The sequence below is a fragment of the Enterobacter sichuanensis genome (assembly GCF_002939185.1).
Classification (GTDB): Bacteria; Pseudomonadota; Gammaproteobacteria; order Enterobacterales; family Enterobacteriaceae; genus Enterobacter; species Enterobacter sichuanensis.
Genome location: NZ_POVL01000034.1, coordinates 1 through 54917 on the forward strand (window position 1 = coordinate 1; position 54917 = coordinate 54917).

General features: G+C 58.9%; 57 protein-coding genes, 1 pseudogene and 2 riboswitches. Of the genes and pseudogenes, 15 read left to right on the plus strand and 43 right to left on the minus strand.

The features are described from left to right. Positions 1–170, plus strand: a riboswitch (M-box (ykoK) riboswitch). A 61-nt stretch (positions 171–231) separates the two neighbouring features. After that, positions 232–1233 (plus strand): magnesium transporter, encoded by a 1002-nt coding sequence (locus tag C5687_RS15365; protein ID WP_045284640.1) that lies wholly within the window; start codon positions 232–234, stop codon positions 1231–1233. A 42-nt stretch (positions 1234–1275) separates the two neighbouring features. Here the strand turns inward: C5687_RS15365 and C5687_RS15370 are convergent, their stop codons facing one another. Continuing rightward, the gene (locus tag C5687_RS15370) at positions 1276–2352 is read right to left on the minus strand and encodes a LacI family DNA-binding transcriptional regulator (RefSeq protein ID WP_104557267.1); all 1077 of its coding nucleotides are present in this window, start codon (positions 2350–2352) and stop codon (positions 1276–1278) included. A 269-nt stretch (positions 2353–2621) separates the two neighbouring features. On the opposite strand from C5687_RS15370, the gene C5687_RS15375 reads away from it, so the two are divergent. Continuing rightward, positions 2622–3887 carry a maltoporin gene (locus tag C5687_RS15375; RefSeq protein WP_104557268.1) on the plus strand — a complete coding sequence of 422 codons (1266 nt, stop codon included), beginning with the start codon at positions 2622–2624 and terminating at the stop codon, positions 3885–3887. 104 nt (positions 3888–3991) lie between these two features. On the opposite strand, the gene C5687_RS15380 is transcribed toward C5687_RS15375, so the two are convergent. The 6 genes from C5687_RS15380 to C5687_RS15405 all read right to left on the minus strand — a co-directional run bounded on the left by C5687_RS15380 (position 3992) and on the right by C5687_RS15405 (position 11108). Further along, positions 3992–4234 (minus strand): PTS sugar transporter subunit IIB, encoded by a 243-nt coding sequence (locus tag C5687_RS15380; protein ID WP_013097212.1) that lies wholly within the window; start codon positions 4232–4234, stop codon positions 3992–3994. A gap of 143 nt (positions 4235–4377) precedes the next feature. Next, positions 4378–6435 carry a beta-galactosidase gene (locus C5687_RS15385; RefSeq protein WP_104557269.1) on the minus strand — a complete coding sequence of 686 codons (2058 nt, stop codon included), beginning with the start codon at positions 6433–6435 and terminating at the stop codon, positions 4378–4380. A 28-nt stretch (positions 6436–6463) separates the two neighbouring features. After that, positions 6464–7666, minus strand: a complete 1203-nt coding sequence (locus C5687_RS15390; protein WP_104557270.1) for a glycoside hydrolase family 53 protein — start codon at positions 7664–7666, stop codon at positions 6464–6466. 2 nt (positions 7667–7668) lie between these two features. Beyond that, complete coding sequence (locus tag C5687_RS15395) at positions 7669–8520, minus strand: sugar ABC transporter permease (RefSeq protein WP_025755901.1); 852 nt, start codon at positions 8518–8520, stop codon at positions 7669–7671. Between the two features lie 11 nt (positions 8521–8531). Further along, positions 8532–9836, minus strand: coding sequence for a carbohydrate ABC transporter permease (locus tag C5687_RS15400; protein ID WP_104557271.1), 1305 nt, complete (start codon positions 9834–9836; stop codon positions 8532–8534). Between the two features lie 57 nt (positions 9837–9893). After that, entirely contained in the window at positions 9894–11108 is a 1215-nt protein-coding gene (locus C5687_RS15405; protein WP_104557272.1) for an extracellular solute-binding protein, read from the minus strand. A 321-nt stretch (positions 11109–11429) separates the two neighbouring features. Here C5687_RS15405 and C5687_RS15410 point away from each other — a divergent pair, with 321 nt between their 5' ends. Next, positions 11430–12545 carry an ABC transporter ATP-binding protein gene (locus C5687_RS15410; protein ID WP_104557273.1) on the plus strand — a complete coding sequence of 372 codons (1116 nt, stop codon included), beginning with the start codon at positions 11430–11432 and terminating at the stop codon, positions 12543–12545. Here C5687_RS15410 and hpxK read toward each other — a convergent pair. The 7 genes from hpxK to hpxU form a co-directional block, all read right to left on the minus strand. Beyond that, on the minus strand, positions 12542–13807 hold the full coding sequence (hpxK, locus tag C5687_RS15415) for an allantoate amidohydrolase (RefSeq protein WP_274378553.1): 1266 nt from the start codon (positions 13805–13807) through the stop codon (positions 12542–12544). The genes C5687_RS15410 and hpxK overlap by 4 nt on opposite strands. Further along, on the minus strand, positions 13774–15015 hold the full coding sequence (locus tag C5687_RS15420; protein ID WP_104557275.1) for a pyridoxal-phosphate-dependent aminotransferase family protein: 1242 nt from the start codon (positions 15013–15015) through the stop codon (positions 13774–13776). The genes hpxK and C5687_RS15420 overlap by 34 nt, the downstream gene beginning before the upstream one ends. 13 nt (positions 15016–15028) lie before the next feature. Then, the gene (locus C5687_RS15425; protein WP_023327069.1) at positions 15029–15766 is read right to left on the minus strand and encodes an amino acid ABC transporter ATP-binding protein; all 738 of its coding nucleotides are present in this window, start codon (positions 15764–15766) and stop codon (positions 15029–15031) included. After that, complete coding sequence (locus C5687_RS15430; protein WP_162299948.1) at positions 15747–16403, minus strand: amino acid ABC transporter permease; 657 nt, start codon at positions 16401–16403, stop codon at positions 15747–15749. The genes C5687_RS15425 and C5687_RS15430 overlap by 20 nt, the downstream gene beginning before the upstream one ends. Next, positions 16403–17068 carry an amino acid ABC transporter permease gene (locus C5687_RS15435; protein WP_025755908.1) on the minus strand — a complete coding sequence of 222 codons (666 nt, stop codon included), beginning with the start codon at positions 17066–17068 and terminating at the stop codon, positions 16403–16405. The genes C5687_RS15430 and C5687_RS15435 overlap by 1 nt, the downstream gene beginning before the upstream one ends. A gap of 4 nt (positions 17069–17072) precedes the next feature. After that, on the minus strand, positions 17073–17855 hold the full coding sequence (locus C5687_RS15440) for a transporter substrate-binding domain-containing protein (protein ID WP_095451679.1): 783 nt from the start codon (positions 17853–17855) through the stop codon (positions 17073–17075). A 191-nt stretch (positions 17856–18046) separates the two neighbouring features. Continuing rightward, a complete protein-coding gene (gene hpxU, locus C5687_RS15445; RefSeq protein WP_047958226.1) occupies positions 18047–18886 on the minus strand; it encodes a MurR/RpiR family transcriptional regulator HpxU in 840 nt (279 codons plus the stop codon). 142 nt (positions 18887–19028) lie between these two features. Here hpxU and hpxW point away from each other — a divergent pair, with 142 nt between their 5' ends. The 4 genes from hpxW to hpxZ are packed head-to-tail and all read left to right on the plus strand — an operon-like array spanning position 19029 to position 22588. Next, positions 19029–20612 (plus strand): oxamate amidohydrolase, encoded by a 1584-nt coding sequence (gene hpxW, locus C5687_RS15450; protein ID WP_095451678.1) that lies wholly within the window; start codon positions 19029–19031, stop codon positions 20610–20612. Between the two features lie 10 nt (positions 20613–20622). After that, positions 20623–20811 carry an oxalurate catabolism protein HpxX gene (gene hpxX / locus C5687_RS15455; RefSeq protein WP_104557277.1) on the plus strand — a complete coding sequence of 63 codons (189 nt, stop codon included), beginning with the start codon at positions 20623–20625 and terminating at the stop codon, positions 20809–20811. Next, positions 20808–22205 (plus strand): AtzE family amidohydrolase, encoded by a 1398-nt coding sequence (locus C5687_RS15460; protein ID WP_104557278.1) that lies wholly within the window; start codon positions 20808–20810, stop codon positions 22203–22205. The genes hpxX and C5687_RS15460 overlap by 4 nt, the downstream gene beginning before the upstream one ends. Beyond that, positions 22202–22588, plus strand: coding sequence for an oxalurate catabolism protein HpxZ (hpxZ, locus tag C5687_RS15465; RefSeq protein ID WP_104557279.1), 387 nt, complete (start codon positions 22202–22204; stop codon positions 22586–22588). The genes C5687_RS15460 and hpxZ overlap by 4 nt, the downstream gene beginning before the upstream one ends. Before the next feature lie 69 nt (positions 22589–22657). On the opposite strand, the gene puuE is transcribed toward hpxZ, so the two are convergent. From puuE to C5687_RS15480, 3 genes and pseudogenes are all read right to left on the minus strand, one after another. Then, positions 22658–23557: an allantoinase PuuE gene (gene puuE, locus C5687_RS15470; protein ID WP_238380488.1), complete on the minus strand. Its 900-nt coding sequence runs from the start codon at positions 23555–23557 to the stop codon at positions 22658–22660. Further along, positions 23475–24348 (minus strand): annotated as a pseudogene (hpxA, locus tag C5687_RS15475) (allantoin racemase). The gene puuE and the pseudogene hpxA overlap by 83 nt, the downstream one beginning before the upstream one ends. Next, positions 24348–25064, minus strand: coding sequence for a GntR family transcriptional regulator (locus C5687_RS15480; RefSeq protein ID WP_104557281.1), 717 nt, complete (start codon positions 25062–25064; stop codon positions 24348–24350). Before C5687_RS15480 ends, hpxA begins: the two are co-directional and overlap by 1 nt. A 144-nt stretch (positions 25065–25208) precedes the next feature. On the opposite strand from C5687_RS15480, the gene C5687_RS15485 reads away from it, so the two are divergent. Both C5687_RS15485 and guaD read left to right on the plus strand, forming a co-directional pair. After that, positions 25209–26705: an NCS1 family nucleobase:cation symporter-1 gene (locus tag C5687_RS15485; protein ID WP_104557282.1), complete on the plus strand. Its 1497-nt coding sequence runs from the start codon at positions 25209–25211 to the stop codon at positions 26703–26705. A gap of 99 nt (positions 26706–26804) precedes the next feature. After that, the gene (gene guaD / locus C5687_RS15490; protein WP_104557283.1) at positions 26805–28124 is read left to right on the plus strand and encodes a guanine deaminase; all 1320 of its coding nucleotides are present in this window, start codon (positions 26805–26807) and stop codon (positions 28122–28124) included. Here guaD and uraH read toward each other — a convergent pair. Together uraH and uraD are read right to left on the minus strand one after the other, a co-directional pair. Continuing rightward, positions 28104–28427 carry a hydroxyisourate hydrolase gene (gene uraH, locus C5687_RS15495; protein WP_045284659.1) on the minus strand — a complete coding sequence of 108 codons (324 nt, stop codon included), beginning with the start codon at positions 28425–28427 and terminating at the stop codon, positions 28104–28106. The genes guaD and uraH overlap by 21 nt on opposite strands. Continuing rightward, on the minus strand, positions 28424–28924 hold the full coding sequence (gene uraD / locus C5687_RS15500; protein ID WP_104557284.1) for a 2-oxo-4-hydroxy-4-carboxy-5-ureidoimidazoline decarboxylase: 501 nt from the start codon (positions 28922–28924) through the stop codon (positions 28424–28426). Before uraD ends, uraH begins: the two co-directional genes overlap by 4 nt. A 237-nt stretch (positions 28925–29161) precedes the next feature. Here uraD and hpxO point away from each other — a divergent pair, with 237 nt between their 5' ends. Genes hpxO through C5687_RS15515 form a run of 3 tightly spaced genes read left to right on the plus strand, consistent with a single transcriptional unit; the run spans position 29162 to position 32315 of the window. Next, positions 29162–30316 carry an FAD-dependent urate hydroxylase HpxO gene (gene hpxO, locus C5687_RS15505; RefSeq protein ID WP_104557285.1) on the plus strand — a complete coding sequence of 385 codons (1155 nt, stop codon included), beginning with the start codon at positions 29162–29164 and terminating at the stop codon, positions 30314–30316. 17 nt (positions 30317–30333) lie between these two features. Beyond that, a complete protein-coding gene (hpxD, locus tag C5687_RS15510; RefSeq protein WP_047958215.1) occupies positions 30334–31368 on the plus strand; it encodes a molybdenum cofactor-independent xanthine hydroxylase subunit HpxD in 1035 nt (344 codons plus the stop codon). A gap of 11 nt (positions 31369–31379) precedes the next feature. Continuing rightward, positions 31380–32315, plus strand: coding sequence for a PDR/VanB family oxidoreductase (locus C5687_RS15515; protein WP_104557286.1), 936 nt, complete (start codon positions 31380–31382; stop codon positions 32313–32315). Between the two features lie 83 nt (positions 32316–32398). Here C5687_RS15515 and cobT read toward each other — a convergent pair whose 3' ends face one another. From cobT to C5687_RS15620, 21 genes are read right to left on the minus strand one after another with little or no spacing between them, the layout of a single operon-like run. Further along, complete coding sequence (cobT, locus tag C5687_RS15520) at positions 32399–33454, minus strand: nicotinate-nucleotide--dimethylbenzimidazole phosphoribosyltransferase (protein WP_104557287.1); 1056 nt, start codon at positions 33452–33454, stop codon at positions 32399–32401. A gap of 11 nt (positions 33455–33465) precedes the next feature. Beyond that, positions 33466–34074 (minus strand): adenosylcobalamin/alpha-ribazole phosphatase, encoded by a 609-nt coding sequence (locus C5687_RS15525; RefSeq protein WP_047958212.1) that lies wholly within the window; start codon positions 34072–34074, stop codon positions 33466–33468. 3 nt (positions 34075–34077) lie between these two features. Next, positions 34078–34836 carry an adenosylcobinamide-GDP ribazoletransferase gene (gene cobS / locus C5687_RS15530; protein ID WP_104557288.1) on the minus strand — a complete coding sequence of 253 codons (759 nt, stop codon included), beginning with the start codon at positions 34834–34836 and terminating at the stop codon, positions 34078–34080. Further along, entirely contained in the window at positions 34827–35378 is a 552-nt protein-coding gene (cobU, locus tag C5687_RS15535; protein WP_104557289.1) for a bifunctional adenosylcobinamide kinase/adenosylcobinamide-phosphate guanylyltransferase, read from the minus strand. Before cobU ends, cobS begins: the two co-directional genes overlap by 10 nt. Next, complete coding sequence (locus C5687_RS15540; RefSeq protein ID WP_104557290.1) at positions 35375–36898, minus strand: cobyric acid synthase; 1524 nt, start codon at positions 36896–36898, stop codon at positions 35375–35377. Before C5687_RS15540 ends, cobU begins: the two co-directional genes overlap by 4 nt. After that, the gene (locus C5687_RS15545) at positions 36895–37713 is read right to left on the minus strand and encodes an energy-coupling factor ABC transporter ATP-binding protein (protein WP_104557291.1); all 819 of its coding nucleotides are present in this window, start codon (positions 37711–37713) and stop codon (positions 36895–36897) included. Before C5687_RS15545 ends, C5687_RS15540 begins: the two co-directional genes overlap by 4 nt. 11 nt (positions 37714–37724) lie before the next feature. After that, positions 37725–38402 carry an energy-coupling factor ABC transporter transmembrane protein gene (locus tag C5687_RS15550; RefSeq protein ID WP_104557292.1) on the minus strand — a complete coding sequence of 226 codons (678 nt, stop codon included), beginning with the start codon at positions 38400–38402 and terminating at the stop codon, positions 37725–37727. After that, positions 38389–38670: an energy-coupling factor ABC transporter substrate-binding protein gene (locus C5687_RS15555; protein WP_104557293.1), complete on the minus strand. Its 282-nt coding sequence runs from the start codon at positions 38668–38670 to the stop codon at positions 38389–38391. The genes C5687_RS15550 and C5687_RS15555 overlap by 14 nt, the downstream gene beginning before the upstream one ends. Position 38671: 1 nt before the next feature. Next, the gene (gene cbiM / locus C5687_RS15560) at positions 38672–39409 is read right to left on the minus strand and encodes a cobalt ECF transporter S component CbiM (RefSeq protein WP_045284671.1); all 738 of its coding nucleotides are present in this window, start codon (positions 39407–39409) and stop codon (positions 38672–38674) included. Next, the gene (locus C5687_RS15565) at positions 39410–40120 is read right to left on the minus strand and encodes a cobalt-factor II C(20)-methyltransferase (RefSeq protein WP_104557294.1); all 711 of its coding nucleotides are present in this window, start codon (positions 40118–40120) and stop codon (positions 39410–39412) included. It abuts the gene before it with no gap. Further along, positions 40117–40911 (minus strand): sirohydrochlorin cobaltochelatase, encoded by a 795-nt coding sequence (gene cbiK, locus C5687_RS15570; RefSeq protein WP_025755933.1) that lies wholly within the window; start codon positions 40909–40911, stop codon positions 40117–40119. The genes C5687_RS15565 and cbiK overlap by 4 nt, the downstream gene beginning before the upstream one ends. A gap of 10 nt (positions 40912–40921) precedes the next feature. Further along, positions 40922–41707 carry a cobalt-precorrin-6A reductase gene (locus C5687_RS15575; protein ID WP_104557295.1) on the minus strand — a complete coding sequence of 262 codons (786 nt, stop codon included), beginning with the start codon at positions 41705–41707 and terminating at the stop codon, positions 40922–40924. Then, the gene (locus C5687_RS15580; RefSeq protein WP_104557296.1) at positions 41704–42429 is read right to left on the minus strand and encodes a precorrin-3B C(17)-methyltransferase; all 726 of its coding nucleotides are present in this window, start codon (positions 42427–42429) and stop codon (positions 41704–41706) included. Before C5687_RS15580 ends, C5687_RS15575 begins: the two co-directional genes overlap by 4 nt. After that, positions 42429–43484, minus strand: a complete 1056-nt coding sequence (gene cbiG / locus C5687_RS15585) for a cobalt-precorrin 5A hydrolase (RefSeq protein WP_104557297.1) — start codon at positions 43482–43484, stop codon at positions 42429–42431. Before cbiG ends, C5687_RS15580 begins: the two co-directional genes overlap by 1 nt. Then, positions 43465–44238, minus strand: coding sequence for a cobalt-precorrin-4 methyltransferase (locus C5687_RS15590; RefSeq protein ID WP_047958201.1), 774 nt, complete (start codon positions 44236–44238; stop codon positions 43465–43467). Before C5687_RS15590 ends, cbiG begins: the two co-directional genes overlap by 20 nt. Continuing rightward, positions 44231–44800: a decarboxylating cobalt-precorrin-6B (C(15))-methyltransferase gene (locus C5687_RS15595; protein ID WP_104557298.1), complete on the minus strand. Its 570-nt coding sequence runs from the start codon at positions 44798–44800 to the stop codon at positions 44231–44233. Before C5687_RS15595 ends, C5687_RS15590 begins: the two co-directional genes overlap by 8 nt. Continuing rightward, the gene (locus C5687_RS15600) at positions 44790–45395 is read right to left on the minus strand and encodes a cobalt-precorrin-7 (C(5))-methyltransferase (RefSeq protein ID WP_104557299.1); all 606 of its coding nucleotides are present in this window, start codon (positions 45393–45395) and stop codon (positions 44790–44792) included. Before C5687_RS15600 ends, C5687_RS15595 begins: the two co-directional genes overlap by 11 nt. Next, positions 45389–46528 carry a cobalt-precorrin-5B (C(1))-methyltransferase CbiD gene (gene cbiD / locus C5687_RS15605; RefSeq protein ID WP_095440963.1) on the minus strand — a complete coding sequence of 380 codons (1140 nt, stop codon included), beginning with the start codon at positions 46526–46528 and terminating at the stop codon, positions 45389–45391. Before cbiD ends, C5687_RS15600 begins: the two co-directional genes overlap by 7 nt. Next, positions 46525–47157, minus strand: a complete 633-nt coding sequence (locus C5687_RS15610; RefSeq protein ID WP_025755940.1) for a cobalt-precorrin-8 methylmutase — start codon at positions 47155–47157, stop codon at positions 46525–46527. The genes cbiD and C5687_RS15610 overlap by 4 nt, the downstream gene beginning before the upstream one ends. 12 nt (positions 47158–47169) lie before the next feature. Continuing rightward, positions 47170–48129, minus strand: coding sequence for an adenosylcobinamide-phosphate synthase CbiB (gene cbiB, locus C5687_RS15615; protein ID WP_095451662.1), 960 nt, complete (start codon positions 48127–48129; stop codon positions 47170–47172). Then, positions 48126–49505, minus strand: a complete 1380-nt coding sequence (locus C5687_RS15620) for a cobyrinic acid a,c-diamide synthase CobB (protein WP_104557300.1) — start codon at positions 49503–49505, stop codon at positions 48126–48128. Before C5687_RS15620 ends, cbiB begins: the two co-directional genes overlap by 4 nt. A gap of 97 nt (positions 49506–49602) precedes the next feature. Continuing rightward, positions 49603–49781, minus strand: a riboswitch (cobalamin riboswitch). Between the two features lie 443 nt (positions 49782–50224). Here C5687_RS15620 and C5687_RS15625 point away from each other — a divergent pair. Beyond that, positions 50225–51091, plus strand: a complete 867-nt coding sequence (locus C5687_RS15625) for an L-threonine kinase (protein ID WP_146086284.1) — start codon at positions 50225–50227, stop codon at positions 51089–51091. Here the strand turns inward: C5687_RS15625 and C5687_RS15630 are convergent. From C5687_RS15630 to cobA, 3 genes are read right to left on the minus strand one after another with little or no spacing between them, the layout of a single operon-like run. Then, positions 51083–51730, minus strand: coding sequence for a precorrin-2 dehydrogenase/sirohydrochlorin ferrochelatase family protein (locus tag C5687_RS15630; protein WP_104557302.1), 648 nt, complete (start codon positions 51728–51730; stop codon positions 51083–51085). The genes C5687_RS15625 and C5687_RS15630 overlap by 9 nt on opposite strands. Before the next feature lie 4 nt (positions 51731–51734). Continuing rightward, positions 51735–52805 (minus strand): threonine-phosphate decarboxylase CobD, encoded by a 1071-nt coding sequence (gene cobD, locus C5687_RS15635; RefSeq protein WP_104557303.1) that lies wholly within the window; start codon positions 52803–52805, stop codon positions 51735–51737. A gap of 39 nt (positions 52806–52844) precedes the next feature. Further along, complete coding sequence (cobA, locus tag C5687_RS15640) at positions 52845–53615, minus strand: uroporphyrinogen-III C-methyltransferase (RefSeq protein WP_047958192.1); 771 nt, start codon at positions 53613–53615, stop codon at positions 52845–52847. Between the two features lie 517 nt (positions 53616–54132). On the opposite strand from cobA, the gene glmS reads away from it, so the two are divergent. Together glmS and C5687_RS15650 are read left to right on the plus strand one after the other, a co-directional pair. Next, positions 54133–54582 carry a methylaspartate mutase subunit S gene (gene glmS, locus C5687_RS15645; RefSeq protein ID WP_024907732.1) on the plus strand — a complete coding sequence of 150 codons (450 nt, stop codon included), beginning with the start codon at positions 54133–54135 and terminating at the stop codon, positions 54580–54582. Beyond that, the coding region (locus tag C5687_RS15650; RefSeq protein ID WP_202911297.1) for a glutamate mutase L at positions 54582–54917 on the plus strand (336 nt) is incomplete at its 3' end. The genes glmS and C5687_RS15650, both read left to right, overlap by 1 nt.

Below are 54917 nucleotides of genomic sequence, written 5' to 3' on the forward strand. Positions count from 1 at the left end.
CAACGATCTCGTTATGGCGAGGCTCCTGTACAAATACACGTTATCGCTCTGGTGGGTTCGAGAGAACCGGCACAGGGTAAAACAGGCACTGTCGAATCAAGGCTTTGTCAGTATAACTTCCCTTGCGGGATACGGTGTACAGTGCTGAACCCAGGACGTGGGGATCTCCTCTTCGACATGCCCTGTCTTGCTCGCCCCTGAGAGATTTTTATTATTCAAAGGGAATTCATTATGTCTTACGCTATTCACAACCAGAACCCGACATTCAATGACAGCGCCATCGCGCAGTATATGAATACCGATTTTATCGTCCTCGATATTTCATTATGCGTGGCGCTGGCGCGCGAGCAATTCTTCGAAAAATTAAAAGACGATGATATCCCGTCGCATATTTTTATTGAAGACCATGGCCGCCTGGCGGGGATGATTGCCGTGCGCCAGTTGCTGCAGACTTCCGATACGGTACAGCCGGTGAAATCGCTGATGATTTCGCAATTTTTACAGGTCAAACCGGAGGATGAACGTGCCGACGTGGCCGGACTGCTGGCCCATGGCGACGCGGATGTCGTGCCCGTGGTCACCCACGGGAAGCTCGTCGGCTGCCTGACCGAACGGGAAATCGCCCATCTGCTGGAAGATGACGTTACCGAAGATGCCCAGCTTCAGGGGGCGACGCTGCCGCTGGAGAAGCCCTATCTGGAAACCAGCGCCTTTAATCTGTGGAAAAAACGCTCCGTCTGGCTGCTGCTGCTGTTTGTCGCCGAAGCCTACACCAGCTCGGTCATTCAGCATTTCGAAGAGGCGCTGGAGTCCGCCATCGCGCTGGCGTTCTTTATCCCGCTGCTGATTGGCACAGGTGGCAACAGCGGAACCCAGATCACCTCCACGCTGGTGCGCGCCATGGCGCTGGGAGAGGTGCACCTGCGCGATGTCGGACGCGTGCTGCGTAAAGAGATGAGTACGTCGCTGATGATTGCCGCCACGCTGGGCCTTGCCGGGTGCATCCGGGCCTGGATGATGGGAATTGGGCTGGAAATCACGCTTATCGTCAGCCTGACGCTGGTGTGCATTACGCTGTGGAGCGCCATCGTCTCGTCCGTGATCCCGATGGTGCTCAAGCGCTGCGGCATTGACCCGGCGGTTGTCTCCGCGCCGTTTATCGCGACGCTTATCGACGGTACCGGGCTGATTATTTACTTCAAAATCGCGCAATATACCCTGGGGCTGGAGTGATCTTGCGAGCACCGCTTTCCCGTGATTGCGGTGCTCACTGTGCTACACATCACCCAGTTGATGCGCAATCTCACGCAACTGCTGGGCCAGCGCCTGGAGGTTTTTCCCCTTCTCTCCTTTCGGCCCGGTAGACTGTCGCACCACCAGACGGGCAGGTAAAATCGAGGACATACGCAACGCATTATCTTCGCCGCTGTCCAGAATGCGGCGCACCGCCTCTTTACCCTGCAGATCTAAATCCAGTGAGACCGTGGTCAGCGCCGGGTAGAAGAACGAGCTTTCGTAAGTGTCATCATAGCCAATCACCGACTTCTCGCCCGGAATGGAAATCTGCTGCTGGTGGAAGGCGCTCAGTACGCCCAGCGCCATCTGGTCGTTGCCCACCAGCACGGCGGAAAACTGCGGCGTTTCACGCAGCATCTGCAGCGCACCGGCATACCCGCTCTGCGCATCCCAGTTGCCGCGGATCACCGAGGCGGGTTCCAGGCCGTAGCCTTTCAGGGTTTCGATCCAGCTTTTTAGCCTCAACTGTGCCGACACAGAGGTCTCTGGCCCGGCCAGCAGGGCGATGTCGCGATGGCCCAGTTCGTAAAGGTATTTAACGCTGGCGCGGGTGCCGTCCGCCGGGTTAAACGAAACGTTAAACACGGAACTGTACGGGTCGACATCCAGGAACAGACAGACAATATCATCGTTGTCAGTCGCGATTTTTTGCGCCTCTTCGGCCTCCAGCGGCACGTTAATGATCACCTTGCTCACCAACTGGGACTTCAGCTCGTTGATAGAATCCTGAATACTGTGATTGACGTTCTCATCAATCATTGAAATCAGGACCTGATAACCTTCCACATTCGCATAGCATTTTACCGCCGCAGCCACCTGAGAAGGGGCATGCAATGCGAGCGAAATCGTCACCAGTCCGACAGTCTGGGTCTGTTTGCCGACCAGCTGCTGAGCCAGGCGGTTGGGCACATACCGTAATAACTCTATGGATTTCTCCACCTTGCTACGCGTGGCGTCGGATACATTGGCAGATTTATTCAGTACCCTGGACACGGTCTGATAGGAGACGCCAGCATGGCGTGCCACGTCCTCTAACGTTGCGCTTTTCGACTTCATGGTCCGGTTCCTTATGTTGTTATGCGCTGATTGTAACAGGGGCGCTGAAAAAAAACGCTTACCGCCCTCTTTTCACTGACACAACACCATCAAAAAGTATGACGCTCACAATGACACAACCTGCGACAAATCTCATTATCTGATACAAAATTGTCTATTTTATTTGCACTTAATCACACATTTATGATCATGCAATTGCCAGACAAAAGGTTTAGGCATTTTATGACAGCGGATTTGTGAACGTATTACAAAACAATAAGAGGGTAACAATGAACACGACGATCCGCTCTGTATCCGTTGCGCTGGCTGCCGCGTTAGCGTCTCCATCGCTGTTTGCCGCATCTTCGGTACCGATTGATTTCCATGGCTATCTTCGCTCCGGCGTGGGCGTCTCACGGGATGGTGGGATGGAGGAGTGGCAGAAGAATAAAATTGGCCGTCTGGGTAACGAAGCCGATACCTACGGCGAGCTGGAACTGGGCTCTGAGGTTTATAAAAAGAACGACGTAAGCTTTTATCTCGACAGCATGGTGAGCATGGTGTCTGACGGCTCTAACGATAACGAAACCACCTTTGGCGACGATGCCCAGTTTGGCCTGCGTCAGTTGAACCTGCAGATCAAGGGGCTGATTCCGGGCGATCCCAACGCGGTGATCTGGGGTGGGAAGCGCTATTACCAGCGCCACGACCTGCACATCATCGACACCAAATACTGGAATATATCGGGATCCGGCGCAGGTATTGAGAACTATACGCTCGGCCCCGGCGCGGTCTCCGTGGCGTGGATCCGCGGCGATGCCAACGACGTGGACTACCGCGTTGACGGTGATAACGACGTGAACATCAACTATATCGATCTGCGCTATGCGGGCTGGAAACCGTGGGCAGGCGCCTGGACCGAAGTCGGCATCGACTACGCCATGCCAAACCCGACCAACAAGCAGAAAGAGCACGGCGGGCTGTACGAGGCCGACAACGGCGTGATGGTAACCGGCGAGATCAGCCAGGACATGCTGGGAGGATACAACAAGCTGGTGTTGCAGTACGCCAACAAAGGCCTGGCACAGAACATGGTGTCCCAGGGGGGCGGCTGGTACGACATGTGGAACGATGTGAATGATGCCAGCGGCTACCGCGTGATCAATACCGGCTTAATTCCCATTACCGACAAGCTCTCCTTCAACCACGTGTTGACCTGGGGTTCGGCGGACGACACTACGCAATATACCGATAAATCGCGCCTGATTTCCCTTGTCGGCCGCGCGCAGTACCAGTTTACCGAGTATGTCCGCCTGATTGGCGAAGTGGGTGGTTTCTACCAGAAAGACACCTACACCGACGGGTCTGACTACAAGCAGAGCGGCGAGAAATACACCCTTGCCCTCGGCCTGGCCGATGGCCCTGACTTTATGTCGCGTCCGGAACTGCGTGTGTTTGCGTCTTACCTGAATGATTCCGAAAAAGGGAAATCCTTCGAGGACGGCACCGCGAATAATACCTGGAACTTTGGGGTGCAGGTCGAAGCCTGGTGGTAAATCTTCATTTTTAAAATGCGTTAATCGTTATTGTATCTCCAGCTAATTGCAGCGTATATCTCTGCTCAGGGATAGCCATTATTTTGGCTATCCCTTTTTTATATTTACTGATTAAAGTGTTCATCTAATAACTGACGTAAGGCATCAGACTGCCTGCCAAAGATGGCGTGCACCTGCTGACCGATAATAATTACGCCCAGCGCCCCTTCATTCTGTAACGCCTCAGAGTCAACCTTATTTAAATCTTTAACCGTCACGCGCAGGCGGGTAATGCAGGCTTCGACGTGTTCGATATTATCGTCACCGCCAAACGCGGGAATTAAACGCTGGGTAATTTGACTGTCCATAATACGCCTCATTCTATGCAGATAAAAAAATGCCTGCTCGTGGAGCAGGCTCTTTGCCTTTTTGCCCGGCGGCGCTGCGCTTGCACGGGCCTACGGGTTGGGAAGGCCGGGTTAGCGCAGCGCCACCCGGCAATAAAACCGCACTACGCTTTACGCCTGAGCACCCGACAGTCCCACGGCAGCAGCACGGTATCGCCCGCGGCGGCGGCGTCTGTCATGCAGTCGGTATACCCTTGCGGCAGCGTGATGTATTGCTGCTGTGCCGTGTAGTTCTGCACAAACACCCAGCGGGTTTCGCCATCCGTGCGCGCCGTGGCAACCACGCCCGGCGGGAGTTCACTCTCGATGGCGCGCGGCAGCGCCAGCTCGTTGATAATCCCGGCGAAGAAATCGCGCTGGAACGGCAGATCGTTGCGCGAAGCGACGTGCCACGCCTTGCCTTTACCGACGCGGTTGACCGTGACCGCAGGGCGACCGGCGTAGAAATCATCGCGGTAGGTCGCCAGCACCTGTGCGGACTCCGCGTGGATCAGCTCGCATAAATGCCGCACCTGATACGGCCCCTGCAGGCCGGCCGCGTTGCCCGCCAGCCCCTGAACCAGATTGCGCTCCCCCTCACCCAGGCAGTCGATCTCTTCTGCCCAGATCCCCAGGAGCTTGCGCAGCGGCCCGGGGAAACCGCCCAGATGACAGAGATCGGTCTCATCCACCACGCCGGTCCAGTAGGTCGTCACCAGATGCCCGCCATTGGCCACAAAGGCTTCTGCCCGCCCGGCAAACCCTTCGCGTACCATGTAAAGCATGGGGGCCACCACCAGCGCGTACTGGCTCAGATCGCCGTCAGCGTCAATGACATCCACCGCGATGCCTTTTTCCCAGAACGGACGATAGTGTTCGTTGACGGTTTTTTCGTACTCCATTCCCATATTGCGCGGACCTTCGGCATCGTCCAGCGCCCAGCGGTTTTGCTGGTCGAAGACGATCGCCACCCGGGCCTCGGTACGGCAGCCGACCACCCCCGACAGGCGTGCCAGCATCTCGCCCAGGCGCGTCACTTCACGCCCGACGCGGGTATCCAGATGGCCCACGTGGTCGATAACCGCGCCGTGGAATTTCTCCACCGACCCGCGGCTTTTACGCCACTGGAAGTACTGCACCGAATCCGCCCCGTGCGCCACCGCCTGCATTGACGAGAGAATATGCATCCCCGGCTTTTTCAGCTTGCTGGTTGGCTGCCAGTTGGTGGTGCTCGGCGTCGACTCCATCAGCACGAAAGGCTTACCGCCCTTCAGGCTGCGCATCATGTCATGATACATGGCGGTGTAGCAGGCAAGCGCCGTTTCGTCTTTCTCCCGGTGCCACATCGGGTAGCTGTCCCAGGAGATAAAGTCGATCGCCTTCGCAAGCTGCCAGTAGTCGTAGTCGTAGAAATACTCCATAAAGTTGGTGGTCACCGGCAGTTCGGCATTCGCGGCTTTTAGCGGGGCCACTTCATGGCGGCAGAAATCGGTCACCTGCGCGGTATTGAAGCGACGCCAGTCGAGGTTCAGGCCGTGAATCGACACTTCTCCCTGCGGCGCGGGGGACGCAATCTGCGACCAGTCGGTATAGGTATGGCTCCAGAAGGTGCTCCACCACGCGTGGTTCAGCGCGTCGAGGGTTTTGTAACGCGCTTTCAGCCAGTCGCGGAAGCGTGCCTGGCACAGATCACAGTGGCATTCACCGCCGTACTCATTGGAGATATGCCAGCCCAGCACCGCCGGATGGTGGGAATAACGCTCCGCCAGCAGACGGTTAATGGTGAATGTCTTCTCACGGTACACCGGAGATGACATGCAGTGGTTATGACGGCCTCCGTGCAGCGCGGGCACGCGGTTGCGCCCGACGCGCAGCACCTCAGGGTATTTTTGCGACATCCACGCCGGACGCGCGCCGCTTGGCGTCGCCAGGAAAATATGAATACCTGCCGCATACAATTTTTCAATAATATTATCCAGCCACGCAAAATCATATTCCCCTTCACGCGGCTCCAGTTTTGCCCAGCTAAATATGCCCACCGACATGACATTACATTTCGCCTGCTGCATCATGGCGATATCTTTCTCAATAATACCGGGGTAATTCTCCCACTGCTCCGGGTTATAGTCGGCGCCATGCAATAACGCCGCGACCTTTGGGCTTAAAGGCGCAAATTTATTCATATTTACAACGTCCTGAATGGAGATAAAATTATTTAAATACCGTTATTGATGGCAGCACTTTTCCCTGGCAATCAAATAATGCCTGATTCTCACGGGCATTCCCCTCTTTCCATTCGTCATGGATATATTTCATGCCGGCTTTGGTCGCCCACGTGGTACCCGGGACGGCAATCCAGGTGGGCTCCCAATAAAAGATGCCCTTGCCGCGATGGTCCGGAACATCAATAACGGCCTGCATTAAATCGTGAATATAATCGTACTGACCCTGAACGGTGCCCGGATAGCCGCCGTCTTTTTCTTCTTTCGCCTGGAAACTGTTTTCGGCGTTATCGCAGTTGTCGAGCGTATAGCCGTAGGCCGCTTCCACCACAATCACGTCTTTGTTATAGCGCCTGCTGATGTCATCCATATTGGCTTTCAGCGCGCTTATCGGGCCGTTCCAGTAGGTGTACATCGACAGGCCGATAATATCGAACGGCACGTTGCGCCTGGTGATTTCATCAAACCACCAGCGGAAGGTGTCATTTTTGGTGCCTTCGGCCAGATGCAGCATGACTTTCACCTGCTCGCCGTCGGTCAGGTTCTCCTTTAGCCCGCCAATGGCGGCAGTGAGCAGCCCGGCCAGGCGGTCAAATTCGCCGCCGCCCTGCCCCCAGCTTTTTCCTTCCGGCCACAGCATGCCGCCGTTGATTTCGTTACCGATCTGCACCATGTCCGGCAGGACGCCCTCTTTCTTAAAACGGGCAATGGTGTCGCGGGTGTAGTCATGGATCGCCGTTTTAAGCTGCGGGTAGTCCATCTTCTCCCAGGTTTTTGGCTTGAATTGTTTGCCCGGATCGGTCCAGAAATCGCTGTAGTGGAAGTCGAGCAGCAGCTTCAGCCCCTGCGCCTTCACGCGCTTCGCCAGCGCAATCGTGTTTTCCAGGTTGTTACTGCCGCCGCCGTAGGTATTGCCGCTCGCATCCTGCGGGTCTACCCACAGGCGCAGGCGCACGGTATTCACGCCGTTAGCTTTGAGGATAGCAATCGCGTCCTGCTGCTGGCCGTTCTGGTTATAGAATTTCGCGCCGTGTTGTTCTGCTTCCAGCAGGGTCGAAATATCCGCCCCCTTAATAAAATCCGCCGGCATGGCGTTAAAGGGACGCGTTTTTACCGCGTCGGCAGCAAACGCACTCGCGGCAAGGCCACATGAGAGGCAAACGGCGAGCAAAGCAGGTTTGAGTCTTTTCATGATCATCCTTTGGTACTCCCGGAGGTCAGGCCGGAGACGAAGTATTTTTGTAACGCCAGGTAGAGGATCGCCACCGGTACGGCAATCAGGACCGCGCCTGCCGCGTAGGTGGTGTAGCTGGCACCCATTTTTTGTGCCACCAGGTTATAAAGCCCAATGGGTAAGGTGTATTTGTCCGGGGTGCGCAAAATGGTGCTGGAGAGGATGAAATCTCCCAGCGGCCCGGTGAAGGAGAACAGCGCCACCACCGCCACAATCGGCTTCGAAAGCGGCATGATGATCTCGATAAAAATCCGGAAGTTGCTGGCCCCGTCCATGCGCGCGGATTCATCCAGATCTTTCGGGATGGCATCGAGGTAGCCTTTCATCAGGTAAGTGTTCATCGGGATCATGCCGCCTACGTAGATCAGCACCAGCGCCAGATGGCTGTTGATAAGACCCAGCAACTGCGACAGCACGAAGATGGCAATCAGCGCCGAGAACTGCGGGATCATCTGCAGCAGCAGGAACAGCATCAGCCCATTCTGGCGTCCTTTAAAGCGAAAGCGCGAAAACGCGTAGGCGGTAAAGCTGACGCTGATTAAGGTCAGCACCATGGTCAGAAAGCTGATTTTCATCGAGTTCCAGTACCAGGTCATGTAGTTCACCTGGCCATTGAACAGGTCGGCATAATGCTGCACCGAGACGTTCTCGGGAATAATCGACGAGCTCAGCAGGCTGTTTCCCGCGTTAAACGACGCGCCGACCGTCCACACCAGCGGGTAAATGATGATTGTCGAGACCAGTGCGATAACCAGCCAGGAGAGCGAGAGGCGTACCCACTTCTCACGTTTAATACTTTGTGATTGAGCCATTGTTACGTTCCTTACGCCATGTCGTCATTTTTGAACGATTTCGTGGCGCGGAACTGCCATAGCGCCAGCCCGACGACAAAGATCGACAGCAGGATAGTGATGGTCGCCGCAATCGCGTATTGCGAAGAGGACATCGTCAGTTTGTAGATCCACGACACCAGGATATCCGTCCCACCCGCATTCGACCCCACCACCGCCGGTCCGCCGTTATTGAACAGATAGATGATGTTGAAGTTATTGAAGTTGAAGGTGTACTGGGTGATCAGAATCGGCGCAATCGAGTACAGCACCAGCGGCAGCGTGATGGTGCGCAGCTTCGTCGCGCTGCTGGCACCGTCCATGGTCGCCGCTTCGTAGAGATCGTCCGGAATGGCCTGCAGCACGCCGGTGGTCATGGCGAAAACAAACGGGAAGCCGAGCCAGGTCTGCATCATAATCAGCGCCGTTTTGGTCCAGAACGGATCGGTCATCCACGCTTTTGGCGCAATGCCGAAGAAGGCCAGTATGGCGTTGTTGATCACCCCAAAGGAGTCGTTGAACATCCCGGCAAACACCAGAATGGTGACAAAACCCGGTACCGCCCACGGCAGAATGAAAATGGTGCGGATCAGCGGTTTAAAGCGCAGATCCTTCTGGTTGACCAGGATGGCCAGCAGCACGCCTACCGAACATTGCAGCGTAGTGGCAAGCAGGGTCCAGACCACCGTCCACTGCAGCACATCGAAGAAGGTCGAACGCCAGATCGAGAGCGTGAAGATATTGATAAAGTTCTTAAACCCGACCCAGTCTACAAGCTTAGCCGGCGGCGTGTGGTACAGGTTGTAGTTGGTAAACGCAATGGCAAAGCCGAACAGTATCGGGAAGACCACCACAAACACCAGCAGGATAAAGCCAGGGGTGATCATCAGATACGGGAAGCCGTCACTCAGCAGCATCTGATACTGCTTGCGCACGCTGTTCAGCCGTAAGCCTTCATCACGTTTACGGCCATTGACCCACGCATCCCGCATCGACAGGGCATACACCACGACGCCAAACGCGCCAATCAATACGCTGATGATCCCTTCAGCCAGCAGGAAGATGGAGTTGTCCCGCGGCACCTCCTCGCCCAGCGTCACCAGCCCCCACAGCCCCTCGCGCAGAAAATCGGCAAATACGCCGATAAAACTGGCCAGCATCACCAGGAAGATGCCCCCTTTCAGCCACTGGCGATGGTAGAACTGACCGAAGCCAGGGATAACCGCCAGCAGCAGGCCAGTCCAGGCATGACGCCCGGCCCCGTGCGGTCTGGCAAAATTTTCCGGGATGATACTCACAGACAACTCCTTTCAAAAAAACGGGAGAGCAGCCTCCCGTTCGGCGACGTCAGAACATTACTGGTTGCTGGCCTGCATGGCTTCGATTTGCATCTGGACCTGTTTCTCTGCGCTATCCAGCGCGGCTTTAGGATCCTGTTTGCCGGTCAGGCTCAGCTCCAGCGCGGCGTTGGCTGGCCCCCACACTTCGCCCATCTCCGGAATGCCCGGCATGGCGGAGGCTCGCGCGGCCTGTACCGCGACGGCACTCGCTTTTTCATCGTTCTTGATAATCGGATCGTCGATCATCGCCGTCAGCGGCGGGATCTCACGCGTGGCAACGTAGCGGGTTTTGACGTACTGCGGCTGGTTAATAAATTCGATAAATTTCTGCGCCAGCGCTTTGTCTTTGCTCCAGGTGGAGACCACGTAGCCTTTCACCCCAAGGAAAGAGCTCATAGGCTTGCCGTCCGGCAGCGCTGGCAGCGGCGCAACGCCGTAGTTGATGCCTGCCGCTTCATACGGCTGGAATGCCCACGGCCCATTGATCACGGCTGCTGCTTTCTTCTCGGTAAACAAAGAGTCGATGGCGTTCAGACCGTTGTCGCCGACTATCCCGGCAGGGAAGATCCCGTCGGCGTAGAATTTTTTCAGGTACGTCACGGCCTCTACCGCACCCGGCTTGTTCAGGCCAACGTCGCTGGCGTTATAGCCGCCTTTGTCGTTTTGACCGAAGATGTAGCCGCCCATCGGGGAGATTGCCCCCCAGCTGTAGTAAATCTGGTCGAACTTGGCGAGCAGGCCGTACTGGTTTTTCGCGCGCTGCTGTTTCGAAAAGTCATACCAGTCCTGCAGTGTGTTCAGGGGCTTGTCGATGAGGTCTTTGTTGTAGATCAGAACCAGCGTCTCGACCGCTTTCGGCACGCCGTAGAGGGCATTATCCATTCTGAAGGCATTGATTGAGGCCGGGGTGTACTGTTCTGTCTGCTTAGCCTCCAGATTCAGAGGGGTCAGCAGCCCTTGCACCACGGCACCGCCCAGCTGATCGTTAGGAATAACCAGCACGTCCGGGCCAATGCCTGCCGGGCCGTCCAGGCGCAATTTTTCCAGCTGCTGAGCGTAAGGCGTTTCCTGCACGTTAACCTTAACGTCGTACTGTTTTTCAAAGTCGGCGACCGCATCCTTTATGCCGGACGACTTCTTGATGTCTTCCCAGACGTTAAGCTGCGTGGTGGCGTGGACCTGCATCGCGAGCGTAGAGAGGATAAGCGCAGCGAGAATGTTCTTTTTCATGTTCAACCTCATGTGAAGGTATAACAATTTTATGGTTGTTATCGCATCAAACGCCTTACCCACCTCATCAAATAACGCATTAAATCCGATGCTGCACGTATGACATCAAATGCCTTTGGCTTGGTATACGCTACCCTTCACATCATGATAACTCTACAAAAAACTGCGAGTTGTGTGATCGTCATAACATTAATGGAATATCTGTATAGGGCCCATGAATACTGGAAGTTATAGTCAACACAGACAAATTGCACCGTCCAGCCATGTCAAACACAATTGTTATACGTAAAACATAACTGGCGATTTACTCGGGGAACACTGATGTCGAACATACAATTGAGGAATGTCACCAAGCGCTTTGGCGACACCGTTACCTTACACAACGTGAATCTGGAGATTGAAGACGGGAAGTTTGCCGTTTTTGTTGGCCCTTCCGGCTGCGGTAAATCGACCCTGCTGCGCATGATTGCGGGTCTGGAGGAGATTAGCGAAGGTGAAGTCTTAATCGGTAATGAGGTGATGAATGACGTCGCCCCTTCTCACCGGGGCGTGGCAATGGTCTTTCAGTCTTACGCGCTCTATCCGCATATGACCGTCGCGGAAAACATGGGCTACGGTCTGAAGGTGAATAAAGTCCCGAAAGATCAGATCCGTCATCAGGTGGAGATGGTGGCAAAAACGCTGCAGCTCTCACACCTGCTGGACCGTAAACCTAAACAACTGTCCGGCGGGCAGCGCCAGCGCGTGGCGATTGGTCGCGCCATCGTGCGTAACCCGCGCGTCTTTATGTTCGATGAACCCCTCTCTAACCTGGATGCTGAACTGCGCGTCGAAATGCGCCTGCACCTCGCCCGACTGCACCAGGAGCTGAAAACCACCATGGTGTATGTGACACATGACCAGATAGAAGCGATGACGCTGGCGGACAAAATCGTGGTCATGAACTATGGCAAGGTTGAGCAGATGGGCGCGCCAATGGATCTCTATTACAAACCAGCGAATAAATTTGTCGCCGGGTTTATCGGTTCTCCGAAGATGAACTTTCTGCCCGCCACCGTCGAAGCCTGGCAGCCGGGCAAGCTCACCGTAAGATTGTCACAGCAGAAGTCGCTCACGCTCGCGATAACCACCACACCGCTGCAGCCGGGCAGTCAGGTCACACTGGGCATTCGTCCGGAACATTTAACCACCGACGTTAAGCGCGGCACGCCGCTGGAATTTAACTGTGAAGTGGTGGAACGGCTGGGGAACAACACTTACCTGTTTGGACAATGCTACGGCCATGACAACGTGAAGATCTTGCTGCCGGGCGACGTGAAGTTCGCGCCCTGGCAGAAGATAGACGTGGCGTTTGACGACCGTCACTGCATGGTGTTTGACGAGCAGGATGTGCGGGTGAGCGCAGATATCGACGATGCGGTGCGTTCGGTGGCTTAACCCGCGCCACCGTCAGCCAGCTTTCTCACCGCCCGCCCAAACGCCTCAATCGCCAGCGCGACATCCTCAGCCATCACCGATTCCGCCGGATGATGGCTGACGCCGCCCCTGCAGCGCACAAACAGCATCCCCACCGGCCAGCGCTCTGCCAGGGCGATGGTGTCGTGCCCGGCGCCGCTGGGCAGGGACACGGTACGCCCCTGCACCGATTCAACGGCGTCGCCCAGCAGATGCTGCAGACGCGCATCGCACGGCGTGGCGGCGATCCGGTAAAACTCCTCGGCGCCAAAACGTAACCCGCGACGGGCGGCGATGGCCTGCGCCTGCGCCAGCAGTTCAGCGAGTAGCGCGTCCAGCGGGGCATCCTGCGGGCCGCGAATATCCAGCGAGAGCGTAACCTCGCCGGGTATGACGTTAACCGCACCGGGCAGACAGCGTAACTCCCCCACTGTCGCCACGAGATTGCCGCCGGCTTGCCGGGTGGTGTTTTCAATCAGCACCATCCATTCGGCGGTAGCGGCCAGGGCATCTTTACGGTGAGCCATCGGCACGGTACCGGCGTGCCCGGCCTCGCCGGTGAAGCGGCAGTTTAGGCGGCGCGCGCCGTTGATGGCTTCCACCACGCCCAGCGCCAGCCCCTCCTGCTCCAGGCACGGCCCCTGTTCGATGTGCAGCTCCAGACAGGCGCTGAAATCGTGCGGATGGCGTGCCGCCAGCCCCACGCGGGTGGGGTCGAGTCCTGCCTGCACCATCGCCTGCGCCACGCTGATGCCCTGGGCATCGCACGTCTCCAGCCAGCCCTGCGGCCAGGTTCCCGTCAGACCACGGCTGCCCAGCAGGGTGATACCAAAACGGGTCCCCTCTTCGTCACCAAAGCCGACAATCTCAATCGCCTGGGCCAGGTGCACGCCCTGCTGGTGCAGGCTGTCCACCACTTCGATGGCCGTGAGTACCCCGAGCATGCCGTCGTAGCGCCCGGCGTTGCGCACGGTATCCAGATGCGATCCGAGCAGCACCGCCTGCGCCCCCTCCTGCTGGCCTTCATAGCGTCCACAGATATTGCCCACGCTGTCCTGCCAGACGGTCATGCCCGCCTGGCGCATCCACTCTCCAACAAGCTGGTTGGCCTGCAGATGCTGCGTGGAGAGATACACCCGCGTCAGCCCGTCCGGGGTTTCGCTGATGGCGGCCAGCGCGTCGGCACGTGCCATCACCCGTTCTGCCGGGCTCACAGTGGCGTCTCGCGGCGATAGTGGTCCCACGCGGCCTGCATCGCCGCCCCCTGCGAGGTCGTGAATTTCAGGTAGTTCAGCACCGACTCCAGCGCGCTCAGGGTGGTCATCACGCAGTCTTTGCGTGCGTTATAGCCCATGGTGCCAATGCGCCACACCTTGCCGTGCAGCGGACCAAACGAGGTACCGATTTCGATGCCGAAATCTTCCAGCATCAGCTTACGCACCTGGTCGCCGTTGATCCCCTGCGGGATCACCACCCCCAGCACGTTGTTCATCTTGTGCTTCAGGTCGCCGAAGGTCTCCAGCCCCATCGCCTGAATGCCCTTCAGCAAAGCGTCACCATGCAGCTTATGACGCGCGATGCCGTTATCCAACCCTTCCTGCAGGATCAGCCGCGCGCATTCGCGGGCGCCAAACAGCGCGGTGGTCGCTTCGGTGTGATGGTTCAGACGCTCCGGCCCCCAGTAGTCCATCACCATGCCGAGATCGAAGTAGTTGGAGTAGATCATCTCCTCGTCGCCGTCGCGGTGGGCGTCGGTACGGATGCCCTCCTCAACGCATTTGCGACGGCGGATCGCCTCCTCCATCCGCGCGCTCAGGGTGATCGGCGACGTGCCCGACGGGCCGCCGAGACACTTCTGCATCCCGGCCGACACCGCGTCTAGCCCCCAGGCGTCGGTCTCCAGCGCGTTGCCGCCGAGCGACGCGGTGGCATCGGTATAAAACAGCACATCGTGACGGCGGCAGATCTCGCCAAGCGCCGCGAGCGGCTGCAGCATGGTGGTGGAGGTATCGCCCTGCACGGTCAGTAGCAGGCGCGGACGAATACGTTTAATCGCATCTTCTATCTGGTCCGGGGTAAACACCTCGCCCCACGGCACCTCGATGGTATGCACCTCTGCCCGACAGCGGCGGGCGATTTCGCACAGCAGGTGACCAAAGCGGCCAAACACCGGCACCAGCACTTTATCACCGGGGCGAATGGCGGAGACCAGAATCGCTTCAATCCCCGCGCGGGAGGTGCCGTCCACCAGCATCGTCCAGCGGTTCTCTGTACAGAACACCCCGCGATAAAGCGCCATCACCTCGTTCATGTAGTGGGTCATAGCCGGGTCGTACTGGCCAATCAGCTGGCTCGACATGGCGCGCAGCACGCGCGGGTCGGCGTTGATCGGGCCCGGGCCCATCAGCAGGCGCTGCGGCGGATTGATTTGCGGAAAGTGTGCGATATCCATTGTTCAGTCCTTATCAGTTGAGGCCGCGCACGGAGGAGATGAACTGCTTCAGTTCGGTGGTCTGCGGGTTGGCGAACAGCGTTTTGCTGTCGCCCTGCTCCCAGACTTTCCCCTGGTGCATAAACACCACGCGGTCGCCCACTTCGCGGGCGAAATTCATTTCATGGGTAACCAGTATGAGCGTCATCCCTTCGGCCGCCAGCTGCTCGAGCACTTTGAGCACTTCGCCCACCAGTTCCGGGTCGAGCGCGGAGGTGATCTCGTCACAGAGCAATACTTTCGGCGACATCGCCAGCGCCCGGGCAATCGCCACGCGCTGCTGCTGGCCGCCGGAGAGGCTCGACGGGTAGTAATCCAGACGGTCGCCGAGACCGACTTTCTCCAGCATCTGCTGCGCCAGCGCCCGGCATTCGGCGGCGCTTTTCTTCAGTACCCGGCGCGGGGCGAGCATGACGTTCTCCAGCGCCGTCATGTGCGGAAACAGGTTGAAGCTCTGGAACACCATTCCGACCGAGCGGCTGATTTCACGCGCCTGAGAGTCCCGGTCGGTGATGGTCATGCCGCCCAGCTTGATGCTGCCGTCCTGATAGCCTTCCAGGCCGTTAATACAGCGCAACAGCGTGCTTTTGCCCGATCCGCTGCGCCCGATAATGGAAATCACCTGGCCCATGTCGATATCCAGATCGACGCCCTTGAGCACGTGGTTATCGCCGTAGTACTTCTGCACCTGATTAATGGTGATGAGAGGCATTGAATTTCGTCTCCAGATAGCGGCTGTAGCGGGACAGCGGATAACACAGAATAAAGTAGCCCAGCGCCACCAGCGCAAAGACCTTAAACGGCTGATAGGTCACGTTGGTCAGCATGGTCCCGGCCTTGGTGAGCTCAACAAAGCCGATAATCGACGCCAGCGCGGTACCCTTGATCACCTGCACGGCAAAACCGACCGTCGGGGCAATCCCAATCCGCAGCGCCTGCGGAGCAAGCACCCGATAAAGCGTCTGGCCGAAGGTCAGCCCGAGGCAGCGAGACGCCTCCCACTGCCCCTTCGGCAGCGCGCGAATACATCCGTTCCAGATATCGAGTAAAAACGCGCTGGTGTAGAACGTGAGCGCCAGCGAGGCGGCGGTCCACGGCGAAACGTCAATACCAAACAGCGCCACGCCGAAGAAGGCCAGGAACAGCTGCATCAGCAGCGGCGTGCCCTGAAACAGCTCGATATAGCCACGAATGATGCGCTTCACCGTGCGTCCGCCCGTCAGGCGCAGCAGCAACAGCGGCAGCGTCACCACCGCGCCGCCGACAAACGCCACCAGCGACAGCAGCACCGTCCATCGCCCGGCCAGCAGCAGGTTGCGAATAATGTCCCAGTCGGTAAAGGTGGTCATCATGCCTGCACCCCCAGCCATTTGCGTCCTGCGGCCATCATCAGCTGGCGCAGGGTAATCGACAGCGCTAAGTAAATCCCGGTTGTCACCAGATAAACCTCAAAGCTCAAAAACGTTCTGGACTGGATCAGGTTGGCGGCAAAGGTCAGCTCTTCATACGAGACCTGCGACACCACCGACGAGCCGAGCATCACAATAATGCACTGGCTCACCAGTGCCGGGTAAATGCGCTGCAGCGCGGGCGGCAGCACCACGCGGATAAAGGTCTGCAGGCGGGTCAACCCCAGCACGCGTCCGGCCTCCCATTGCCCTTTCGGCGTCACCTGGATCCCGGCGCGGATAATCTCGGTGCTGTACGCGCCGAGGTTCACCACCATCGCCAGCAGCGCCGCTTCCCCCGCGGTCATCTTCAGCCCCAGATTCGGCAGGCCGAAGACAATGAAAAACAGCTGCACCACGAACGGCGTGTTGCGGATGATCTCGACGTACCCACCCCAGATCCGGCTGTACCACGTTGGGCGTCCGCTTCGGATCGCCGCCCCGAAAATACCTGTCGCCAGCCCGCCCACGGTCGCCAGCACCGTTAGCTGAATGGTGACCCACAGCCCCGCCAGCAGCTCCGGCCAGTGCGGCCAGAGCGCGGAGAAATCAAGTTGCTCCGTCATCGGCTCAGGCGCCAAGGTTTGCCGGCAGCGGAGCCTTCAGCCACTGCTCGGACAGGCCGTTCAGCGTGCCGTCCTTAATACCCTGCTCAATCAGCGCGTCCACTTTTGCCTTCAGGGCTGGTTCGTTCTTCTTCAGGCCAATAAAGCACGGCGAGTCTTTCAGCATAAAGCTCGGCACGGGGGCTTTCGCCGCGTTCTGACGCGAAATGGCCGCCACCACGAGGTTACCGGTTGCCACGTACTGCACCTGCCCGGAGAGATACGCCGACAGCGTGGTGTTATTGTCTTCGTAGCGTTTTACGTTGGCATCTTTCGGTGCCAGGCTGGTCAGCACCATGTCCTCCACTGCTCCACGCGTCACGCCAATGGTTTTTCCGCTCAGGGCGGCGGCATCTTTCAGCTCGGCGCCTTTCGGGCCAAACACGCCGAGGAAGAACGGCGCGTAGGCGCGGCTAAAATCGATCACCTTCTCGCGCTCCGGGTTTTTCCCGAGGCTGGAAATGACCAGGTCCACCTTATCGGTTTGCAGGTACGGCACGCGGTTAGCGCTGGTCACCGGGACCAGCTGCAGCTTGAGCTTCATCTGCTTGGCCAGGTAGCGCGCCATGTCGATGTCATAGCCCTGCGGCTGGAGATCGGTCCCCACCGATCCAAACGGCGGGAAGTCCTGCGGTACGGCGATACGAATAGTGCCGCGCTTCTCGATATCCTGAAGCTGGTCAGCCTTTACCGGCAGGTTGGTGAACAGACAGACGGCCCCGGCCAGTGCAATTAACAGTTTTTTCATGGTGCTTCCCCGTAACGTTAACATGAAACAAAAGATTCTTTGAATGTGTTTTTGCAACTAATGTGCCAGATAACGCAGCGCAGAGAATTTTCTGTTAACGCCTGATAAAACGCGGGCGGGGCGAAAATGTGCCCCATTTTCGCCCCGCCGTTCTGCACCATTTCAATGCAAAGCACCAGCCTGATGCCCCATTATCGTTGTTCCAGTTCATCCAGCTGCTGGTAGAGAGAGGCAATATCGTGAATGCGCGGGCGGCCTTTATCGAGGATCTCATGCAGCAAGGCATTTGAAAGCAGGTTGATCAGGCTGTTGACGGACGAATAGCTGTCATAGGCCGAGACGCTGTCCAGTGGGGCGCAGAGCTGCCAGCTCGCCAGCGGAAACAGGCTGTGGGCCTGCGGCTCGCACATCAGCAGCACCGGAATGCCGCTGCTCTGAAGCTGCTGCATCAGCGGGCGGATAATGCGCGGGCGGCGGCGAAAGGCCATCATGACCACCAGATCGTCGGGCGTTAAATCCACCAGTTCCTCGCTCAGGCTCTGCCCCGGCTGCGGCAGCACCAGCACCTGCCCGCGCGCCTGCAGCAGCTGCTGGCGCAGGTGCAGCGCCGCCGGATAGGCGTTACGCATGCCGATGATGACAATGCGACGCGCCTTCACCATACAGGCCATCGCCTCGGCAAACTGCTGCGCGTCGAGGGCATTAACCCACTGGGTCAGGTTCGCCATCTCCTGCTTGTAGTGGCGCGCCAGCAGCGTGTTGCCCTGCACCGCGTCGCGGTTGTCGGTAAGCGGCATCCCGCTCTGGCGCAGGGTGCGCAACTCGTCGCGCATGTCCTTATATTTCTCATAGCCCAGACGCTTAAACAGACGGCTGACGGTCGCTTTCGACACCCCGCTCAGCTGCGCCAGCTCGGCGCTGTTGTAGCCGATCAGGTCGTCAAAATGATCGAAAATAAAATCCGCCACCCGCTGCTCCTGCGGCGACAGCGACGGGTATTGTGCTTTCAGACGTTCATCTAACTGTTCCATAGCGCCTCTGTAACTTTTGTTTCATCACATTTTGCTTTTCATTATACGTATCATGATACGTGCCAGTTTACTGAAACTTTTCTTTCAGAACTGGAACAACTTTTGCAGCGCCTTGTGACCTTCAGGGTTATGAGGACTCTTCATGCACAGTAATGTTTCCACACGCGGAATGGCCGTTGCGCCCCACCATCTTGCCAGCCAGAGCGCGCTGGCGGTGCTGCGCGAAGGCGGCAGCGCCATCGAAGCGATGGTGGCGGCGGCGGCGACCATCGCCGTGGTTTACCCGCATATGAACGGCCTCGGCGGTGACGGCTTCTGGCTTATCGTTCCGCCGCAGGGCGAGCCGATCGCCATCGATGCCAGCGGCGCGGCGGGATCGTGCGCGACGCTCGCCGCCTACGACGGGCTGGCACATATTCCCCATCGCGGACCTCAGGCGGCGCTCACCGTCGCCGGAACGGTCAGCGGCTGGGACGAGGCACTTAAGGTCTCACGTGAAATGACCGGTAAATCGCTGCCGCTGCCCCGCCTGCTGACCGACGCCATTGAGTATGCGCAACACGGCACGCCGGTCACGCCCTCTCAGGCTCACGCCACGGCGAGTAAATTCGACGAGCTGAAAGATATCCCCGGTTTTGCGGAAACCTGGCTGGTGAACGGTCAGCCGCCAGAGGTCGGGAGCCGCTTTTATCAACCGGCGATGGCGTCCACCCTTAAGCGGCTGGCGGAGGACGGGCTGGACAGCTTCTATCGCGGTCCGCTGGCGGAGGTGCTGGCGCACGGTATGGAGGCGCTGGGCCTGCCCGTGACGCTGGCCGATTTACACGCCCACGCAGCCCGGCGCACCACGCCGCTGACGCTGCAGCATCAGCAGGGGGAGGTGTTTAACCTCGCCCCGCCGACCCAGGGGCTGGTCTCGCTGGCGATCCTCGGCATCACCGACCGGCTGAACATGGCGGACGCCGACGACGCCGACACCCTTCACCGCATTGTTGAAGCCACCAAGCTGGCCTTTGGCCTGCGCGATGCCCATATCACCGACCCGCGCGAGCTGAAAACCGATATTCAGCGCCTGCTGGACCCCGCTGCCCTTCAGGTGCTTGCCGACAGGGTTGACGACAGCCGCGCCGCCCCGTGGGGAGCCGGCAAAGGCCCCGGCGATACGGTGTGGATGGGGGTGATGGACAGCAGCGGCCTGGCCGTGTCGTTTATTCAGAGCATTTATCACGAATTCGGCAGCGGCGTGGTGCTGCCCGATACCGGCATCGTCTGGCAGAACCGCGGCGCCTCTTTCAGTCTCGATCCCAATCATCTTTTAGCCCTCGCGCCGGGTAAACAACCGTTCCATACCCTCAACCCGGCGGCGGCACGTCTTAAGGATGGGCGGGTGATGGTCTACGGCTCAATGGGCGGCGACGGACAGCCGCAAACCCAGGCCGCCCTCTTTACCCGCTACGTGGTTCAGGGCGTGCCGCTGCAGGAGAGCATCTCCCGCCCGCGCTGGCTGCTGGGGCGCACCTGGGGACAAACCTCGGACACCTTAAAACTGGAGGGCCGTTTTTCTCCCGAGACTGTCGCACGCCTGCAGGGGCTCGGTCACGACGTGGAGCTGTTCCCGGACTTTAGCGAAGCCATGGGCCACGCGGGTGCGATAGTACGCCACCCGAACGGGTTGTTTGAAGGCGCGTTCGACCCACGCAGCAACGGCGCCGCCACCGGATTCTGAGGAGAAAATAATGAACGACGTACAAGCTGAGTGGCACGCCTATCTGGCGCAAATGGAGTCCGTGCTTGGCATTGCGCTGGATGAGGCCCGCCGCGCCGAGCTGCATCTGCAGTTCAGCCGCATTGCCGGCATGGCCGCGCCGCTGATGGCGCTACCGCTCGACGACCGTCTGGAGATTGCAGGAGTGTATAAAGCATGACGCTACACGAGATGAGTATCAGCGACATTCAGCAGGCGCTCAGCGCAGGCGAGCTGAGCGCCCGCGAGATCGCCCGCCAGACGCTGGAGACGATTGCGAAGGTTAACCCGCAGATCAACGCCTGGACCACGGTGACGCAAGCGCGCATGCTCGCCGAGGCGGACAATATCGACACCCTGCGCCGCGAAAAGCGTCCGCTGCCGCCGCTGGCGGGCGTGCCCTACGCGGTGAAAAACCTGTTTGACGTTGCCGGCCACACCACTCTCGCCGGGGCTGAACTGTTCAGCCAGCGCCCTGCCGCAGCCGCTGACGGCTTCGCGGTGCGCCAGCTGCGCAGCGCGGGTGGGCTGCTGACCGGCATGGTGAATATGGACGCCTACGCCTACGGCTTTACCACCGAAAACAGCCACTACGGCACGACGCGTAACCCGCACGACCTGACGCGCATTGCGGGCGGTTCATCCGGCGGTTCGGCCGCCGCCGTGGCCGCCGGGCTGGTGCACTTTTCGCTCGGCACCGACACCAACGGTTCGATACGCGTCCCGGCCTCCCTGTGTGGGATCTATGGCCTGAAGCCCACCTTTGGTCGCCTGTCGCGCTCCGGCAGCCATCCCTTTGTCGCCAGCCTGGATCATATCGGCCCCTTCGCCCGTCGGGTGGGCGATCTGGCCTCCGTGTACGACGCGCTGCAGGGGCGGGACAGCAGCGATGGTTTTCAGGCAGAACATCCGCATGAACAGACGCGTCCCCTGCTCGACCGCGGCCTGGAGGGCCTGCGCTGCGCGGTGCTCGGCGGCTACTTCACCACCTGGTGTGACGCCCAGGCCAGAGATGCCGTGGCGCGGGTGGCGAAGGCGCTCGACGTGCAGGATGAACTGCACTTCCCGGAGGCCGAACTGGCGCGCGCCGCGGCGTTTATCATCAGCGCCTCCGAAGGGGGAAATCAGTACCTGCCCGCGCTTCGCCGTGAGCCGGAGCGTTTTGAGCCGCACTCCCGCGAGCGGCTGCTGGCAGGGGCGATGATCCCCTCCGCCTGGTACATTCAGGCCCAGCGGTTTCGCGCGCATGCCCGGCAGGCGTTTAAGACCCTCTTCGCGCAGGCCGACGTGCTGATCGCCCCGGCCACCCCGCGCAGCGCCACGCTGGCGGGCGAGCAAACCATGGAGATTAACGGCCAGCCGCTGCCGATTCGCGCCAGCATGGGGATGCTGACCCAGCCGATTTCGTTTTTAGGCCTGCCCGTGACCACCGTACCGCTGCGCACCGCGCAGGGAATGCCCATTGGCCTGCAGCTCATTGCCGCGCCGTTTAACGAGCAGGCCTGCCTGCGCGTCGCGCGCGTGCTGGAGGAGAATGGAATCACCGATGCCCGCCCGGCGGAGGTAGCGGTATGATGAATCACGATGACATCAACCTCCCGTGGGTGGTGGCGGAAGTGACGGCCGCCTTTTACCGCTATGAAGACGCGCTGGTGAGCAACAACATTGCGGTACTGGACGAGCTGTTCTGGCACGACAAAAACACGGTGCGTCTGGGGGCGGGTGAAAATCTCTATGGGATTGATGAAATCCGCGCCTTTCGCGCGGCGCGCCCTGCCGCCGGGCTGCAGCGGACGCTGCGTCACACCATCATCACCACCTTCGGGGAGGATTATGCCGTGTGCAGCACCGAATTTACCCGCGAGGGCACGCAGCGCATTGGCCGCCAGCAGCAGACGTGGGTGCGGTTTGCCTACGGGTGGCGGATTGTGGCGGCGCAGGTGAGTGTGATGGCGTAGGGCCACCGGGCCAACGTTGGCCCTTAGGCCGGGTAAGGCGCAGCCGCCACCCGGCTAAACACGGCACACTTACTTCTGAAACGGATGCACCTCCCGCCAGTGATCGGCAATCTGCTGGCGGGTACAGACCCACACCCGCTCATGCTGCTGCACGTAATCAAGGAAACGCTGCAGCGCGCGAAAACGCCCAGGGCGCCCCAGCAGGCGGCAGTGCATGCCGATGGACATCATCTTCGGCGCGCGTTCCCCCTCTTCGTACAGCACATCAAAGCTGTCCTTCAGGTACATATAAAATTGCTCGGCGGTATTAAACCCCTGCGCGGTGGCGAAGCGCATGTCGTTCGCATCCAGCGTGTAGGGCACAATCAGGTGCGGTTTGCGGGTGCCGTCGCTGCAGGCCACTTCCGTCCAGAAGGGTAAGTCGTCACCATAGTAGTCGCTGTCGTAATCAAAGCCGCCGTGCTCCACCACCAGCTGACGCGTATTAGGGCTGTCGCGCCCGGTGTACCAGCCGGTGGGTGGCTTGCCGAACAGATCGGTCAGAACATGCACCGCTTTCTGCAGGTGTTCACGCTCCTGGCTAATATCCATGTTCTGATAGTGGATCCAGCGCCAGCCGTGGCTGACCACGTCGTAATCCGCTGACTTAATCGCCTCAACGATTTCCGGATGACGCGCCAGCGCCATCGCCACGCCAAAAACCGTCAGCGGCAGGCCACGCTTTTGAAATTCATTGTGGATCCGCCAGAACCCGGCGCGGCTGCCGTATTCGTAGAGGGAGTCCATCGACATATGTCTGTCCGGGTAGCTGGCCGCACCGATGATGTCCGACAGGAACTGCTCCGACCCGGCATCGCCATGCAGAACGTGGTTTTCCGCCCCCTCTTCATAATTGAGCACAAACTGCACCGCGATGCGCGCCTGATTCGGCCACTGCGCGTGCGGCGGGTTGCCCGCGTAACCGCGCAGATCCCGCGGGTAATCCTGTTCAAATAGCGCCATCGCGTCTCTCCTCACCTTTAAAATGGATTCAATGCCTGAAATTGTCCGCTTAACGCTTTGTTTTCCGGGAACGCCAGGTCCCCGTGCTTGCTGGTCGACAGCCCCAGCGCCACCAGCGACTCCACCATCTTCACCGCCGCGCTGACGCCGTCGATCACCGGTACGCGCAGCTCGCGCGTCAGCTCCTGCGCCAGCGTCGCCATTCCGCCGCAGCCCAGCACAATGGCGCCGCAGCCATCCTCTTTCAGTGCCTGTATACAGCGGGCACGCACCTTCTCCTGCGCCAGACCGGAGCCGTCTTCCAGCGCCAGCACCGGGAGATCGATGGCGTGCAGCGCCGCACAATGATCCTGAAAGCCATACTGGTGCAGCAGATGACGGGCAATGATCAGCGTGCGCGGCAGCGTGGTGACCACCGAGAAGCGCGTCGCCACCAGCGTGGCCATATGCATGGCGGCTTCAGCGATGCCGACTACCGGCCCCTGCGCCAGCTCGCGCGCCGCCAGCAGACCCGGATCGCCAAAGCAGGCGATGACGTGACCGTGCACGCCCTGCTGCCTGCCGAGTTTGACCTGTTCGAGAACCCCCACCGCGGCGATAGCCTCATCAAAGTGGCCTTCTATTGAGGGCACGCCTGCACTGGGGCAGACCGCGAGGATTTCCGTGCCCGGTGCGGCCACCGCACGCGCCGCCGCGCCGATGGTTTCCGTCATCGCCAGGCTGGTGTTGGGGTTGATCACTTGTATACAGACTGACATTACGACTCCTTGTGGCCGGCGAACAGCCGGGCAAAATCAGGCAGGCACTCACCCGCCCGCTCGAAGCAGAGGCTGGCGACGATATGTTCAAAATGGTGCATTAAGGCATCACTTAGCGGCTGGAGCGCCTTCTGGCGCAGCAGATCCACCAGCTGTTCGTGATCGTTGCAGCGGCAGCCCTGACGCCACGGCGCCCCCCAGGTGGCAATCACCAGCGAGGAGCGCTGGCTCAGGCCGGTCACCATCTCCGTCAGCACCTGATTGCCGGAGATGGCCTGCAGCTGAATGTGAAAATTAGCGGAGTGGCGGATCGCCGCCGGACCGTCGTAGGCCTCGTGGGCCTGCTGCTCCTGGCGAATAATGGCCTCCAGCGCGGCAAGATGCGGCGACTGACAGTGCGCCAGCACGTCCGGCAGGTTGGCAACCTCCAGCAGCGCGCGGGTGCGGAAGATGTGCCGCGCCTCTTCGACCGTCGGGCTGGCAACGTATGCACCACGCCTGGGCGTTAAGGTGACCATTTGCACAGCGGCGAGTCGCTGCAGCACCTTGCGGATGCCCGTACGACTCACGCCAAACACCTCCGCCAGCGCCTCTTCCGGCAATTTGCTTCCCGGCAGCAGCTGATGTTCGACAATCGCGGTCATCAGCGCCTGGAAGATGGATTCGTCTTTGTCATGCAGGTCTGGCGCGGTCTGCAGGGCATGTATGTTGTTCATTCACCACTCCGAATTTTACTTTCCGTTATCGAATCGTATACATAAAAATAAAATATTGCATACAAGATTTATTATTTTGGCCTGGATCCTGCAACACCGTTTGCACTCCCACTCAACGGGTTTTCATTCACAGGAGCAGGTTTCATGCCAAACAGTCAAAATACACCACAGGGTACGGCCGCTGATTCCGGTGCGGTTTACAGCCCACGTCTTTGCAATGAGGATCTGGCACCGACGCGTGACCAGAACTGGAGCTGGTACAACATCTTTTCGTTCTGGATGTCGGACGTGCACAGCATGGGGGGGTATGTTGTCGCCGCGAGCTTCTTTACGCTCGGGCTGGCAAGCTGGCAGGTGTTGCTCTGCCTGCTGGTGGGAATTTGTATTGTGCAGCTGTGCGCCAATCTGGTGGCGAAACCGAGCCAGATGGCGGGCGTGCCCTACGCGGTGATCAGCCGTCAGGCCTTTGGCGTCTTCGGGGCCAATATTCCGGCGGTGATCCGCGGGCTTATCGCCTTTGCCTGGTACGGCATTCAGACCTATCTGGCCGCTAACGCGCTGATGCTGGTGGCGCTGAAGTTCTGGCCGTCGCTCTCTTCGCTCACCACCGGCGCGTTCCTGGGCCTGTCGCATCTGGGCTGGATCTGCTTTGCCATTATGTGGGTCCTGCAGGCGATGGTCTTCTGGCACGGCATGAGCGCCATCAAACGCTTTATTGATATCGCCGGTCCGGCGGTCTATGTAGTCATGCTGGTCCTTGCCGGCTGGATTGTATACAAGACCGGTTTTGACGGGATCTCCTTTACCCTCGCCAGCAAGTCCCTGAGCGCGGGCGAGCAGACCTGGCAGATGATCACCGCGACGGCGCTGGTGGTCTCCTACTTCTCCGGCCCGCTGCTCAACTTTGGTGATTTCTCCCGCTACGGGAAGAGCATGGGTGAGATCCGCCGTGGTAACCGCTGGGGCCTGCCGTTTAACTTCCTGCTGTTCTCCATCGTCACCGTGGTGATTGTTTCCGGTACCCAGTCGCTGTTTGGCCGCATGATCACCGATCCGATTGAGACCGTCAGCCGCGTGGGTAACGATCTGGCGGTGGCGATTGGCCTGCTGACGATGATCACCGCCACCATCGGGATCAATATCGTGGCGAACTTCGTCTCCCCGGCGTTTGATTTCTCTAACTGCTCGCCGCAAAAAATCAGCTTTCGCACCGGGGGCATGATTGCCGCCGTCGGCTCGATCCTGCTCACCCCGTGGAACCTGTTCAACTCGCCGGAACTTATCCACTACACCCTCGACGTGCTCGGGGCGTTTATCGGCCCACTGTTCGGCATTCTGATTGCCGACTTCTACCTGATTAAACGCGGCAAGGTGTCGGTCGACGATCTGTTCAACGACACGCCAGAGGGCAAATACTGGTACCGCAACGGCTTTAACCCGAAAGCCATTGGCGCGCTGATCCCCTCCGTTACCGTGGGTCTGGTGATCAGCTTTATTCCGGCCCTGCATGAGGTGGCGAACTTCAGCTGGTTTATCGGCGTCTTCCTCGGCGGTGTCACCTACCGCTGGCTGGCGCGGGAAGAGCGCGAGACGGCAAAGGCAACGTCGTTCAGCTCCCGCGTGGCAACGCAAAAAGAGTAACCCTTCCCTTCCGGCCGCAGTTTATCTGCGGCCTGTTCATTCTGGCACCCTTCTTGCTGAGCCTTATCACCCCGCTACGCACACACTAAGGCAGGAACCATGATGGATTACCAGACAGCGATCCGCGGTGCATTTTTTGACATTGCCCGGGTCTGCGACAGCGCAGACGCGATTGCCCAACACGCGCGCTATCTTGAGGACGGGGTGCTGTTTATACAGAACGGAAAAATTCTGGCGCACATGTCCTGGCAGGAGGGCGAGCCGTTTCTTGACCCGCACAAAGGTTACACCGACCTGCGCGGCAAGCTGCTGCTGCCCGGATTTATCGACACCCACATCCATTACCCGCAAACGGAGATGATCGGCGCGTTTGGCGAGCAACTGCTGGAGTGGCTGACGACCTATACCTTCCCGGTGGAGAGCCAGTTTGCCGATGAAGCCTACGCGAAAGATATCGCCGAATTTTTCATTAACCAGCTGGTCAGCAATGGCACCACCACCGCGCTGGTGTTTTGTACCCTGCATCCCGAATCGGTCGAGGCGCTGTTTACCGAAGCCCTACGCCTCAACATGCGCCTTATCGCCGGCAAGGTGATGATGGACAGGCACGCGCCGGACTACCTGAGTGAAGATCCCAAACAGAGCTACCGGCAAACGCGGGCGTTGATCCAGCGCTGGCACCACCGGGGGCGGCTGGGCTATGCCATTACGCCGCGCTTTGCCCCGACCTCATCCCCCGAGCTGCTTACCGCGGTCAGCCTGCTCAGAGAGGAGTTCCCGGATACCTGGCTGCAGACCCATCTGAGCGAAAACCCCAACGAAGTAGCCTGGGTGAGCGATCTCTGGCCGGAGCACGAGCGTTATCTGGACGTGTATCATCACTACGGCCTGACCGGCGAGCGCAGCGTGTTTGCCCACGGTATTCATCTGCACCACAGCGAGTGGCAGTGCCTGCATGACACCGGTTCGGCGGTGGCGTTTTGCCCTACCTCTAACCTGTTTCTCGGCAGCGGGCTGTTTCGCCTGCCCGCCTGCTGGCAGCACAGGGTACGAATGGGCATTGGCACCGACGTGGGGGCGGGCACCACCTTCAGCATGCTGCGCACGCTGGGGGAAGCCTATAAGGTCGGCCAGCTTCAGAGCTACCGCCTGCGCGCCAGCGAGGCGTTTTATCACGCTACGCTGGGCGGGGCGCACGCGCTGAGGCTGGACGATAAGATTGGCAACTTCACCCCCGGCAAAGAGGCGGATTTCGTGGTTATCGACCCTGACGTGACGCCGCTGCAGCGCCTGCGCAATCGCCGCTGCAGGGATATTTACGAGCAGCTCTTTGTGCTGATGACTCTGGGTGACGAGCGCAACATCAGCGAGACCTGGGTCAACGGCGAGCAGGTGTGGTCAACTGCCCCGGTAGGTTGACCACCCGCCGGGGGCAATCACAAACGGCAGATGGAAGTGCTCCTCTGCCGTTTCTCCCGTCACAAAATCAATTTGCGCGCAGGGCCAGATCGTGTCGCGGCCGGTGTCGCGAAACCATGCGCCGATCTCCGCCACCAGCCGGTAACGGCCTGCGGGCAGAGAGGGAACGAACGCGGCGATGCGCCCCTGCGCGTTGGTTACTCCCGTGGCGAGCGTCTTCCCCTCCTGTTGAAGATGGACGGTCACGCCCTCTGCAGGTTTGCCCGTTGAGATATCCAGAATATGTGTGCTTAACGTACTCATTCGCTAATGACTCCTTCCAGCCGTAGCAGCGTAATTTCCCGTAACTGTTCCAGCGCGGCACGGACCTCCTGTGCGTCACTGTTTTCCAGCCGCGCGTGCAGCGCCTGTAACATCTCCTCACCGCTGCGGCCTTTGGCGCGGATCAGAAAGACCCGTCCAAAACGGGCTTCGTAGCGGGCGTTGGCCTCGCGTAACGCCTGCACCAGCCCGGCATCACGGTCATTCACCGCGCCCTGCTCCTGGCGCGACAGCGCCGCCTCCGCCCCGCTGCCCGCGGGCTTTTCGCCAATGCGCGGGTGCGCGCTCAGGGCGAGGGTTAATGCCGCGTCATCCCAGGTTTGCGTCAGGGCCTGCGCCGTGATGAACAACGCCTCCCGGCTCGGGTAAGGCCGCCCGTGAACCAGCGCGTCGGCCCAGCCGGGGATCGCCACGCAGGGGTGAAGCAGCGCCACCGCGTCGTGGGCCGGAAGATGATTAAAGTCGTGCAGTGCGATCATAGCGTCTCCTGTGGTGTCCTCTTCCGGGCTGTTGCACAAACCACGCCACAGTTGCCCCGGCGTGAAACAGTCGATTCCGGATGCGTGAAGCGGAAATTTTTGATTCAAAAAAAGGCACGCTCACCGCGTTTACGCACCTTAGCAGTGCAAGTACCGCTCTCACAACGCCGTTTTCGCCACGCTGCAGCCTGGTACGCAAATTGCTGAATAACCTTACCCCAGCAAAAGGAGAGAAGCATGAGAGCAATCGTCATTGGCGCGGGTATTGGCGGCCTGAGCGCCGCCGTCGCACTGAAGAAAGCGGGAATCGACTGTACCGTATTTGAAGCCGTAAAAGAGATCAGGCCCGTCGGGGCGGCCATCTCCATCTGGCCTAACGGCGTGAAATGCATGCAGCACCTCGGGATGGGGGAGATCGTTGAGACGTACGGCGGGCCGATGCGTTTCATGGCCTATAAAGATTACCGGCGCGGCGAGACCCTGACCCGCTTCAGCCTTGCCCCGCTGGTTGAGCGTACCGGAGGGCGTCCCTGCCCCGTCTCGCGCACTGAACTCCAGCGCGAAATGCTGGAGTTCTGGGGACGCGATAACGTGCAGTTCGGCAAGCGCGTCGAACACGTCCATGAAGACGACGCTGGCGTGAGCGTGACCTTCACCGATGGCACCACGGCGCACGGGGATTTTCTGATTGCCGCCGACGGCGCCCACTCGGCGGTTCGCCCGTACGTGCTGGGCTATACCCCGGCGCGCCGCTATGCCGGTTATGTGAACTGGAACGGGCTTGTGAAGATTGACGAAGAGATTGCACCGGCTCATCAGTGGACCACCTTCGTTGGCGAAGGCAAACGCGTGTCGCTGATGCCCCTCTCCGGCGGACGGTTTTATTTCTTTTTTGACGTGCCGCTCCCGTTGGGCCTGGCGGAGGATCGCACCACCCTGCGCGCCGATCTCACGGGCTACTTCCGCGGTTGGGCGCCGCCGGTACAAAAGCTTATCGCCGCGCTCGACCCGCAGACCACCAACCGCATTGAGATCCACGACATTGAGCCGTTCGATACGCTGGTGCGCGGCAACGTTGCGCTGCTGGGCGATGCCGCGCACAGCACCACGCCGGATATCGGCCAGGGCGGATGTGCGGCCATGGAAGATGCGGTGGTGCTGGGTCAATGCCTGCGTGAAAACCACAACGTGACGCTGGCGCTGCGACAGTACGAAGCGCTGCGCTGCGACCGGGTGCGCGACCTGGTGCTGAAGGCGCGTAAACGCTGCGACGTGACCCACGGCAAAGACATGGCGCTGACGGAGGCCTGGTATCAGGAACTCAAAGAGGAGACCGGAGAGCGCATCATCAACGGTCTGTGCGACACCATTCAGGGCGGCCCGTTAGGCTGAACGCAAGAGGGATGAACATGAAAAGAGAACCGACCCCACCCGCCCACTGCACGTTTGAGCCAGAGGACTGGCTGCGTCTGGCGAAATGCTGGCATCCGGTCGCCCGGGCCTGCGACATCGGCCCGGCGCCGGTTAAAGCGACCCTGCTGGACGAACAGCTGGTGATTTACCGGATCAACGACCAGGTCGTGGTCGCCCGGGACGTGTGCCCGCACCGCGGCGTGCCGTTGACGCTCGGCTTTCACGATGAGCACGGGATTATCTGTCCCTATCATGGCCTGCGTTTTGGGGAGGACGGGCGCTGCAACCGCATTCCGTCCAGCCCCGACCAGCCCGTTCCGGCAAAGTTGAACCTGATTAATTACGCCGTGGAGGAGCGCTTTGGCCTGATCTGGACCTGCCTGGCGTTTGATCCGGATAATCCCGCGCCGCTGCCCACCCTGCCGCACTGGGATGACGATGGATTTCAGCAGATTAACTGCCCGGCGTTCGAGGTGAATGGCTTCGCCGGGCGTCAGGTGGAAGGGTTTCTGGACGTGGCGCACTTTGCCTGGATCCATACCGATACCTTTGCGGATCCCAATAACCCGCTGGTCCCTGACTATCAACCCCAGGAGACGCCGTTTGGCTTTGTTGCCGATTACTGGAGTACGGTGAGTAACTATCCTCCCGCTTCGGATGTGCAGGCCCCGGAGGGCTTCCGCTGGTTGCGCCATTTTGAAATGCACCTGCCGTTTACCGCCACCCTGACGATCCATTTTCCGGGAGAATCCCGGCTGGTAATCATGAATGCCGCGTCGCCCGTTTCCTCACGCGTGACCCGCATGTTCGCCCCTATCGCGCGTAATTTTGATCTGCATATTCCGGTGGAAGAGGTGCATGCCTTTAACCTGCGCATCTTTGAAGAAGATCGCCTGATGGTGGAAACCCAGCGTCCGGAAAGCCTGCCGCTGGATCTCACCCTGGAAGCGCATATCCCCGCGGATAAAAGCTCGATTGCCTACCGCCGGGGACTGAAGAAGATGGGCTTTGGCGCATTTTTCCTGGTATGACGGAGGCCCGTATGTTGAACGTGATTGTTGACGGACTGTGGCGCGAGGGGGACAAGAGCCTCGCCGTCAGGATGGTGGCCGAAAACGGCGAAGCGCTGCCGGCATGGCAGCCCGGGGCGCACATCGACGTACATCTGCCCTGCGGGGTTATTCGCCAGTACTCCCTGACCGGGGCGTGCGGCGATGAGGGGTATCTAATCTGCGTGGGGCGGGAAGCCGCCTCGAGGGGTGGGTCGCGCTACGTTCACGAAACGCTACGTCCGGGGCAGAAGCTGCTGATTTCGGCCCCGCGCAATCTGTTTCCGCTGGTGCAGGCAGAACGGGTTTTATTGCTGGCGGCGGGGATCGGCATTACGCCGCTGTACGCGATGGCCCTGCAACTGAAGGCCGCCGGCACGCCGTTTACGCTGCACTACTACGTCCGGGACCGGCAAAGCGCGGCATTTGCCCGCGCGCTTTCAGCGTGCGATGCGTGCGTCATCCATACCGAGAGCCCGCGCACCACGCTGGACGGGCATCTCCCGATGCCTGAGCCGGGGCTTCACGCCTGGATCTGCGGACCCGCAGGGTTTATGGAAAAAGTACGTGAGGTCGCCACTGCGAAGGGCTGGGACGACGCCCATCTTCACAGCGAGGCGTTTCAGCCTGCTACGCCCGCCAGTGGCGGTGCTGCGGGTGAGATCTTTACGGTCAAGCTGGCCTCCACCGGCGAGCGCTGGCCGGTCCCTGCGGATAAGAGCATCGCCCAGGTACTGCAGGAACATGGCGTGGACGTACCGCTTTCCTGCGAGATGGGGATCTGCGGCGCCTGCCTGACGCCGGTGATTGACGGCGTGGTGGATCACCGGGATAGCGTGCAGTCAGAGGCAGAAAAAAGCGCGACGGAGCAGCAGGTGGCGCTGTGCTGCTCGCGAAGCCATTCCGGGGAGCTGGTGATCGGGCTGTAACCCCCCTGAAAACGCTTTCTTGCCGGGTGGCGCTGCGCTTACCCGGCCTACAATCCGTAACAAATCAAACGTATCGCATTCCGTCACGCCGGAACCGGCAACTCAATGCCGCTTTGCGCCAGTAGCCCCATCTCGCAATACATCGCGCATGCCGCACTGACGATAGACATTGCCAGCGCGGCACCGCTCCCTTCGCCAAGACGCATGTCAAGATGGATAAAGGGCGCCAGCCCAAGGTGCTCCAGCGCACGTCTGGCCCCTTTTTCGGCGGAAAAATGAGAGGGAATACAGTAGTTCTTAACTTCTGGCGCAATCTGACAGGCGGCGATGGCTGCGGCATACGAGAGAAAACCGTCCAACACAACGGGCAGTCCGCATGCGCCAGCGCCTAATATCACCCCGGTCATACCCACCAGGTCATAGCCGCCAACTTTGGCCAGAACGTCAACCGCATCGCGCGCATCCGGCTGGTTAATGCGTATTGCCTGCCGAACAATGGCTTCCTTATGCTGTACCCTGTCCTGCGGCAAATTTGCCCCAATCCCCACCACCTCATGCGGATCGCTGTCGGTCAGTACGCTGATGATTGCCGAGGCCGGCGTCGTGTTCGCAATACCCAACTCGCCAACGCCAAAGATGGAAATCCCCTCCTGAGCACGTTTTTTAACGAGGCTGGCGCTCGCCAGCAGCAGGTGTTCGGCATCCTGACGGCTCATCGCAGGCCCCTGGGCGATATTCCCGCAGCCACGAGAGAGTTTAAGGCTGAGCATATTGTCAACAGGCTCACCGTCAATGCCGATGTCAACGGGGAGTACCGACGTCTGGCTAGTGCGGGCCAGCACGCATACCCCGGTCAACCCCTTTTGCATATTGACGGCCTGAAGCCTGGTCACCACTTTCGGCGTCACAGCCACGCCTTCATCAAACACGCCATGGTCGGCGCACATCACGATAATCTCTTTTTGCAGATTATCGAGCCTGTCGATTCCCCCCATTCCCGCAAGCTGTATTGCCAGACTCTCCAGCCGACCGAGGCTGTTTGTCGGCTTGATTAAGCCATCAACATGCCGCGAGGCCGCCTCGATCTTCTGTTTATCAAGCGGTCTGATGGCCGCCGCCAGCGCCTTCACTGTCCCCATCCTCATCACCCTCACTCTTCAGTTTGCCAAACGCTTCTGCCATTAAATACGCGTAATACCCAATACCCGGCCCGATTTTCAACGACCGTGTAGGCATCATGACTGAACGGGAAATGCCACATCGCTGCCGGAGGCATCCCTAACCAGGTTGCCAGCAGCAGGCTCAGCACGCCCTGATGCGCCACAATGAGCATCTCTTCGTGCTGCTGCAGTTGACTCATCTCATCCGCCGCCGCCCTGACACGTGCGGCGAAATGCGGGAAAGCTTCGCCGCCGTCGGGCGTGGCGTTTTGCCAGTCATCCATCCAGCGCTGCCACGACGCGGGATTTTCTTTTTCAATGTCGCTGTAGTGCCGCATCTCCCATTCGCCAAAATCCAGCTCGTTAAGACGCGCATCCACATGAACATCATGGGCAGTTGGCACGATAAGCTGCGCCGTTTGCTGAGCACGCTGCAGCGCGCTGACGCGCGTTTGCCCGAACGCGATCCCGGCCAAAAACCCGGCAACACGCTGGCTTTGCACAATGCCCTGCGGCGAGAGCGACAAATCGGTACTCCCGTAAAATACACCGCTGAGGTTAGCGGTGGTTTGACCATGCCGGACCAGAAAAATACGCATACGTCAGACCCACAGAAGCGCCAGAAGGAAGACCATTTCGCCAATCTCCTCCATCGCGCCCAGGGTATCCCCCGTTAGCCCGTTCAGTCGGCGGCTTAAAAAAGTCTTTACCGCGTTGACGGCAATCCCGGCGATGATGCTGGCGACAAGCCCCTGCATCCCCGCCATCAGCCCCACGAGCGCTACGCCGATGCAGAGGGTGATGATGGTCTCTTTGCCGCTGATATGGCCGAGATAGGCGTTTGCCATGCCAGCACCCTCACGCGCATAGTGCTGCCGGTACATGGCCAACACCATTCCCGTGCGCCCGACGATCGGCGCACACACCAGCAGTGCAAAGAGAGTATTAACAGGAAGATGAGCCAGGGAGATCGCCGTAGCGACTTTGATAAGGATGCAGAATACGATGGCCAGACCGCCGTAAGTCCCCAACCGGCTATCGCGCATAATCTCCAGCATCCGTTCACGGGTGCGGGCAGAAAAAACGCCATCGCAGGTGTCCGCCAGACCGTCCAGATGAAACCCGCCGGTCAGCAGCACCAGCGCCAGCACCCAGGCAACCGCACCGATGATGATGCCCCCGCCGGTCTGGCTCACCGCCAGATAGCTTACGGCGGCCAGGCCACCAACGATCAAGCCCACCACGGGGAACCAGGGAACGCCACGGCCATACTGCGAGAATTCAACGCCGTCGCTCCATTTTTGCGGCACCGGTATGCGGGTAATAAATCCCAGCGTCGCCCACAACATTTTTAACGACATTTAATCTTTACTCCAATTCCCGAGACAACCAGCCACACGTCCTGCGCCGCCCGCGCCAGCTTTTGGTTCGCGCGCCCGGCAATATCAACAAAATGACGCGCCAGCCGATTCTCTGGCGTAATGCTCATGCCCAGCTCATTGGTCACAATATAAACCGGCGCCGCCGACTGCTGGCAGGCCGCAATCAGGTCGTCCACCTGCTCTTGCAACACCGCCTCAAGCGCGAAAAAATCGAGGGTTTCTGGCGACGCGCCGCCGCTGGCGTCATAGAGCAGGTTCGACAACAGGGTGGTGACGCATTCCAGAACAACGCCTTCGCCCGGCTGCACCTGGTGGCGGATCACATCGCCCAGATCGCGATACCCTTCCCAGGTTCGCCAGTGCGCAGGACGCTGGGCGCGGTGCTTGTCAACGCGCAGCGCCATCTCTTCATCGGTAATCACTGACGTCGCGATATACAGCACGCGTTCGCACTGCTGCGCCGCCAGTTGTTCGACGTGCGCACTTTTCCCGCTGCGCGCGCCTCCGGTGACTAATATCATGCGCCCACCTCCTGATGCTCCCGCATAATTTGATAGATCTTTTTAATATCAATATGTTCTCGCATCGCGCTCGCCAGGATATCAAACTGTTGCGCTTTATAAGCCGCGTAATCTACCGCAACGTCTAATGGCGCCAGTCCTTTGCGCTGGCGTAAGCCATCCACCATGGCGCGCGTGAACGCATCGTTATCGAATAACCCATGGAGATACGTTCCTATCACCTTCCCGTCAGCGCTGATGGCACCATCGGCTATGTGCGTGCCCCCTTTTTCCAGAAACAGCGCCGGGTCACCGTCGGAGATCAGCCGGGTCTCTCCCATATGAATCTCATAACCCTGCACCTTCATGCCTGATAACGGGGCAAGCCACGTCGGCAGTGCCGACGCCATCCGCGCAGAAACCTGCGTCGTGGTTTTTCGCTGCGCAAAGCGAGTCACGGTATGAAGTAGACCCAGCCCTGGCTGGGTTCCCATTCCCGATTCCACCTCATCAATGATGGTGTCGCCAAGCATCTGGTAGCCGCCGCAAATGCCCATGACGGGCACGTTCTGTTGGTGGGACTGCAGCACCGCGTGCGCCATGCCGCTTTCCCGCAGCCAGGCCAGATCGCCCAGCGTATTTTTACTGCCGGGGAGAATCACGAGGTCAGCCCCCGCCACCTCCTGGGGAGAGCGAACATAGCGCACGCGCACATCGGGCTGCGCCGAGAGGGCGTTAAAGTCGGTGAAGTTGGAGATATGCGGGACCTGCACCACGGCAATGTCGATATCACGCGGCGCGGTTCGCAGGTATTTTCCCTTTTGCAGCGCCACGCCGTCCTCATCTTCCAGATCCACATCCAGCCACGGCATAACCCCCAACACCGGCACGCCGGTCAGGTTTTCTATCTGTTCAATGCCCGAACAGAGCAGCGCAACATCGCCACGAAATTTATTGATGATGACCCCTTTCACGCGTGCCCGCTCGTGGTCGTGCAGCAGCGCCAGCGTACCGTAGATGGCGGCAAACACGCCGCCTCTGTCAATGTCCGCCACGAGGATCACCGGGCACTGCGCCATTTCGGCCATCCCCATATTGACGATATCGCGATCGCGCAGGTTAATTTCCGCCGGGCTACCCGCGCCTTCCAGCACCAGCACGTCATACTCTCTGGCCAGGCTGTTATAGACATTACGGATCTGCTCCCGCAGACGCGGTTTGTACGCGTGGTAGCTGACCGCGTCCATATCGGTCGCCACTTGCCCCATCAGCACCACCTGCGCTTTACGGTCACTGGTCGGTTTTAACAACACCGGATTCATCCGTACGTCTGGCGTTATCCCCGCCGCCTGGGCCTGAAAAATCTGCGCGCGGCCCATCTCTTTTCCCTCAGGGGTGATACCGGAATTGAGCGCCATATTCTGCGATTTAAACGGCGCGGTACGCAGGCCATCCTGATAAAAAATCCGGCACAGCCCTGCCACCAGGACGCTTTTACCGACGTCAGAAGCGGTTCCCTGCAACATAATTGCCTGCGTCATGAGGCCTCCTTCATTACGTTTTTTTGTCGCATACGGCTGAAAAATTCATCTTCGGTTTTGCATAACGGCAGGCCAAGTTGCGCATGCAGTTTGACGAGCCAGGGCTGCGTTAATCCGGCCCGTTCAATCAGTTCGCTGCGGGCAAACACCTCGCCCGGCGCACCGTGCGCCAGCACTTCTCCCTGACGCAGCACGTAGACGGCATCGCTGACCTCGTAAATCAGGTCAATATCATGACTGGAGATCACCACGTGGTTCCCCTGCGCCACAATACGTCTGATAATCTCGATCATCTGCGTGCGTCCTGAAGGATCAAGCCCGGCCGTGGGCTCGTCCAGCAGAAGATAGCGCGCCCCCAGTACCAGCGCCCCAGCGATGGCGACTCGCTTCTTTTGCCCATGGCTCAGGCACTGGATCGGCTGCTGACGAAAACGCTGCGCGTCGACCAGCGTCAGCGCATCGTCGACGCGCCGCGCGATCTCCGGCTCCGCCACCCCCAGGTTGCGCAGGCTGAAGGCGATGTCGCTATCAATATCGGTATAAAAGATCTGCTGATCGGGGTCCTGAAACACCGTTGCGACCTGTTGACGGAGCGCCAGCAGTCCGCGTTTGCTGTAGTCCAGCGACTTCCCCTGCCACAGCACCGCCCCCTGCTGCGGCCTCAGCAGGCCGCTCAGGTTCATAAATAACGTCGACTTTCCGCAACCGTTAGCCCCGACCAGCCCGGTGACGGCATGGGTCGAAAAATCCAGCGTCAGCCCTTTAAGTACCTGCGCCTCCTGATAGCGAAACCAGAGATTGGCGGTGGTCAGCATGGTGCGATTCCTTACAGGGGAAAATCACCCTGGTAGAGTTTAATATCCAGCGTGGTCGCCATCTGCTGATAGCGAATCAACACCCGGGTAAACAGCAAACCGACCAGCATCGCCAGAGAGCGATAACATTTTGGCAGGCTGCGATAGCCAAAACGCAGGGTCTGCGCGCGATGAATCGCCAGCGCTTCGTCCAGCAAAATAAAAATAAAGCGCCAGGTCAGCAGAATCTGTTCGGTAAGCAGACGCGGCACGCGCGCCCGCTTAAGCAGTACAATCAGCTGCGGAAACGGCAAGTTCAGTACCAGCCAGAACGTCGCCGCCAGCGCGGCAAGGCTGCGCCAGAAGGTTTCACTGGCGGCGGTCATCCCGGAAACGGTGATCCCCAGCCAGTAGTGCCCCACGGGGACGCTGACCACCAGCGTGTGCGGGTCTCGGGTGACGCTAAAGAGGATCGTCAGTACCCCGACCAGCAGAAAGCCAAACGGCAACGCCATCCAGCGGCACCAGCGCCAGAAGCTCATACGCAGCAGCCAGCAGGTCAGTCCCGCCGTCAACGCCACTACGATCCCCTGTCCCAGCGGCGGCAGCACAAACGCCAGCATCATCAGCACCAGCCAGAGCAGAAACTTGCGTTCCGGCGCAACGTGAGCCCAGCGGCTCTGGTAGCTAAGCCTGTCAAGCCCGGTCATCACGGCGCTGTCTGCCTTTCGTGTAGCCCAAAATATAGAAAATCACCGCTGCGCCAATGGAGCCCTGGAGCGTAAACAGCAGGCTTTCAATTTCGCCGCTGGCGGGTTCATAGAGCGGCGTGAACCATGGCGTGTACTGCGGCGCCACCACCTGGATTTGATTTTCGGCTTCACCATCCGAGCCGCCAAATTCCCCCCCGTGATCGATAAAAAATGGCAGTACGATCAGGACAAGCACCATCGCCAACAGCATCAGCGTTTTTTTCATCTCAGTATCCTTGTGCGGTAATCAGCTGACGTTTGGTCAACTGGTCATAAATCATGACGGTTAACAATCCCTCTGCGATGGCGATGGGGATCTGCGTCAGGCAGAAAATGCCCATGAATTTCACCATCGAGCCCGTGGTACCCGTCGCCGGGTCCGGGAACGCCGCGCCAAGCTGAACCGAAGTCACAAAATAAGTCACCAGATCCGCCAGCATCGCGCACAAAAATACCCCGACATCACGACGGAGCCCGGCACGGCAGGCCATCTTCCACACCATGTACCCGACAACCGGCCCAATCACCGCCATCGACATGCCGTTCGCGCCAAGCGTGGTCAAGCCGCCGTGTGCCAGCAGCAGTGCCTGAAACAACAGCACGATGGCGCCGAGGATGGCGACGACCCCAGGCCCGAACAGAATCACGGCGAGTCCCACGCCGGTGGGATGCGAGCAACTGCCGGTTACCGATGGGATCTTCAGTGCCGACAGCACGAAAATAAATGCCCCGCACAGCGCCAGCAGGACTTTCTGGTGGCTATCCTCCTGCACGATACGGCGCAGACGCACCAGTCCGTACCACAAACACGGTAAGAAGAGCAGCCACCACGCCAGCGCCCACATCGGCGGTAAAAACCCTTCCATGATGTGCATTGCGAACGCCTGCTCCGGCACCACCATCAGCAATAGCGCCGCCGCCAGGCCACCAAATGACAGCTGTTTAAGCTGTTGTTCGAGTTTCATTCACGCATACTCCCACTGTTTGTTGACCAGAATGGTTGAGAAATAGGGTAACGGCTGGTCATCAGCAACCTCATCCAGATGCCGCCAGCACTGCTCGCCAGGGAGCGTGGCCTCTGACATCATCAGCGCACAGTTCAGCAACCCGGCCTGCGCCAGCAGCGCTTTGATGCGCGCAAACCGGCCATACACCTTCATCAGCACCAGACTGTCGTGCTGCTGCAGCGCCTGTGCAATCTCCGCTTCCGGCGCGGTACAGGCGATCACCGCCAGCGACTGCTGTTCCATCGCCAGCGGCGTTTTGGACCGCGCGGCAATCGCGGCAAACGACGTCACCCCGGGCACAATTTCCAGCCAGTCCGGATTGCCGATGCGTCGCAGTAAGAACACCCAGGTGCTGAACAGCATGGCGTCGCCCAGGGTGATAAAGCCAACCTGTTTTCCATCGTTCACCGCCATTACTAACGCGTCGGCCACCTCATCCCACACCGCCTCCTTTTCTGCATCGTCGGCGCTCATGGGAAAGTGGCAGCAGCGGATGTCGGTCTGTTGGCCGATAAACGGCCGGACGATAGAGAGCGCCAGGCTATCGCCGCCTTTGCGGCCGGCCGGGGCATAGAGAATATCCAGCGAACCGAGGATCCGTGAGGCGCGCACGGTGATAAGGTCAGACGCGCCCGGCCCGGTACTCAGGGCGTACAGTTTGCCGCTCATGCTGCCTCCTCCATCGCGACGCTCAGCGCCTGCTGCAGATGGGCGACGAACATCGCGCGCACCGCCAGGTTTTCTCCCAGCCCGCTCAGCCACGGCGTCGCCGCGATCCCGGCTGCGTTAAACAACGTCTTCCAGGAATCCTCGGCATCCGAGGCCATATCATTAATGGCGTGATCGCCTGCCACCAGCATCAGCGGCATCAGATGCACGGCGGTGACGCCCTCTTTACCGAGGCTCTCAATCAGGATGTCGACTTCCGGGTAACTCTCCACCGCACCGACGCGGGCAGGGAAACCCTGGACCATCATCATGTGGTCAAGGCAGGCATAGGCCGCAAAGGCGTGATGGCTGGCGCCGTGGCCCATAAACACCACTTTTTCCGTGGCACCAAGCGCTGGCATCTGCTGTTGCAATGCGCGTATCAGCTGCGCGTAATCGTCGTGGCTGCTCAGGAGCGGTACCCCCAGCGTCAGGCGGGTAAACAGCGGGCGCAGGCTCTGCACTTCACGGACGATTTTCTCGTACTCATCGCCGTTGATGATATGCAGGGACTGAATCGCCACATCCTGATATCCCTGAGCCGCAAGCTTTTTCAGCGCCTGCAGCGGCGTATCGATCTCAATGCCGTCACGCTGTTTCAGCTTGCGAATAATCATCCCGGAGGTGAATGCCCGAAACAGCTCACGGTCAGGGCAGCTTTCTGCCAGCGCACGCTCGCAGGCCACAATGTTCTTCTCGCAGGTATCGTGGTAGCTGGTACCAAAGCTGACCACCAGAAGCGCCTTTTTCATCACTATCTCCTTAAGCAACGGCCATCCAACGCGCTAAACGCCCGGCGAATGCGGCCTGACTTTCCAGTAACTCGTCTCCCGTCACCAGCGGTGCCGGGCGTGTAATCACGATGCAGGGAATGCCCGCATCCAGACAGGGTTGAACCTTTTCCCGATAACCGCCTTCCGCCCCGGACGCTTTGGTTATCATCACGTCAACCCGGCACTGACGATAAAACGCCGCGTTAAACTCAGCGCTGAATGGTCCGCACAGGGCGAAAATCTCGGTAACACCAAAGCCAAGCCCGGCGCATTGCTCAAGGACCTCGGGCACCGGCAGTACCCGGGCCAGCAGCGTTTTCTCCGGCAGCGCGGTACGCCAGCGCGCCAGATCTTTACTCCCGGTAGTCAGCAGCACGCGTTCGCCAAGACGCCGCGCGATGTCGCAGGCCTCTTCAATTCCCGGCACGCTGTAGAGCAGCGGATGCGTCAGCTCGCTAAGCTGTTCAGGGCGCTGATAGCGGCTAAGCAACACGCCCACCGTTTCACAGGCCGTCAGGATGTTGCGGCTGACCACCTCAGCGTAGGGATGCGAAGCGTCAATCACCCAGCGGGTCCTGTTTTCCGTAAGCCAGTCAACCATCTGTTGCGGCTCCAGACGACCACAGCGCACGCGCCCCTTAATGTCGCCCGCCAGCCGCTTCCCGGTGGGCGTCGCCACCGACAGGGTGTAGGCCACGCCAGCCGCATCCAGCTGGTGGCAGATCGCGCGGGCATCGCTGGTGCCCCCCAAGACCAGCACGTCGCCATATTTCACAGCACATAACCCCGCGGTGTGATCATCAGCCCCTCCTGCACATACGTGGCTTTATTTCCGACAATCACCAGACTCGTCATATCGACCGGCTCAAAGTCCATGTCACCCAGCGTGGTTAACCACTTCTCCTGCTTTTTACGCCCGGCAGATTTCACTACCCCTACCGGCGTTTGCGGACTTTTACTGGCGCGCAGCAGCTCAAATGCGCGTGCCAGATGGCCCTCGCGACCCCGACTGCGCGGGTTATAGAAACAGATGACAAAGTCCGCTTCTGCCGCGGCGACAATGCGTTTTTCGATGACGGGCCACGGCGTCAGCAGATCGCTTAAGCTGATGTGGCAAAAATCGTGCATCAGCGGTGCGCCAAGCAGAGAGGCGGCGGCGATACTGGCCGTCATCCCGGGGATCAGGCGAACCTCAACGTCCAGTTTCTGTTTGCTGACCAGCTTTAGCACCAGCCCCGCCATGCCATAAATACCGGCGTCGCCGCTGCTGATAAGCGCGACATTATGCCCGGCCTGCGCCAGCTCAATCGCCGCCTGGCAGCGTTCAATCTCCTTACACATACCGGTTTTGATGACCTGTTTGTCGCCCGTGAACGCCTTCACCAGATGGGTGTAGGTTTTGTAGCCAACGATGATTTCTGCCGCCTGTAACGCGTCTACGGCTTCCATGGTCATCATGGCCTGCGAGCCCGGGCCGATTCCAATTACGGTTAACATCAGTGTGAAACTCCCAAAGTGATAGTGACGCCCTGTTCGCGCAGGGTTTCTCCTCGTAGTTGCCCATGGCTCAGCAGCCACGCTGCCGGACCCGAGACGCTCCCCACCCCAACCGTCTGGCGTACAAAGGGTGAGGCCGCAAAGCGATGTTCGTGCTCACGCAGCGCGTCAGCGGTAAAGGTTTCAAAAGGAACACGCCAGCAGGCGGCAAGCTGAAGCAGGCCCGCTTCGTCTTTTTTAAGGGAGACGCTGCCAATCGCTTTCAGCGCCAGCGGATCGAACTGCTGCGCCTCAAGCTGACGCGACAGCAGCGTCGCCAGTAGCGAATACGGCGTGTTGCGTCGACAGCCGATGCCTGCCACAACCCGCTGCGGGACCAGCTTCCAGTGCGGCAGCGGCAGTTCCGGCAACGTATTTCGCAACGTAATACACACCAGCGCATCCAGTTCAGGGAGGTGCTGCAGGTCGCTCACGGTAATAAATCCGCGCCGATCGCACTGACTGACGTCGCTATCGAGTTCGACATCCCACCACAACCCTACCCGCTGGTGGCTCACCAGCATCTGGTTGACGATTTTTACCGTCGTTCGGAAATCGCGCATTCGGGCATTGAGCTGAATGGCAAGGGTATCCAGCGCGGCCATCTCGTTGACGTCCGTGGCGGTGGTTATCACCGGGTCAGCCCCCAGTATTCCCGCCAGGTAGCGAGTCAGCGCATTCGCGCCGCCAGCATGGCCGGAAAGCAGGCTAATCACGTGCTGCCCACGCTCATCGATCACCACCACCGCCGGGTCGCTCAGTTTGTCGTCGATCAAAGGCGCCAGGACGCGAACCGCAATGCCGGTTGCGCCAATAAAAATCAGCGCCGGGTAGTGCGTGAACGCTTCGCGAAGCGCCGGGGCAAAGCCGCCGTTGAAGGAGACAAAGCCCTCTTCCTGCAAATGCTCGCTGGCAAAGCAGGTTACCGGCAGCATCAATGCCAGGCGTTTCGCCAGCTGCACGCCACCCGGCGTCAGGCAAAACAGCGCGATGGACTCAGGCCTGACGGTATTCATGGCTAAAATCCGCAGCATAGAGTTTTGAGTAGTGATACTCCTCGCCCAGGAACTTCCCGACCAGAATGAGCGCCGTTTTGCGGATCCCCGCCTCGCGTACCTTGTCGGCGATATCCGCCAGCGTGCCGCGTACGGTGTGGCTTTCTGGCCAGGTCGCTTTATAAATGACGGCTACGGGCGTGGTGTCCGGGTAGCCACCTTCTATCAGACGTTCCGCCACCCGGTGAATACGCTGGACAGAGAGATAAATCGCCATGGAGGTCTGATGGCTGGCAAATGACTCCAGCTGTTCACGCGCCGGTACCGGCGTACGGCCTTCGAGGCGGGTAATAATCAGGCTCTGTGAGACTTCAGGAACGGTGTATTCGACCCCAAGCTCCGCCGCGGCGCCGAGGAAGGCGCTGACGCCGGGCACCACCTGCCAGGCAATGCCGCGTTTGGTCAGCTCTTCGCCCTGCTCACGGACGGAACCGTAGAGCGAGACATCACCGGTTTGTAAACGTACCACCGTTTTTCCGGCCTTCACGCCTGCCGCCATCAGGTCAAGGATCTGTTCTAAATGGAGTTCCGCGCTGTCGTGGCATTCGGCCTCCTGCGGGCAATAGGCCAACAGTTCGGTATTGATAAGCGAACCGGCATAGATAACCACCTGCGCCTGCTGCAGCAGCCGATATCCCTTGAGCGTGATGAGCTCACGATCGCCGGGACCTGCACCGACAAACCACACACAACGGGAATCAAACGTCTCAGACATGGTGTTCTTCCTTCTGACAGGCGATAACATAAACAGGATTATTCGGTTTGAAATAGTGGCCGCTGCCGAGCGAGGTCAGCGCGGAGCTCTGCATTTGCAGGCAATCAATGTCCTGCACGCCGATCTGCTGCAAATGGGTCAGCGCGGTGGTGAGGTTTTCCATCAGGATAAAGGTCATGACCAGACGTCCGCCTGGATGTAACTGGCGCATGGACCAGTCAATAAGCGATGTCAGATGGCCACCGCTGCCGCCCATAAATACCGCATCGGCCTTATCCGCCACCGGTAACGGTGCAACGCCCGGCAAAATCGTGATATTGCGACAGGCAAAATGCTGGCAATTTTCCGCAAGCAGTTGCAGAGCCGCAGGGTTACGCTCAATGGCCGTTACGCGCAGAGAGGGAAACAGCAGCGCAGCCTCTATCGACACGCTCCCGGTCCCCGCGCCTACATCAATCAGATGGCTGACGCGGTGCAGCTCCAGTTTCGCGAGGGCAAGCGCGCGTACCGTCTCTTTGGTCATCGGCACCGTTTCGCCGCGCAGAAACAGTTCATCTTTCATCGAGGATCACCAGGGCATTCATCTCATAGTCGGCACTGACCTCACTGACGGGCAGCCAGTGGATCCGTTCGTTTGCCATCGCCAGGTTTTCACCAATCACCATCCAGCGATGCCCCTTACCGCGTGCGACCAGCTGCGCGGCAATCTCTTTCGGCCCGCACTGGCTATCGGTGACCATTGCCACTTTGCGATGCCGTACCAGTTCATCAATATTCACACTGCGACCATGGCTGCTGGTGAGCCATATCTCATTCATATCAATGCCCGCCTGCGCGCACAGGTACTGCACCGCGCTGATGCCGGGAATCACGCGCACGCGCGCAATACCAAAATGCGCCACCATTCGCGATCCGATGCCGTAAAACAGCGGATCGCCGGAGGCGACAATCACCACCTTTTTCTCCTGACGCGCCTCAACCCAGGCCAGCAGCTCCGGAATGTTGGCGCCGAGGACAAACGTCTCGCCGCCAAACGCCGGAAACGCCTGCAGGTGGCGTTTTCCGCCAACCAGCGCATCGGCGCGCTCAACGGCGTCTCGCGCAGCGGGCGTCATCAGGGAGAGTCCCGCTGGCCCCATTCCCACGACCGTTAACATTGCAGCTCCCGGGCTATCGCCTCGACCGGGCGGTTGCTGCCCAGCACCTGGTTATCAAAGGAAAACAGAATGGCGTCACAGGCCGGTGGATTTTTGGTAAAGCGCAGCATCTGCATCACGCGCAGGCAGATACGTTCGGCAAGGTGGCTGTAAAGAACCTGAAAACCCCAGGTTTCGATATGTTCCATCGCCGCTTCGGTGGTATCGCAATCGCTGACGGCGGTCAGTAATTCCAGCGGCGCGCCGAGTAGCGCCAGATGCGCCACCAGCGTTTCCATGCGTGCATCAGCGATATGGCTGTGGGTGTGGAAAATCCCGGCGGCAACTTTGATCAGTTTGCCAGGATGGCCGACCAGCACTATCTGGCGAAATCCCAGCCGCACCGCCTCTTCGATCATGTAGCCGACAAAATTGCTCATGGTGACCACGACATCTTCATCGATGCCCATCTGCTCACGCACAAAACGCTCGCCATGATTGCCCGGTACCAGTACGACCCGTTCCAGCCCGGCCGCGCGTTTAATCTCCAGATCAAGAGAAAGCGATCGTTTCCAGCTCTCCTCTGACATCGGAGTCACAATGCCAGTTGTGCCGATGATCGAAATGCCGCCCAGGATCCCGAGGCGTGAGTTGTAGGTTTTCCGGGCCCGTTCTTCCCCTTCAGGCGCAAAAATTGTTATGTCTGCCCCGCGGGTCGGGCCAATCGCCTCACGCACCGCGGTTTCAATGGTGTGACGCGGTGTGCGGTTGATCGCCGCGCTGCCGAGGGGCAGGCCAATGCCTTTGCGCGTCACGGTCCCTACGCCTTCGCCGCCCGACAGCGTAATCTCGCCGCTGTCGTTGAGCGTCACGCGAGCAAAAATCAGCATACCGTGCGTGGCGTCGACGTCATCACCGCCGTCTTTGCGGATGGCGGCAATCGCCTGCTGTCCTTCAATGTGCGGCGATTCCACGTTCAGACACAGCGTAACGCCGGAGGGCGTGACAATGGAGACCTGATGAATGAGGTGCTGGCGCAGCACCATCAGCGCGGCGACTTTCGCTGCCGCGGTCGCGCAGGAACCGGTGGTGTAGCCTTTGCGTAACGCCTTCCCGTTATGCCATACCGGGGCATCGAAGGTTGAATCGCTCATCGCGCCCCCTGCAGGTAATAGAGCATGGCGTTCACAATCGCTGCTGCCACATTGCTGCCACCTTTGCGTCCGAGTGCCGCAATAGCGGGCAAATGGCTGTGCGTCAGCGCCTCTTTCGACTCCGCCGCCCCCACAAACCCCACCGGGACGCCCACCACGCCGCTGACGGCAACATCATGCTCAAGCAGGCGAAACAGTGCCGTTGGCGCATTGCCAAAGACGAAGATCTTCTCACTCCCTTCCGTCACCGCGATATCAACGGCCGCCATCGAGCGGGTGATTCCCTGTGCTTTTGCCTGTGCTACCACCCGCGGGTCGCTGATATAGCAACGACATTCGCCCCCGAATGTGGCCAGCAGCGTTTTGTTGATCCCGGAGAGCGCCATCGTGGTATCGGTATAGATGACGGAGGGGCGACGGAGCGCCGCGCAAAGCTGCTCTATGGCGTCATCTGAAAACCAGAGAATATCCAGCCAGTCAAAATCTGCAGTGGTGTGGATTACCCGCTTGACGATCGCCTCATGCAGCGGGCTGGCGAACCGGTACTCCGGCCGCGTTTCGCGAATGATCTCGCCAATGATGTCGAAACTTTTGGCTTCAATCGCCTGGGGTTGCTGGATGTATTGCATTGTCTCTTGTCCTCAGGCCACGCCAACCATCAGCCAGCGTGCTGCGATAAACAGCACCAGCGCCAGGGTGGAGGAAACCCACATCAGTCGAATCGTTCGGGAAATGTCGTCTACCGCAATCGGGCGCAGCGCGTCGCCAATCCAGGGCTTTTCCACGCGCTGGCCAAAATAGGTGTTGGGTCCGCCAAGCCGGACGCCCAGCGCGCCGGCAACCGTCGCTTCAGCCCACGCGCAGTTGGGGCTGCTGTGGTTGTAGCGGTCGCGCCAGCCGACGCGCAGCGCGCGGGAGGGTCCCTCGCGGCATAGCCACGCCGCAATGCTCAGCAAGAGCCAGCTCAGGCGCGCGGGAATTGCGTTCGCCACGTCATCCATACGGGCGCTGACCATGCCGATCGCGCGGTATTTTTCGTGCCTGTAGCCCACCATTGAATCGAGGGTATTCACCGCTTTATAGGCCATCGCCAGCGGCGCACCGCCCAGCAGAAGGAAAAACAGCGGGGCGATAATGCCGTCGACCGTGTTCTCCGCGACGGTCTCCACCACCGCCCGGTTGATCTGTTCCGGCTGAAGCTGAGAGGTATCGCGCCCCACTATCCAGGAGAGTTTTTCGCGGCTTTCATCAAGGTCGCCCGCTTGCAAAGGGCGTTGAACGTCCCGTGCGGCATTTGCCAGACTGCGTCCGGCCAGCACGGTAAAAATCATCCACACCTCAATGGCCCAGCCCAGCCAGGGATGCACCATCCGTCCGAGCGTCAGCACGCCCCAGGCCACGCCCCAGGTCAGCCCCACCACCGCCAGCCACATTACGCCGCCGCCAATGCGTAACGCCGCGTCACTATGGCAGCAGTGGCGTATGCCGCGCTGCACCGCATTAATCAGGTTGCCTATCCAGCGCACCGGGTGCGGCCAGTTTTGTGGGTCGCCGATGATGACATCAAGCAGCCACGCGACGCACCATGCCAGCAGAGTCATCGCGCCCCCCTCGCCGCCGCCAGCCAGCGGCTGAGCATCATGGGACGTTGGGCAAAGTGGAGGTGCAGGTAGCTTGCGAACGTGTTGCCAACCTGCCAGCCGCCCGCCCATTCCTGCATCGTCACGCCATCGCGCACTTTTCGGCACGCCAGCACCGCTGGGGTATTGGGGAAGAAGTCGGAATAGTGGAATTCATGCCCACGCAGCACCTCCCCGCCATCGGCCAGCAGCGTGGGCTGGCGCGCCTGCGCCTCACAATAGCCAAAACGGGTCAGCCGTTTACCCATCCGGCTGTGGCCGGGGAGAATGTCGGCCATCCGGTGGGTCACCCCCTCGCTATCTTCCAGCGCGCTGCCGAGATACATCAGCCCGCCACACTCGGCGTAGATCGCCACGCCGCGCCGGTGCGCCTCCTGCAGGCTGGCGAGCATTGTGGTGTTTTCCGCAAGCCGTGCCGCATAAAGCTCCGGGTAGCCGCCCCCGAGCCAGACCATCTGGCAGTCAGGTAAACGGCTCTCCCGGAGCGGACTAAAGCGGATTATTTCGACCCCGGTACGTTCGAGCAGCATGACGTTATCCGGGTAATAGAAGTTGAAGGCGTCGTCGTCAGCCATCGCGAGCGTTAACCCGCGCCCGGCGTCCCCATCAGGCAGCGCAGGCCAGGCACCCTGCGGCATCGACGCCATCTGGCTGAGTGCGAGAAGTTGTTCGATATCTAGCGTACGTTCGAGAAGGGCGGCAAAATTCTGCCAGGTCTGCGAGTCCGCAACCGACTCCCGGGCGGTGACCAATCCGAGATGGCGCTCGGGTAAACCGACACCCTCAACGCGAGGCACATAACCCAGGACGGGTACCGTGCAGTAGTGTTCAATTGCCGCTTTGAGCAACTGATAATGTGATTCGCTGTTGACCCGATTAACAATCACCCCGGCAATATTGAGGGTGGGATCGAATCGCTGAAAACCCATTATGGTTGCGGCAATCGACGTAGAAACCGCCTTGCCGTCTACCAGCAGAATCACCGGACAGCCCAGCTGTTTTGCCATCGCGGAGGTGCTGCAATAATTCGGATCGGTGCCGTAGCCGTCATACAGCCCCATCACGCCTTCAATGACCGCGATATCCGCCTGCTGCATATGCTCGCAAAACAGCGCGTTGAGGATCGGTTCAGGCAGCATGAAGCTGTCGAGGTTGCGGGAGGCGGTACCGCTGACTTTGGTATGCCAGCCGGTATCAAGATAGTCAGGGCCCACTTTGTACGGCTGGACGCGTAACCCACGCTGTTTTAACAGACTCAACAGGCCAAGCGTCACCGTGGTTTTACCACAACCGCTTCCTGTACCTGCCAGAACAAACGCGTACTGCTTTGGCTCCATGACCCTGATCCTGTTCAGGGTGGATGAGTGGTATAGATACACGTAGCCCCAGTCTTTCGACTGTATGCATCAGTACAACCCACTTCCCACCGAAGTTGTTGAACGTTCCCGACAGGCAGGTCTTCTGGCTTAGCGTCCTCCTCGCCCGTCCTTCCTTCCCAATCTCACGATCAGTGGTCATTACGGGGTCGTCAGCATCACAGCAGCGGGGGCTGCGGGGGATTGTCACCCCCTTCCCTGCCACAAATGTGGCAAACCTGTCGGCTTACATTATGAGAAAAAAAACAGCAATGCTATTTACGGCGTTTCAATTCACCTTAGGTAATTACTTAACCGTAAGAAAAATACCTGCTGAGTAAAACGTGGCATCAGAGTAATTGACGCCTTTCTCAATAACTCAACGTTTTATCACAAAAAATAAAAAGCAAAGATAATTACGCTTAAAATCTCGATATTTATTGCGCTACGACAAGTTATTGCATCACTTGATATTTTTTCATTTTATCGTGATCAAAATTCATTAAGATATTAAAAACTGGCAATACCATAATATGGCTGTTAAACGTAAGCCCGTGCGATTTTATTGATGCATTACGCGTTCAGCGGGATCGCAGAATAATATGTAGGTTATCCAGAAAGGGAATTTGCGGTATATCAAGGTAAGAGGAATATCCTCATGACACTATGTTTCAGAAATGACTGATCAGAAAGGTGAGAACGTGGCTGTTGCGCAATGCCCCGCGTCGTGCGGTGAGCTTATCCAGGGCTGGATTTTGGGCAGTGAAAAGCTGGTCTCCTGCCCTGTCGAATGGTACAGCACTGTTGAGGTGAGCCACGGCTCAGCCCTGGCGGATGAACGCCCGCTGTCGCGCGCGATGGTTGAACGGTTATTGCAGTACTGGCACTACCCGGCGCAGTTGAGCCATGATATTCGCATTGATGTGCACTCGACCATCCCGATTGCCAAAGGGATGGCCAGCAGCACCGCAGATATTGCCGCCACCGCCGTCGCCACCGCTCACCATCTGGGGCATCAGCTCGACGAAAGCACGCTGGCAACGCTTTGCGTTTCGCTCGAACCCACCGACAGTACCGTGTTTCGCCAGTTAACCCTTTTCGATCATAACGACGCCTCTACCCAAATTCCCTGCGACGCCCAGCCCACTCTCGACCTGCTTGTTCTGGAAAGTCCGCAAACGCTGCGCACGGCAGATTACCACCGCATCCCGCGTCAGGCGGGGCTACATGCCGGTGCGCCAGCGCTGAAACTCGCATGGGAAAAAGTACAGGAAGCCTGTATGACGCAAAACCCTTACCGGCTGGGCGAAGCGGCCACCCTCAGCGCCATCGCCAGCCAGACGCTGTTGCCAAAACCGGATTTTGACGCTCTGCTCTCACTGGTGGAGGAGTGCGGTATCTATGGGGTCAACGTGGCGCACAGCGGCAGCGTCGTGGGGCTGATGCTGGACAGAAATAAAGACGATGTCGATTATGTGAAATGGCTGTTAGCGAAAAAACAGCTCACCCGCCATTGGCCTGAACAACACCTGCTGCGGATGGTAAAAGGCGGCGTGACGCTACTCTGAGAGCAACCTGTGCTGAATGAGCCACTCCACCTGCTGCCTGACCTCGTGTTCGTGTTTCTGCGCTAAGGCCTGTTGCAGCGGAACATGCCGGAAGAACGCGGCCCAAAATGCACGCTTGCGCTCCCGGTCACTGCACACACCGTTTACCCTTTCACGAAGCGCTCCCGCCAGCCGCACGCTTTCCTGCATACCCGGAGGAAGATGCGCGGCGACATGCGCTTTGAGGATCTTACTGTACACCGGCGCGTTGCCCCCGCAGCTGAGCGCAATAATAACCGGTGAACGGTCAATAATGGCCGGTGAAATAAAGGTGGCAGCAGAAAGGTCGTCTGTGACATTGCAAAACAGATGCCTCGCGCTGGCGGCCCCGGCGACCTGACGGTTCACCTGCGGATCGCTGGTCGCGGCAATGACCAGCCAGCAGGAGTGCAGATACTGCGGCGCAAACGTTGCCGGGAACCATTCGATGTCACCGCACGCGTGCAGGCCGGCAAGTTCTGGCGTCAGGGTGGGCGCAACCAGACGCAGCACTGCCCCGGCTGCCAGCAAACTCTTCGCCTTATGCGTCGCCACCTGCCCGCCACCGACGATCAGGCAGCGTTTACCCTTCAGGTTGCAAAAAATCGGAAAATAGTCCATCGCCTTAGCCTTCTAAAACCTGGCTCAGCGCGGCAATAAACCGGCGGTTCTCCGCTTCGGTACGCACGGCAATTCTATAGTAGTCACGATCGAGCCCCGGGTAGTTTTCACAGTGGCGGATAAGGATGTGATGGCCGAGCAGCGCTGCCTTCAGGTTGAACCCCTGACGCAGGCAGCGGAAGAAGATAAAATTGGCTTGCGGCTCCCAGACCACCAGCGATGAAAAGCGCGTCATCGCCTGCAACAGGAAATCCCGCTCCCGGGCGATACAGGCATGGCTGCGAGAAATATAGTCCTCATCCAGTAACAAATGCTGCCCCACCAGCGCCGATAACGCATTCACGGACCAGGGTTCACGGGTGCGTTTCATCTGGCGAATAGTGTGCGTATTTCCGCTCAGCAGATATCCCAGGCGCAGTCCGGGAATGGCAAAAAACTTGGTCAGTGAACGCAGCAGGTAAAGATAGCGTGACTCAGCCAGCCGTGGGGCCAGCGACGAGCCCTGCGGCATAAAATCGATGAATGCTTCATCAACAATCAGCGCAATCTGCAGCGCTTCGCACAGCGAGGCCAGGCGGTCGAGTAGATCGGCATCAGGCATTAACCCGGTAGGGTTGTTTGGGGTCGCGATGAACAGGCAATCGGGCCGGTGTGCGCGAACGGCGTCCAGTAGGGAAAAATCCACCTGGAACCCGTTCGACTCACTCAGTACATAATCGATTATCTGGCATCCCTGCTGCTGCAATGCCCGGCGATACTCGGCAAACCCCGGCACCAGCAGCATTGCCCGGCGGGGGGCAAGCGTTCGCACCAGGCCATAGATCAACTCCGTTTCGCCATTCCCGGCAATCGTCTGGTCATACTCACACCGACTGGCGCTGGCCAGCGCCTGGTGAAGATGGCGGTATTCAACGTCCGGATACTGCATGATGATATCCAGATGGGACACAATGAGCGACCTGACGCGCTCGGGTAGCCCTAACGGATTGATGTTCGCGCTAAAGTCCAACAGCAACCCGGGATCGATCCCCAACTGCAGCCCCGTTTCCAGAACGTTACCACCATGCTCACTCATTCGTTTCACTCGGCTATTTCGCTAGATGTGAGGATAACATCAGACAGCAACCTCATTCAGCGCAAGATGTGATGCGGAAAACGCCAGTATCTCCTGCAGGTTGACGACCTCACCGACGACAATAAGCGCAGGCGCATGCAGTTTTTGACGTTCAACCTCAAGATGGATATCGGTCAGCGTACCTTTGGCGATCTGCTGACGAGACTGGCTGGCATACATCACCACCGCTACCGGCGTCGCAGCGGACATGCCTCCCTCGATCAGCTGCTGGCAGATTTCCGTCAGCCGGGTCATTCCCATCAAAACGATCAGCGTTCCGTTGATTTTCGCCAGCGCATGCCAGTTTTGCGGGTCGTTCCCCTGGCACATATGACCGGTCACAATATGAAAACTGGAGGCGTAATGACGGTGCGTGACCGGGATCCCGGCATAGGCCAGCCCGCCAATCGCAGAACTGATCCCCGGCACAATTTCGAACGACAGACCGTCTTTCGCCAGCTGCTCGGCCTCTTCACCCCCGCGACCAAAAACGTAAGGGTCCCCGCCTTTCAGGCGCACCACCTGCCGTCCCTCCCCGGCATGCCTGACCAGCAGGGCATTGATTTGTTCCTGAGGTACCGGATGATGGCTCGGGGTTTTACCGACATCAATAATCAAACAGCCTGCCGGAGCCTGCGCCAGGAGTTCGGGGTTAACCAGGCGATCGTGGACAATCACTTCCGCATGGCGGATACAGTGCAGACCTTTTACCGTTATCAAAGACGCATCGCCAGGCCCTGCCCCTACAAGCCAAACTTTCCCTTTACTCATCATTATATCCTCAGATTAAATATTCAAAGACGCAAGAAAACGGATAATTAAAATTAGCGCTGAATTATATATCCCCTCAACAGGTCAAAAAGTTGATGTGTTTATCACTCTCTCTTAATTGTACGAATGGTATTTATGACCAATATCAATAAAACCGCAAATAACCTCCCCGCCCTGCCCGCACGACAATATCGCGATATCTGACACGCTTAACAACAATATTAAACGCCTTCAGCAATAAAACAGGCGCGCGATCACAAATATTACATTGGTTTTGTCAGCAACGTTTACAGATAAATATCAAAGCAATAATAAGTCACGCACAACACATTGATTTAATAGAGTTTATAATAACAAGGCATCACCATCGTCGTTTTGGGAAGGATTTTTTGAAAATAGATCAATTGCTTCCTTTTCCTCTTCCAAACACACTTCAACACCATTAACAAACCCTGTGTACATTATTCATTTTTAATACCCATTTTATTTTCACAATCAGCCCTACAGAGGATTACCCATGAAGAAATCAACACTTGTCATTGGCGTCATTGGTGCTGACTGCCATGCGGTAGGCAATAAAGTTCTGGACCGCGTTTTTACTTCTCATGATTTTCACGTTATCAATCTTGGTGTAATGGTGAGCCAGGATGAATATATTGATGCGGCCATCGAAACAGGTGCTGATGCTATTGTCGTTTCATCCATCTACGGCCATGGCGACATCGACTGCCTGGGGCTGCGTGAGCGCTGCATCGAACGCGGTATCGGCGACATTCTGCTTTTTGTTGGCGGTAATCTGGTCGTGGGTAAGCACGATTTTGCCGATGTCGAAGCCAAATTCAAAGAGATGGGTTTCAACCGCGTGTTCGCCCCGAGCCACGACCTGGAAGACGTCTGTCAGCTGATGGCGAATGATATCCAGCAGCGTCAGCGCGTTGAAGAGCTCTGTCTTGAAGAGGGCTTCTGATGCAAATCGTCTCAGTCGACATTGGCTCGACGTGGACCAAAGCCGCACTCTTCACGCCGGAGGGTGATGCGCTTACGTTGGTCAACCACGTGCTGACCCCAACGACAACCCACCATCTGGCGGAGGGCTTCTTTACCAGCCTGAACCAGGTGCTAAACGTTGCCGATGCGCGACCGTTGCTGAACAGCGGGGACGTTACGCTGAAATACTCTTCGTCGGCAAAAGGCGGCCTCGCCGTTGCCGCAATGGGGCTGGTGCCGTCGATAACCCTGGAGTCGGCCAAAGTCACCGCCCATTCAGCGGGCGCCAAAATCGCTCAGTACTACTCCTACAAA

Coding starts and splice junctions, on each gene's coding strand:
- C5687_RS15440 (WP_095451679.1), bottom strand. CDS start 17,855: ATGAAAAAACTGTTAATTGCACTGGCCGGGGCCGTCTGTCTGTTCACC.
- C5687_RS15600 (WP_104557299.1), bottom strand. CDS start 45,395: ATGTTAACGGTCGTGGGAATGGGGCCAGCGGGACTCTCCCTGATGACG.
- C5687_RS15590 (WP_047958201.1), bottom strand. CDS start 44,238: ATGTCTGAGACGTTTGATTCCCGTTGTGTGTGGTTTGTCGGTGCAGGT.
- cbiK (WP_025755933.1), bottom strand. CDS start 40,911: ATGAAAAAGGCGCTTCTGGTGGTCAGCTTTGGTACCAGCTACCACGAT.
- C5687_RS15460 (WP_104557278.1), top strand. CDS start 20,808: ATGACGCTACACGAGATGAGTATCAGCGACATTCAGCAGGCGCTCAGC.
- hpxX (WP_104557277.1), top strand. CDS start 20,623: ATGAACGACGTACAAGCTGAGTGGCACGCCTATCTGGCGCAAATGGAG.
- C5687_RS15610 (WP_025755940.1), bottom strand. CDS start 47,157: ATGCAATACATCCAGCAACCCCAGGCGATTGAAGCCAAAAGTTTCGAC.
- C5687_RS15485 (WP_104557282.1), top strand. CDS start 25,209: ATGCCAAACAGTCAAAATACACCACAGGGTACGGCCGCTGATTCCGGT.
- C5687_RS15550 (WP_104557292.1), bottom strand. CDS start 38,402: ATGACCGGGCTTGACAGGCTTAGCTACCAGAGCCGCTGGGCTCACGTT.
- uraH (WP_045284659.1), bottom strand. CDS start 28,427: ATGAGTACGTTAAGCACACATATTCTGGATATCTCAACGGGCAAACCT.
- C5687_RS15420 (WP_104557275.1), bottom strand. CDS start 15,015: ATGGATATCGCACACTTTCCGCAAATCAATCCGCCGCAGCGCCTGCTG.
- hpxZ (WP_104557279.1), top strand. CDS start 22,202: ATGATGAATCACGATGACATCAACCTCCCGTGGGTGGTGGCGGAAGTG.
- C5687_RS15425 (WP_023327069.1), bottom strand. CDS start 15,766: ATGCCTCTCATCACCATTAATCAGGTGCAGAAGTACTACGGCGATAAC.
- C5687_RS15430 (WP_162299948.1), bottom strand. CDS start 16,403: ATGACCACCTTTACCGACTGGGACATTATTCGCAACCTGCTGCTGGCC.
- C5687_RS15555 (WP_104557293.1), bottom strand. CDS start 38,670: ATGAAAAAAACGCTGATGCTGTTGGCGATGGTGCTTGTCCTGATCGTA.
- cobU (WP_104557289.1), bottom strand. CDS start 35,378: ATGATATTAGTCACCGGAGGCGCGCGCAGCGGGAAAAGTGCGCACGTC.
- cbiM (WP_045284671.1), bottom strand. CDS start 39,409: ATGAAACTCGAACAACAGCTTAAACAGCTGTCATTTGGTGGCCTGGCG.
- C5687_RS15370 (WP_104557267.1), bottom strand. CDS start 2,352: ATGAAGTCGAAAAGCGCAACGTTAGAGGACGTGGCACGCCATGCTGGC.
- cbiG (WP_104557297.1), bottom strand. CDS start 43,484: ATGAATACCGTCAGGCCTGAGTCCATCGCGCTGTTTTGCCTGACGCCG.
- C5687_RS15380 (WP_013097212.1), bottom strand. CDS start 4,234: ATGGACAGTCAAATTACCCAGCGTTTAATTCCCGCGTTTGGCGGTGAC.
- cbiD (WP_095440963.1), bottom strand. CDS start 46,528: ATGAGCGATTCAACCTTCGATGCCCCGGTATGGCATAACGGGAAGGCG.
- uraD (WP_104557284.1), bottom strand. CDS start 28,924: ATGATCGCACTGCACGACTTTAATCATCTTCCGGCCCACGACGCGGTG.
- C5687_RS15390 (WP_104557270.1), bottom strand. CDS start 7,666: ATGAAAAGACTCAAACCTGCTTTGCTCGCCGTTTGCCTCTCATGTGGC.
- C5687_RS15365 (WP_045284640.1), top strand. CDS start 232: ATGTCTTACGCTATTCACAACCAGAACCCGACATTCAATGACAGCGCC.
- hpxO (WP_104557285.1), top strand. CDS start 29,162: ATGAGAGCAATCGTCATTGGCGCGGGTATTGGCGGCCTGAGCGCCGCC.
- C5687_RS15410 (WP_104557273.1), top strand. CDS start 11,430: ATGTCGAACATACAATTGAGGAATGTCACCAAGCGCTTTGGCGACACC.
- C5687_RS15515 (WP_104557286.1), top strand. CDS start 31,380: ATGTTGAACGTGATTGTTGACGGACTGTGGCGCGAGGGGGACAAGAGC.
- cobA (WP_047958192.1), bottom strand. CDS start 53,615: ATGAGTAAAGGGAAAGTTTGGCTTGTAGGGGCAGGGCCTGGCGATGCG.
- cbiB (WP_095451662.1), bottom strand. CDS start 48,129: ATGACTCTGCTGGCATGGTGCGTCGCGTGGCTGCTTGATGTCATCATC.
- C5687_RS15620 (WP_104557300.1), bottom strand. CDS start 49,505: ATGGAGCCAAAGCAGTACGCGTTTGTTCTGGCAGGTACAGGAAGCGGT.
- guaD (WP_104557283.1), top strand. CDS start 26,805: ATGATGGATTACCAGACAGCGATCCGCGGTGCATTTTTTGACATTGCC.
- hpxU (WP_047958226.1), bottom strand. CDS start 18,886: ATGGAACAGTTAGATGAACGTCTGAAAGCACAATACCCGTCGCTGTCG.
- cobD (WP_104557303.1), bottom strand. CDS start 52,805: ATGAGTGAGCATGGTGGTAACGTTCTGGAAACGGGGCTGCAGTTGGGG.
- C5687_RS15545 (WP_104557291.1), bottom strand. CDS start 37,713: ATGCTGACCACCGCCAATCTCTGGTTTCGCTATCAGGAGGCGCAGGTA.
- C5687_RS15540 (WP_104557290.1), bottom strand. CDS start 36,898: ATGACGCAGGCAATTATGTTGCAGGGAACCGCTTCTGACGTCGGTAAA.
- cobS (WP_104557288.1), bottom strand. CDS start 34,836: ATGTCGTTAAAAATGTTGTGGGCGACGCTGGGATTTATTACCCGCATA.
- C5687_RS15375 (WP_104557268.1), top strand. CDS start 2,622: ATGAACACGACGATCCGCTCTGTATCCGTTGCGCTGGCTGCCGCGTTA.
- cobT (WP_104557287.1), bottom strand. CDS start 33,454: ATGGGGACAGTGAAGGCGCTGGCGGCGGCCATCAGACCGCTTGATAAA.
- C5687_RS15480 (WP_104557281.1), bottom strand. CDS start 25,064: ATGAACAACATACATGCCCTGCAGACCGCGCCAGACCTGCATGACAAA.
- C5687_RS15630 (WP_104557302.1), bottom strand. CDS start 51,730: ATGGACTATTTTCCGATTTTTTGCAACCTGAAGGGTAAACGCTGCCTG.
- hpxW (WP_095451678.1), top strand. CDS start 19,029: ATGCACAGTAATGTTTCCACACGCGGAATGGCCGTTGCGCCCCACCAT.
- C5687_RS15405 (WP_104557272.1), bottom strand. CDS start 11,108: ATGAAAAAGAACATTCTCGCTGCGCTTATCCTCTCTACGCTCGCGATG.
- C5687_RS15580 (WP_104557296.1), bottom strand. CDS start 42,429: ATGTTAACCGTAATTGGAATCGGCCCGGGCTCGCAGGCCATGATGACC.
- C5687_RS15435 (WP_025755908.1), bottom strand. CDS start 17,068: ATGACGGAGCAACTTGATTTCTCCGCGCTCTGGCCGCACTGGCCGGAG.
- glmS (WP_024907732.1), top strand. CDS start 54,133: ATGAAGAAATCAACACTTGTCATTGGCGTCATTGGTGCTGACTGCCAT.
- C5687_RS15565 (WP_104557294.1), bottom strand. CDS start 40,120: ATGAGCGGCAAACTGTACGCCCTGAGTACCGGGCCGGGCGCGTCTGAC.
- hpxD (WP_047958215.1), top strand. CDS start 30,334: ATGAAAAGAGAACCGACCCCACCCGCCCACTGCACGTTTGAGCCAGAG.
- C5687_RS15385 (WP_104557269.1), bottom strand. CDS start 6,435: ATGAATAAATTTGCGCCTTTAAGCCCAAAGGTCGCGGCGTTATTGCAT.
- C5687_RS15595 (WP_104557298.1), bottom strand. CDS start 44,800: ATGAAAGATGAACTGTTTCTGCGCGGCGAAACGGTGCCGATGACCAAA.
- C5687_RS15525 (WP_047958212.1), bottom strand. CDS start 34,074: ATGCGTATTTTTCTGGTCCGGCATGGTCAAACCACCGCTAACCTCAGC.
- C5687_RS15395 (WP_025755901.1), bottom strand. CDS start 8,520: ATGGCTCAATCACAAAGTATTAAACGTGAGAAGTGGGTACGCCTCTCG.